Genomic DNA, 57671 nt, shown 5'->3' on the forward strand with positions numbered 1-57671 from the left:
GACTGCGACGGGGTTGGGGGCGGCTGCGTTTGCTTTGCCGGCTTCCCATCCGAGTGCGCTGGCTCCGAGGACGGCTGCGTCGGCTTCTTTGAGTTCGGAGGGGATGACTTTTACTTTGCCCTTGAAGATGTGGAGCATGTGTTTCTCCATTGATTCGCGGAGCGGACGCATGAGGAGGTCACCTGATTTGGCAAGACCACCGAAGAGGATGATGGCTTCGGGAGATGAGAACACTGTGAAGTCGGCGAATGCCTCACCGAGGATATTGCCGGTGTATTCGAAAATCTCGTTGGCAAGCTTGTCGCCCTTCACGGCTGCATCGTAGACATCTTTTGAAGTGATGGTGTCGATGGGGATTTCGCGCAGGAGTGAGGGCTCCTCACGGATTTCGAGGAATTCGCGTGCGGTACGGGCTACGCCTGTGGCTGAACAGTAGGCTTCGAGGCAGCCGGTGCGACCGCAGCCGCAGAGACGGCCGTTGTTGCGGCGGACAATCGAGTGTCCGAGTTCTCCGGCGAAACCGTCGTGACCATAGACGAGCTGACCGTTGATGACGATACCGCTGCCTACACCGGTTCCGAGTGTAATCATAATAAAGTCGCGGAGACCGCGTGCGGCACCGTAGGTCATCTCACCGATTGCTGCTGCGTTTGCGTCGTTTGTGATGGCTACGGGAATACCGAATTTTTCACTTACGAGCTGTGCGAGGGGCAGGGGAGAGGGCCAGGGAAGGTTCACTTTGCCTTCGATGGTTCCGGTATAATAGTTGGCGTTGGGCGCGCCGATGCCGATACCAAGAATTTTGTCTACTGCGTCGTTGGCTTCGAGCAGACGGTTCACCTCGGTGTGAAGTTCGTCGAGATATGCATCGAAATCGGTATGTTTCAATGTCTTGATTGATGAACTTGCGAGGACTACGCCACGTGCGTCAACGATGCCGAAAACGGTGTTAGTACCGCCTATGTCGATACCTAAAACATAAGGTTTGCTCATTGGAAAGAAACTTTTGAGATTGTTTTTAAGGTTTTGTATTCAATTGTACTTTGCAAATATACAAAATACTGATTGAAGTTTTCCATTCGGACAGGAGAAAATTCAATCAGTATTAAGCACTTTTAATAAATTTATTTTACGGATCATCCGCTTGTCACCTTGCCGGAGCCGCAGGGGCAGGCGGCGTGGGCGGTTTCGGGGGTTCGAGCCGTTCGACTTTGTCGGTGAGACGGGAGTCGAGGAAGTACAACTCTACGTTTATGTGGCGCCATTCGCCTGAAATAAGGACTGATTCGAGGTAGGTCAGGACGGTGTATTCCTTTCCATCGCGAGTCGTCACATTTTCAAGGAGCGGATTGCCGTGCTTGCGTATGACATCTGCTTTTGTCACACCGGGTTGCACATCTCCGAAACCTGAGGTCGAGGGATACAGAGTCGAGCATCCGGAGATAAAGATGCTTGCTGCAATTGCCGTTGCGGCGATGAGTGGGCGTAGAGAGCGGATCATGATCGGTTTATTGGAGAGTTTATTAATCAATGAACATGGTTGGAGGAGACAGTGGGCTGTTTCCGGTGTCAGATGGTGCGTCCGGGGTATTCCTTAAGGGCTGCAGCGAGGACTTTCATCGCGCGGGCGAGGTCCTCTTTCTTCAGGACGTAGGCCATGCGGACTTCATCCTTACCCATTCCTGGAGTGGTGTAGAAGCCCGAGGCCGGAGCCATGAAGATGGTTTCGCCGTCGAGGTTGAAGTCGCGCAGACACCACTGGCAGAATTTGTCAGCATCGTCGACAGGTAGTTTCACGACGGTGTAGAACGCTCCCATAGGTATCGGCGTGTAGCAACCGGGAATCTTGTTGAGTTCGTCGATAAGGAATTTGCGGCGCTCGACATACTCGTTGTAGGTGGCGAGCATGTAGTCGCTCGGAGTGTCGATGGATGCCTCGGCCACAATCTGTCCAAGCAGCGGAGGACTCAGACGTGCCTGGCAGAACTTCATGACGTTTGTCTTGAGCTGCGGGTGCTTTGTGATGAGGGCACCTACACGGATTCCACATTCATTGTAGCGCTTCGAGACTGAGTCGATGAGCACCACCTGCTCCTCGATTCCGGGGAGATGGAAGGCAGAGATGTAGGGTGCGCCCGTGTAGCAGAACTCACGGTAAACTTCGTCGGAGAAAAGGAAGAGGTCGTATTTCTTCACGAGGTCGCGTATCTGGAGCATCTCTTTCATCGTGTAGAGGTAACCTGTCGGGTTGTTGGGGTTACAGATGAGGATGCCTTTTGTGCGAGGTGTGATAAGTTCCTCGAACTTTTCGACCGGGGGGAGTGCGAATCCTTGGTCAATGTTGGAGGGGACGGTGACGATTTTTGCTCCTGCCGAGATGGCGAAGGCCATGTAGTTGGCGTAGGCCGGTTCGGGGACGATGATTTCGTCGCCCGGATCGAGGCAGGCCATGAAGGCGAAGAGGACGGCTTCGGAACCTCCGGTGGTGACGATGATGTCGTTGACATCCACTTCGATGTTGAAGCGGTGGTAGTACTCGCGGAGCTTCTCGCGCAGTGACGGAAGTCCGGCCGAGGGACTGTATTCCAGCACAGTGCGGTCAATATGCTTGAGCACTTCGAGACCGGCCGGAGGGGTGGGGACGTCGGGCTGACCGATGTTCAGGTGATAGACCTTGATGCCGCGGGCCTTTGCGTCGGTCGCAAGCGGGGCGAGGCGGCGGATAGGTGAGGCGGGCATGATGGTGCCACGTTCCGATACGTTTGGCATTGCTTATTATTATAAGGTGGTTTGTGGAAAAGTCTACCGAAGGGTCACTCGGCGTTCTGCTCCTGAATACTGATGAAGATTTCTTTGTCGATAGGAGTCAGCTCCTTGTGGCGACGCGCCATCATGCGCGATGCGGTGTCGAAGAAGCGTTCCATGATGACCGGTTTCATGCCGAGGGGTGAACCTTCGGTGAAAGAGGGGAGATAGGTGCGGGGGAATCCGGCTCCGTAAAAGTTCACGCCGACACCGATGACGGTTGCGGTGTTGAACATGGTGTTGATTCCTGCTTTTGAGTGGTCGCCCATGATGAGGCCGCAGAACTGGAGGTCGGTCTTGACGAAACGGCCATCAGCCATGCTCCACAGTTTGACGGGTGCGTAGGTGTTCTTCAGGTTCGAAGCTGTGCATCCGGCACCGAGGTTACACCATTCGCCGATGGCGGCATTTCCGAGGAAGCCGTCGTGGGCCTTGTTGGAATAGCCGGTCATGACAACATTGTTCAGTTCGCCGCCGACCTTGCAATAGGGGCCGAGGGTGGTTGCTCCATAGATTTTGCCGCCCATGTTGACGACGGAGTGTTCGCACATGGCAACCGGGCCGCGCAGACAGGCTCCTTCCATGATTTCGGCATCGCGTCCGACGTAGATGGGGCCTTTGCTGACATTGAGGGTTGCAGCCTCGACGGTCGCGCCTTCTTCGATGAAAAGTTGCGAGGGGTCGCCTATGAGGCGGCAGGTGTCGCTGAGGGGCTGCGATTTGCGACCGGCGGTCAAGGTCGCGAAGTCGCGTCGGACAGCCTCGTCGTTGAGCATGAAGAGGTCCCAGATATGATTGAGTGCGAATGGAGTGCCGTCATACTCGATGTTCTCCTTCGGATTGCCGTTGCCGCGACGGGCAATGACGCATCCCTCTTTTGTGAGAGCCTGGCCCGGCTGAAGTGCGAGGATTGCTTCGGTGAGAGTGGCGTCGGGGTGGAGGTTGCCGGCGATGAAGAGATTGTCGCCGTCGGAGGCTTCAATCATAGGATATTTCATCGACAGGTAGTCCTGGGTTGAGTAGGAGTAGGTTCCGGGAATGGCTTTCTGCCACTTTTCAGAGATAGTGGTTATGCCATGACGCAGGAGTGCCACCGGACGTGTCAAAGTCAAGGGAAGCAGACGGCTACGCGCCTCTTCCGGATCGAAAAGTATGATGTTTTTCATTTTCCTGTAATTGTCAAAATATATAATTGACAAAAATACGAATTAATTGTGAAAGAATTTGCCGGGTGAATGGACTTTTTTAGATTCGTGGAGCCTGAAGGATGTTGTTTGCTCTGAAAAACCAGAATGTCACCTCGGTTTTTTCAAGCTAAAGAGGGCCTATTGTGAAAATGTTCACAATTGATAGTTAAAAAGAGTTAATAGATTTAATTTATTTTCAAATAATAAATAAAACTTTGTAACTTTGCCAACGAAAAGAAGCACCACAATAGTTGCAATCCTTGGACTGATAAAAATTTTACGCATTAAATTCACAATTTTAGGACTAAGGAAAAAAGGCAACTTTGTTCAGAAAATCCGTCGGGATGACGTTTTTCCGGGCAAAACGATGGTGTAGTGTAAGTATGATATAATCTCTACATTATTGGAAAGGAATAGTTTTATAACTATTTGACGCCTTTTTGGCTTTGGTCCTGTTGCTCCTTGATTGAAAGGGGCAGCGGACAATTTTTTTATACCCCTTTGAAATATTGGCGGACATGGAATATTGGCGGACATCTTCGATGCCCGTGCTTGCCGATATACCATAACCCCACACCTTCGCGCGACGCAATTTCGCCCTTTGGGCTTCATTGCGTCATCGCTCGATGTGGGGCTATGAACATATCGCTGCTGCGCAGCTTGTTGGCTGCCGTTCAGGAGCATGGGGATTGCGACTCAGACCGTAATTACAGTGCATTAAATCCCTAAATGTCTGAAAGGTACATAACGACAGAAGGTCAGAAGCTACAAAAGATTAATTACAAGTAAATTATACTTCTGTTACTTTTGTCTGTTTTGTTCTTTTGTATCTTATTTCATCGCATATAGGCCGGATTTCTAAATGTCAGAAAGGTACATAACGACAGAAGGTCAGAAGTTACAAAAGATTAATTACAAGTAGATTATACTTCTGTTGCTTTTGTCTGTTTTTGTTCTTTTGTATCTTATTTCATCGCTATGAACCGGATTTTTGGATTAATCCTTTAGAATGTCACCTGAAGCATGGTCTGGATGCGGTTGTCGTGGCGGGAGATGCCGTCCATGTCGACGCGACGGCCATAGATATATTCAAGACCGGTGGAAATCTGGGGAGTAATCTGCCAGATGACATTGGCAAGTGCGTATTGTGCATACTTGTATTGTCCGCTCCAGTCGGTCGACCCTTCGGCATAGCGGTGGGCATAGTTGCGCAGGTGGCTGTAGGTTGTTGTGGCGTAGACCTTGGGCGAGATGTTGTATTGCAAACCTAAGTATCCGCCCCAGGCTTTCACAGCTTCGAGTTTGCCAGAACCGTCGGGGACCATGTCGAGTCCACCTTCATAGAGGTCCTGGAAATAACTTGTGATGCCTTTGCCGTAGGCTGCCTGATAGTAGGCGGTGACGAAGGGGCAGAGCGATGCACTGCCGCTCATCTTCACGCCCCAGCCCACGATGTCGCGGTTCTTGTCAGAGACCTCGTCGCGGTAAAGCATGTTGCGCATGATTCCGGAGAAGCGCAGCCAGCTTTTGCCTCCGCCCCATGAATATTGGATATAGGCAGGGATGTCTGGGACACGCTGGTTGACGACGTAGGTCTTCTCGCCGGTTGTAGCGGACACCATCGGCATTTCGGCTCCGACAGCCACGCTCCAATGTGAGTTGATATTATAGTTGTAGTCGATGACACCGTTGGGGATGGCTGTGAAACCGCATGGACCCTCGTTGTCGATGCTCGGGGGTGCGGCGGCCATGTCGGAGAAGAGGCTGTAATTGTAGCCTGCGGTTATGCCCCGGTACTTGATGTAGGCATACTGGAGGTCAAAGCCGTAGTCATTTCCGGTGAGGTTGAAGTCGACATATACGCCAAGTTGGTTCTTGTCGCCGGGCAATGCTACAAAGTTGAGGTATAGTCCGCTTGTGGCTGCGCTGAACTGCACGAGACCGCCGTCGCCCTTGCGTTGCTGCATGGGGATTGCAGATGTGGTGAAGTCAAAGGCATTGTCAATTGGATTGCCCCAGTCGTAGGATACTGTGGCTTTAGCCGTACCGCCGATTCCGAGGTAAAATTTCTTGTCCTTGCCTTCGATGGCGAAACGTGGAGCGCCTGACTTCTTGAATGTTTTCGGTGCGTTTTCGACAAAGATGTCATAGACATTTATTACTGTTTCTCCTCCGTCGTTAGAGTTGAGGATCGTGACCTCTCCCTCTTCGGGTGTGGTCGGATGGTTCTGGGCGTAAGTGACCGGAAGGGCGCACAGAGCGGGAATTAAAGCGATGAAACGTGTGAAAGTCTTCATAAAGCTTGATGGGGTGGATGGATGTAAGAAAAGGCTTGGAGAGCTGAGGAGCTTGTTTTTCCGACGGCTAATGAGCCGGATAGGCCGTGGGGACGGACGCGGTGACTGTTCCCGTCTTGCTGCGGGGTAGGATTGTCGCTCATGTCGCTTTTGTCTGACCTATCGGGCTGATTTGGCCGGCAGGAAGTTGAAATCTATGAGGGAGCATCCGGGGGGTGTGATACTTCTGTATCAATGGCCGGATACTGTAGCTCTAATAGTAGGAACGATCAATTCTGAATACAAACGATTTGCGGAAAATGATCACTATGACAGTGAAAATTGCGAGCAATACGGCATTCAGTACGAATGGGAATGCATTGTTGAGGTGATGCGGGTCAAATATATTTCTGAAAAAGTCCACGATAAACGGGGTGGCGCTTATGGAAATATAGTTGGCTGCAAGCACGAAAGCAAGTGCGAGTGTCGATTTGCCGGGGACTGTCACTATCTGTGTGGCCTTGTCGTAGATGAGAGGCTGGAACACACCGTAGCCGAAGCCTACGAGTATCGAAGCCAGACACATGATGCCGAAATGATGTCCGATGACCATCAGGATGATACCGACGGCCATGACAACTGTTGAGACAATGAGTGTCGACTGCTTGAATACTTTAAGGATATAGGGCAGGATGAAGCCGGGAAGAAATACGGCAAGGAAGAAGATTGCGGTGACGGTTCCGACATCCGAGTCGTTCAGCCCTTCGCTCTGCATGAGGAAGGGGGTGTAGTAACTGACGATGACCGTGGCGTAACATACGAAAAAGTAGACAGCTATAAGTGACCATGTTCGTGAGAGGATGAAATCATCCTTCACACGGCCGATCTTTCCAAATTGGTCCTGAGATTCCCCCGAAGGGGGTGCTGTCTTTATAGACTTGGCGGGTGAACCGGCTATTGATGCCTTTGAGGCCGCTTTGACAGAAGCCTTTACCTCCGGCGAAGGATTTACCGTGACCGGGTTAAGGTCGGCTTTCGGGATTCCGCGGAGGAACACTGAAAGCACAAGCGGGATGGCAGGAATCAGATAGACCAGGAATGGCAGGCGCCAGTTCCCGTGGCTCAGCCAGCCGACCACATAAGTCGCGATGACGAGGGCGATGTTGGATATACCGGACTTGATGCCAAGCTGGCGCATACGGTATTTGCCAACGAAGGTGTCGGCGAGCAGTCCGGCTGCAAGCGGGATGAGAAGACCGCAACCGACACCGAGCAGACAACTGATGACGATGAGGTCCACCATGCTTTTGGCAAACAGGTAGAAGATGCCGCTCGCCAGATAAATGGCGAGCGCAACCACTACGATGCTGATTTTGCTTTTGGAAAGCGATAGCTTGCCCGAGAGCAGCACAAAGGGGATTATGAAAAGATTGGGCAACACGGTGAGAAGCTGAATCTCCAGTTCCGATGTGTTAGGGAAGATTTTGTCAAGGCTTCCGAGCATCGGGGTGACGGCGAGGCCCGGAAGGTTGACAGTGAGTGAGATTGACCAGATGGCAATCAGGGTCATCAGGGAGATGGTGCCTTTTCCCGTATTGATTCTCATATTTATCGGCTGTTAGGGGGGTGGTAAAGAGGAGAGGTGTCAGTTTTTTATACCGCCTTACGGCTGTTTGGAATCAGAGGATTTCTCACGGTTGAAGACGTCGTAGGCCACAGCCTGAGGATTTTTGGTTCCATCGTAGGCTTTTTCGGCTTCATTGGCGAGAGTGTCGGCTTCAGTCGGGGTGGCTCCATTCTCCTCCGCGAGGATACGGGCATCGGTACCGGCGATTTCAGCGGGGGTCGGTGTGTAGTTGGCGCTCCACTTTGAAACTTCTGAAGGCTTACGGTTTTCAATCTGCCAATCGAAGGGGTAGAAGTTGGCCTGCGGATTTCTCCACGACGGTTTACGCTTTGCAAACACAATCAGAGGAACACAGAAGAAGAGGAGTGCGCCACAGAAGATGATGAGGACATAGACCACAGGGCTGCCGGTGTTGATTTGTGACGGCGGGAAGAAGCTAAGTACCATTGCTACGAGAGCACCGAGGATACCGATTCCTGCCACAACAACTTCACCTAACTTGCCGCCGGGGACGCGGAATCCGCGACGTTTCTGCGGCTGGGTGCGACGCAGACGGATGAAGGCGAAGTAAATCATCAGGACGAGGATGAGGTAGATGACGGTGGCCATCTGCGACATGACCTGATAAGCTGATTCGACCGAAGGAAGCACGACGAGCACGAGCGAGAGGAGGCTGACGAAGATTGCCTGCACATAGAGGATAGGCTTGTTCACGCCACGGCTGTTGACTTTCTGAAGACTCTGGGGAAGGTAACCGCTCTCACCGACAGCGACAAGACCGGTGGAAGGACCGGCGATGATTACGCTGACCTGTCCGATGACACCGAAGGTGATCAGGAAGGCCATCACATTGCCGAGCCAGGGCACACCGATTGAGGCCCAGAGGTCATTGTAGGCCACGAGGAGTGACGCAAGGAGGTTGATGTCCTTCGCGGGGACAACGAAACCGATTGCCAGTGTGGCGAACACGAAGATAAGGACGATGACTGCGACCGCAAGGAATATGGCGCGCGGGAACTGCTTGGCCGGGTTGCTCATGTTCTGGACATGGACGGCGTTCATCTCCATACCTCCGTAGAAGAGGAAGATTGAGGCCGCAAGCACGATGGTGCCAATCTTGGTGAAGTCAGGGAAGAAGGATTCGTGGGTGAGCATGATGGGCTTGCCCATGCAGAGGTATGCGACACCGAGGATGATAAGGATCGCACCCGGGACGATTGTTCCGAAGAGACCGCCGAGGGTACTTAGGATTTTCGAGGATTTCATGCCTCTGAAGGCAATGAAGTTTGTTATCCAGTAGACGCCGAGCACCACTATCAGGGTGTAGATTTTATTGGCTGACAGTTTCGCGTCGAACGATTCAGGCCAGAATATGTAGGCCAGCGAGACGGCTGCGAACATGAGGACGGCAGGGAACCATATCACGAGTGTCTGCCATTCAAGATACATTGCCGACCAGCCCCACTTCGGGCCGAATGCCTCGGCCACCCAACGGTAGAGACCGCCTGAATGGGTATAAGTCGATGCGAGTTCCGCACAGACCAGTGAAAACGGGATAAGAAAGACGATTGCGGCAAACAGATAGTAGAAAATCGACTGGATGCCGAACTCGGCTTGCGAAGGAAGTCCACGGAGACTGACCACGGTGGTGATGATCATGACGGTCATCGCTCCGGTTGAAATCAAAGCCTGCGATGGTTTGCTTCCCTTTGGCTTGTTGGAGGGCTGGGGGGAAGAAGAAGTTGCCATACGCTAAGTAATAAATGTTGATTGAAAGTGATTTTTATTATTTGTTGACCATGGAGTGTCGGTTGGTGAAAAAAAACTCGGGGACCGGCGGTGAGGCCGGCCCCCGGTTTTTAATGTTGTGGCCTTACGGAAAAGGACCTTGTATAAATTCCGGTCACTTCATGGTTGAAGGGCGGGGTGATGGATACCTTTTAGAGTTCCACTACAGGGTAAATCTCACCAATCTTGGTGCCGACTTTGTAGTGTGTGCCCTTGTGAGCCGAGATAGAGACATTCATGTTGGCAGAGAAGAGGTAGACGATGTCCGAACCACCGAACTGGAAGTAAGAGATTTCGTCGCCCTTCTTCAAGGCTACACCTTCTTCGGCAGTGACGACTACGGATGCAACCTGCGGCATGGCAATCGGGAGGATGGCCACATAACCATACTTGGTCTCAAGCACGATCAGACCACGGGTCTGCATGAATTCATAACCGGCCTGGTCAGGAGCGGTCGCACGCCATGCCTCAACCTGGTTTGTTGCGGGATTGACTTTGTCAGGAACTGCAACGAGGTCGACGTAGGCTGCACCCTGGATGACACGGGCTTCACGGACGATACCCGAAAGAGGTGCGTGCTGACGATGGTAGTCAGTCCAACTGAGGAATGAGTGACACCACATACCACCTTTGAATTTATCCTTGTAGGGGCTGCCTTCAAGGAGTTCGTCGATACTCCAGTCAAGGCCTTTGATGCGGACATGGGTGTCAGGGCGGATTTCCCACTGGCCACCGAAACATGCGTCGGCGGGGTGAACGATAATCTTGTCGTCGTCAATAGCTGCGATAGGACGGTAGCCCGGTTTGGCGTGACGTGCGAACATCTGGTTGAAGGTCTTCCAACCGCCACGGGGTTCGAGATATTCGTCCATGTTGTAGACGGCCGAGTCATAGAACGACTTGACACTTTCAGCTGTGATTGATTCAGGACTGTCAAGCCAGTCACCGATAGCATAGCAGTAGTCCACCATCCACTTTGACAGCGGGGTGAGTTCGGGCTGCTTGTCGGCCGGTGCGCATGGAGTCTGGAGTGATTTCACCGGTTCCTGATCCAGAAGGAAGAATGAGCGGAAAAGGTGTTGATAGACGTGTGTGCCTTCCTTATCTTCCGACGGTACCCAATGGGCATAGTTCTCAAGATAGTCAAGGTAGTCATCAATGGTGGTCATGTCGGAAAGGCCGGGGATTTTGTAGGATACGACTTTTGCGATGGCCTGGTTGAACTTGTCCTGCCAGTTGTTTTTCTGGATGAGGTCAGCGAGTTCCTGCACTGCGGGTGAATACTTCTTGTCTGCCATAGTTAAATGTGTTGTTAGTAAGTTTGATATATTGTTTGTTTCGGACATGCAGGCAGCGAAGAAGTATTCCCCGGTCCCACGATGGCCGCTTAGTTTATTGCTGATAATTTGTCAGGTTTGCAGCGGAGAGTGATTTCTGTCCGCTCAGTTTTAATAACACGCGTAATCAAAAAAATCCTGTTGCTTTAACAATTTTAACTATAGTGGCGATGCAAAGTGTTAATCAATAAGGGTAAACGACTTAGACTGTATACCGGCAGGGTACGGAATGCAATAATGGGAGGGTCGACACCGTTATGGAAATGAGATGAAAACAAAGTCTGTCATCTTTGCGTCGGCCTCTTTTTCGAGGGTGCTGATACTGTTGGCTGCAGTCCTGTGGACAGTGGCCTTTTCGTCGTGTTCGACAAAGAAAAACACCGCCGCTACCCGAAACTATCAGGCTTTCATCACTCGCTACAACATCTACTTCAACGGCGACGAGCATTTCAAGGAGACGTTGAAGGAGTTGGAGATCGCCTACGAGGACGATTATACTTCGCAGCTCTTCATGCACCCCGTCGAGGCGTATGCCAATCCCAAAGCTCCGCAGCCGCAGGGTTCGTTCACCCGCTCGATCGAGAAGGCGCAGAAGGCTATACAGCTCCGCTCTATCAAGAAGCGTCCCAAACGCAAGCCGGGACATGCGAATGATCCGGAATACAAGAAATGGCTCAAACGTGAGGAATACAACCCCTTCCTCCACAACGCATGGATGCTGATGGGGCGCAGCCAGTATTTCAACGGTGACTTCCTCGGAGCAGCCTCCACCTTTTATTATGTGGCTAAACATTTCTCTTGGTTGCCCAACACGGTTTTGGAGGCCAAGCTATGGCAGGCGCGGAGCTACTGTGCCCTCGACTGGCTTTTCGAGGCTGAGACCATACTGACGCGCATAAAGACCGACGAGCTTGTCAACAATACCCTCCGGGAACTATACTATTTCACATTCGCTGATTTCTATATACGCTCCCACGACAATCCAAAGGCCATTCCAATGCTTAAGGAGGCTTTGGGCTATGCTCACGGAACTCAGAAGACGCGCCTCAATTTCCTCCTCGGTCAGCTCTATTCCGCCGAGGGGGACAATGCTGCCGCCTATCAGGCATACAAGAAGGCCGGAGGAGCCTCGTCGGCTTCCTACCGCACGAAATTCAACGCACGCATCAAGCAGAGCGAGGTGTTTCAAGGCGCGGACATCACTCCGGAGGTTAAAGCGCTTCAGCGTATGACCCGTTATGACCGAAACAAGGAGTATCTTGACCAGATTTACTATGCTATCGGCAATCTATACCTCTCGCGCCGCGACACCGCTAACGCTATAGCCAACTATGTCCTTGCCGCAGAGAAGTCGACACGCAATGGCGTTGAGAAAGCTTTCTCGCAGATAACCCTCGGTGGGCTTTACTTCGACCGTCATCGCTACGACCTTGCGCAGCCATGCTATGCCGAGGCCGTTCCCTTGCTGCCTGACAACTATCCCGACCTCGCGCTGCTTCAACGCCGGTCCGATGTGTTGGACGAGCTTGCGGTCTATTCCCAGAACGTGACTCTCAACGACTCCCTGCTCCGTCTTGCCGCCATGCCTGAGGCTGAGCGGCTTGCCGTTATTGACAAGATTATCTCTGACCTCAAGAAAAAAGAGAAAGAGGAGGCCGAAGCTGCAAAGCGCGAGGAGTATCTTGCACAGCAGGCGGCATCCGGCTCCAATCTTAAACAGGACAATGCCCAGGCTCCGACCGCTTTCAATCTCAATACTGATAAATCGTGGTATTTCTACAATACCGCCTCCCGCAACGCGGGGCGCACTGATTTCCAGAAGCGGTGGGGTTCGCGAAAGCTTGAAAACGACTGGCGACGGCGCAACAAAGCCTCTTTCAGTTTCGACGAATTCGGTTCGGAGGATGAGGAGGATGCCGAGACCGGTTCCGACACTCCGGCGGATGATGGAAGTGAGGAGGAAGGCTCCTCGGAAGAGAAAGCCTCGGAAGCTGCGAAGGCCAACGACCCGCACAACCGTGAATACTACCTTAAGCAGATTCCGTTCACCGATGTGGAGAAAGTGACGGCTGAGGATGTTATCCGCGAGGGGCTTTACAACTCAGGTCTTGTGCTGAAGGACAAGCTGGAGGATTTCGATGCGGCCGACAGCGAGTGGCAGCGGCTGATGTCGCGCTATCCCGAGAATGTCTATCGTCTCGACATATATTATAATGAGTATCTGATGAACGTTCGCCGCGACCGTCCTGCCGAAGCCGAGCGCTACCGTCAGTTGATTCTTGCCGAATTCCCGGAGTCTAACTATGCGAAAGCCATGTCCGACCCCAACTATCTCGATAACCTTCGCTCGATGTTCGCACGGCAGGAAGCGCTCTATGACGAGGCATACGCCGACTATCTTGCCGACAACAATGCTGATGTCCACAAGGCATACGAACGCATGGTTGCCGAATATCCCCTCTCGCCGCTCATGCCCAAATTCATGTTCCTCCATGCTCTTGCCTTCGTGACCGACAACAAGCCGGATGAGTTTGGTGCTACCTTGAAGGAATTGCTTGAACGCTATCCGGAGACGGATGTCACTCCTATGGCCTCTTCCTATCTGAAAGGTCTGGCGCAGGGGCGCAAGCTCCGCAGCGGAGGGTCGAACATGCGCGGTATGCTCTGGGACATTCGCCTGTCGAACGACTCGACAGCAACGGGCGATGGTGCGGAGATTGAGTTCGTGCTTGAACCGGAGGAGCCGCACTATCTTGTGTTGCTCTTCTCGACGGAGAATATATCGCCCAATCAGTTGCTCTTCGACGTGGCTCGCCACAACTTCACGACCTACATGGTGCGTGACTTCGACCTTGAAGTGATGAACTTCGGGCGCCTCGGACTTCTGCTCATCAAGGGCTTCCGCAATGAGGGAGAGCTGAACCACTACCGTTCGCTTCTTGCTCAGGACAACGGTGTCATCATTCCCGAAGGAGTGCGCCCGGTGCAGATAAGCAAAAGCAATTTCGAAAAGCTGCTGCAAGGTGGAGGCTCGTTTGACGACTACTTCCGCTTTATCGGCGAGGAAACCGTCAAAGCAACCCATGAATCGGTGCTCCCGCCCGAGGAATATCCCTCGGCAGAGGAGATGTATGATCGAAGTGAAGATAGCAACCCCGACCGGTCCGAGCAGTCCGACGAGTCCGACAGGTCTGACAAGTCTGACGAGTCCGACCAGTCTGACAAGTCCGACCTCCCCGCCACCTCTCCTGCCAAAATGAATCAGCCCGACAGTTTGAATTTACCCAAAGCTGTTGTAACTTTGCCAAGCGATACGACTGCCATTCAGCCTGCGAATCCTGTGCCCGATACCTCAGTCCAACCGGAGGCCAAGCCATCGGCAAATCCTGCGCCCAAGACTTCGACCCAACCCGCTTCCAAGAAAACTCCCCAGCCCGTTGTGCCGAAGCCGAAAGCCAAGACAGAGCCCAAGAAGCAGCCGGTACCGCAGCCCAAGACAAAGACAGTCACCCCTGTCACCACTCCCAAGTTCCCCGACTATCCCCTCGGCAGCGAAGGCGATGAGGATGACTGAGCATCGGTATTGAGACTTTATCCTTTGTACTTAATACTTAACACTTAATACTTAATATATCTTGTCAACCATCCTTTGGGCCGACGATGAGATCGACCTGCTGAAACCACATATAATGTTCCTGAAAGGGAAGGGCTATGACGTTGTCACCGCGTGCAGCGGTGCCGATGCCTTGGCTCTTGTCGATGAACAGAATTTCGACCTCATAATCCTCGACGAGAATATGCCGGGTCTGACCGGACTTGAGACGCTGCAGCGCATCAAGCTCGTGGCTCCGCATATTCCGGTGATAATGATAACGAAGAGTGAGGAGGAGAACATCATGGACCAGGCTGTCGGCAACAAAATCGCCGACTATCTGATAAAGCCTGTCAATCCCAAGCAGATTCTTCTGTCGATAAAGAAAAATCTTCATTCCGACGAACTTGTCTCGACCCAGACCGGCAGCGACTACCGTCAGGAGTTCACACGCATATCGCAGCTAATCGGTTCGGCCTCTACGATGGCCGACTGGATGGAACTCTACAAGCTGCTTGTCCACTGGGAGATGCAGTTGTCGGCTGCCGAAACACAGATGGATGAGCTTCTCGACATGCAACGCAAGGAGGCTGGGACAGCATTTGCGAAATTCGTGCGCAATAATTATGCCGACTGGATTACCGACCCGCAGTCGCCGGGACGTCCGCTGATGTCGCCGGAGGTGTTCAAGACCCATGTATTTCCCCTCCTTGATGCCGGTGAGAAGGTGTTCTTCATCCTTATCGACAACTTCCGCCTTGACCAATGGGCGGCTGTGAAGCCTCTGCTTGCCGATACATTCAACTTCCGCGAGGAGCTTTACTGCTCCATCCTTCCGACAGCCACGCAATATGCCCGCAATGCCATATTCTCCGGTCTGATGCCCAAGGACATCGCTTCGATGTTCCCGGAGCTTTGGGTCGACGAGGACTCTCCGGAGGGTAAGAATCTCAACGAGTCGCCTCTGATTTCAACTCAGTTTGAGCGCTATCGCCGTCATTGCAAGTTCTCCTACACGAAAATCAACGACTCGGCGGCGGGTGAGAAACTTCTGCGCGAGTTCTCAAATCTGCTGTCCAATGACCTGAACGTCATTGTGTTCAACTTCATCGACATGCTCTCACATGCCCGCACGGAGTCGAAGATGATACGCGAGCTTGCATCGACCAACGCCGCCTACCGTTCGCTGTCGGAATCATGGTTTCGCCACTCGTCGGCAATCGAGATTTTCCGCCGCATAGCAGCCAAGGGTTATAAGATTATCCTAACGACCGACCACGGCACTGTCCGTGTCGACAATCCGGTGAAGGTCGTGGGCGATAAGAACACCAACACTAATCTCCGCTACAAGATTGGCAAGAATCTCGCCTATAATCCCAAGCAGGTCTATGAGGTGAAGAATCCTGCACGGCTCGGGCTTCCGGCTCCCAACGTGTCGTCGACCTACATTTTCGCGACCGGACGCGATTTCTTCGCCTATCCCAACAACTATAATTATTATGTGCAGTATTATGATGGCACCTTCCAGCATGGTGGCATATCGCCAGAGGAAATGCTCGTGCCGCTCATCACGCTCACTGCCAAATGATATAATCATAAAAAATCTGAAAAATGAAGCAGATAATGATCCCTACAGCCGAGGCTCTTCCCGAGGCTGCCAAAGAATTTCTCGGTCTGATGGACGATGCGACCGTCTATGCCTTTGACGGCGAGATGGGGGCAGGAAAGACCACATTCATCAATGCTCTCAGCCGTGCGCTCGGAGTCGAGGATGACCCCACCGGTTCTCCGACATTTTCCATTGTCAACGAATATCGTTCCGACACAACTGCCGAGCTTATCTATCATTTCGACCTTTACCGCATCGAGAATCTCGAACAGGCCTTTGATATAGGCATCGAGGACTATCTCGACTCAGGTGCGCTCTGTCTGATTGAATGGCCTGACCGCGTGGCCGACATCCTCCCTGATGATACCGTGTGGGTGAAGATCGACGTGATGCCCGACGGTGTTCGCCGTCTTTCAGTCGGTTCGGCTGATGAAATAGCCAAGCTATGAACCTTATAGAACTCGACGAAAGCCCTTCGACCAACACTCATCTCGCATCAATAGCAAGCGCCTCGCCTCACGGGACGGTCGTCAGCGCGCACAGACAGACTGCGGGACGCGGACAGCGTGGCAACTCCTGGGAATCTGAACCGGGGGCCAACATAACCATGTCGATGCTGCTGCGTCCGGAGGGTTTGCATCCTGCGCGTCAGTTTGTCATTTCCGAGGCTGTCTCGCTTGCCATTGTGGAGGTGTTGCAGCGCTATCTTCCCGGTCATGACGTGAGGGTGAAGTGGCCAAACGACATCTATGTCGGTGACAGAAAAATCTGCGGTATCCTTATCGAGAACAGTATCACCTCCTCCGGCATAAACCATTCGATTGTCGGGATGGGCATAAATGTCAATCAGCACCGTTTCCTCTCCGATGCTCCCAATCCTGTGTCGATGGCTCAGTTGACCGGCACGGAATTCGATTTGCGGATGCTCCTTGAGGAGTTCTGTGGAGAGATTCTCCGCGAGGCTGATGCTGCCGTCGCAGCAGAACTTTCGGAGGAGGGGAGCGGCGAACTGTCGGCGCGTTATTTCGACACTCTGTGGCGCAACGACGGTTTCTATCCCTATCGCGACAATCTGCGTGGTGAGTTCATCGAGGCGCGTATCGTAGCCGTTGCCCCCGATGGCATCATCTCGCTCGAACTCCCCGACGGTGAGCGCAGGAGCTATGCCTTCAAGGAAATCAGTGCGGTGGTTAAAGAATCTTTATTGTGAAAACATTCATAGGTGACGGTGCGTTATACTTGCACTTTAAAACCTATGAATTATGAATGATTTCAATGAAATAATCAACAGTGACAAGCCCACACTTGTGGATTTCTTTGCCACTTGGTGCGGCCCTTGCAAAATGCAGGGTCCTATCCTTGAAGAATTAAAGAACAAAGTAGGCGATGCCGCCAATATCGTTAAGGTTGATGTCGACCGCAATCCTGATATTTCAGCCAAATACCAGATCAGGAGCGTCCCGACCATCATCATCTTTAAAAACGGTGAACCCCAGTGGAGAGCTTCGGGTCTCCAGCAGCTTGAGATTCTTGAAGATAAGATCAGAATTCAGGAGCAGCCAGGCAAGTAACACCGCTTGCACCGCCCGGTCAGCCGGGACAATAAAACGATTTTAAGCTACGATTACATATTTTTGCCCCGTTTCCCCGCCTTTCGGTTGGGAGACGGGGCTGTTTGTATCATATATGTCGACATTTCAGATTATATACAGGGTGAAACTTGTCGTTTTAAGATTTATTGTCTAAATTTGGAAATTATTGAATACTAATTTTAACTCTCATGAAAACAATCAGCAGATTTCTGGCTGTAAGTGCGCTTGCTTTTACTGCCCTTTTTTCCTCATTTAACCTATCGGCAAGTGATATTGATAGTCGCAGTCTTGCGGGACACTCGGTATATGGCTCCATAGGTATAGGACACATTATAAGTTCTGTTGATTTCGGCTGGGAGTCAGGCGATGCGCGCATAGGATTGGATTGGCAAGTCGGCTACGAATGGATGTCGGACAAGAAAATTGGTGCCGGATTTCTCTATTCCGGTTACAGATCCGGAGGGAAGAGTACTGTAGGATATAACAGAAGTTCTGCCATAGTTGCAAAGGGAGCCTTTTATATCAATTATCTTGCGCCACAGTTCGTTGGTTATGTCAGATTGGGAAATCCACGCTGGACGTTCAACTACACTGTCGGTTTAGGCCTTGCAATCTGCACTGAGACTGCAAGCTGTAAGGATGCCGGGGTGAAAGTTTCTGCCAGTGCAAGCAAATGTGGTTTCGGTATGAATATCGGAGGCGGATTTCAGTATGCGTTGAACAACAATTGGCGTTTGCTTGCGAATCTCTCATGGCAGGATGCTATAATCGATCTAAATACCGGTGAAAATGGTGATGAAAACACCGGCTTCGCCCGTCTCGGTCTGAATTTCGGAGTGAAATATAGTTTCTGAAATCCGGTGGATACATGAATGATTTCAATGAAATAATCAACAGTTACAAGCTCACACTTGTGGATTTTTTGAAGAATTAAAGAACAAAGTAGGCGATGCCGTCAATATCGTAAAGGTTGATGTCGACCGCAATCCTGATATTTTAGCCAAATACCAGATCAGGTGTCTCCCGGCAAGTGACATCCCTTGCGCCGTCCGGTCAGCCGGGATAATAAAACGATTTTAAGCTACGATTACATATTTTGCCTCGCTTCCCGCCACAATGGAAGGAAGTGAGGCTTTTTTTTAGGTGGAAATGATTAGATATTAAGGCATGGATATGAAAAGTAACAATATATTGCAACTTTTGTCCGGAAATAGTTGTTTTTTAGTAAGATGTATGCTAAATTTGTAGCATGGACCGACGTATTATTACATTTGGCGGTCATTTTGAACGCTTTATGGCCTCCCTTGATCTAAAAGTTCAAAGGAAGATAGACTATGCTCTTGATTTATTGCGTACTCAGGATAGGATTTCTAAAAAGTTTGTAAAAGCATTGAAAGAAGGACTGTTTGAGTTGCGTAGTGAATGGGAGGGGAATATCTATAGAGTGTTCTTTATTTTTGACGGAGATAAGATTGTTGTATTATTCAACGGTTTTCAAAAGAAGACTCAGAAAACTCCGGAAAATGAAATAAAAAAAGCTTTACGAATTAAAGAGGAGTATTATGAACAATGTAAATGATATTTTTCCTAAGGGTGATGGTATGATACGGGATTATAGTGCTGTCCTTGATGAGAAATATGGGAAGCCGGGCAGTCCGGAGCGTGAGGCTTTTCTCGATGAGGCACGGGCATTCTACACCGGACAGTTGATAAGGGATTCCAGAAGAGATGCCAAGATAACCCAGGCAGAGCTTGCCGCACGTCTTCATGTGACGAAGTCATATATTTCAAGAATAGAGAATGGTATCATAACTCCGAGTGTGACCGTTTTCTATAGAATCATTGAGGCACTTGGCCTAAGGGTTGAGATTGTCAAACCGGTGGCAGCTTTTTGAAATAAAGTATTCTGCTCAGGACTATTTTGTCAGAGAGTTATTGAGCGGACATGATTTGGATTTTATTTTGGTGAATAGGCGGGGATTGCTTAATTTTGCGCCTATACAAATCATCGCCAAAACAAAACACGATATACCATGGCAGATACATTGGAAATTTCAGAAGTCTATCGCGCGGCGCAGGTGCTTCGCGATGTAGCGCGTCATCCCCGTCTCATCGGGGTTCCGAAAATCAATCCCGATTCGGAAATCTATATCAAGCCGGAGAATCTTCAGCACACCGGTGCCTTCAAGCTTCGTGGTGCCTACTACAAGATTTCTCAGCTCACTCCCGAGGAAAAAGCCCACGGAGTAATCGCATGTTCGGCCGGTAACCATGCCCAAGGTGTGGCTCTCGCTGCGACACGCAATGGCATAAAGTCGCTCATCTGCCTGCCTGCCGGTGCGCCGATTTCCAAAATCGAAGCTACTAAGAAGCTCGGTGCAGAGGTCTGTCTGGTGCCGGGTGTCTATGATGATGCCTATCAGAAGGCCATCGAGCTTCAGAAGGAACATAACTACACTTTCATCCATCCCTTCGATGACCTAAAAGTGATAGCCGGACAGGGCACCATTGCCCTTGAAATCCTTGAGGAGATGCCTGATGTGGAGGCTGTGATTGTCCCCATCGGTGGCGGTGGTCTGATTGCAGGAATCGCCTTCACCCTCAAGCAGCTCAAACCGGATGTGAAAGTCTATGGTGTGCAGGCCGAAGGTGCTCCCTCGATGTTCAAGTCTGTCCACGACGGGGAACGCACCCGTCTGGAAAAGGTAGCTACCATTGCCGACGGTATTGCCGTAAAGGAACCGGGTGTCAACACCTTTGATTTCTGTTCGAAATATGTCGATGAGATTGTGACCGTCAGCGAGGATGAGATTGCCGCAGCCATACTTGCGCTTATCGAGCAGCAGAAGCTTGTGGCCGAAGGAGCGGGTGCGGTGTCGGTTGCCGCAGCCATGTTTGACAAGGTTCCCATCAAGGGCAAGAAGACTGTCTGCGTGGTTTCAGGCGGTAACATTGACGTGACCATCCTCAACCGTGTCATCACCCGTGGTCTTGTGAAGAGCGGAAGAAACTGTACACTGACCCTCGACCTTACCGACCAGCCCGGACAGTTGTCAGGCGTATGTCAGGTGCTTGGCGAGAACGGTGCCAACATTATCTCCGTCACTCATGAACGCAACTCACATGTCACATCCATCAACGGCTGTATAATCCGTGTGGAGGTCGAGACCCGCAACAACGAGCATATCGACATCCTCCGCCGTGCTCTTGCCGATAAAGGCTATCATGTGGTTTAGTTTGTTATAATTATTGTATTATAAATTTTTACTGTAGGGACGCGCTGTAGCGCGTATGCCTGATATAAATCGAATGACTTTCATTTGGCATACGTTCTGCAGCGCGTCCCTGCAGCCAATCCTAAAAACAATATGGTTCCTACTATGAAAAAACATTCCTCATCGATGCGTCGCTTGCCATTGCTTCTGCTTTTGGCCGGCCTCTTCATTGTCGGTTGCAAGACGAATGAGAATAACTACCGTCAGGCCTACGAGACGGCTGTGTCGAAAAACCGTGAGAGTTCAGGCGTTGACTCCACCATATATGCCAAAATCCGCAACAGCGCGCGGATGTCGGATCTCGTGGTGGCCTCCGATTCCATGCCTATGCGCACTGAGTATATAGGCTACACAGAGGATGGCGGTGCTTCACGCGAGACAATCGGACGATACAATGTGGTGGTCGGACAGTTCAAACAGGTGTTCAATGCCCGTCAGATGCGTGCCCGCCTCCAAGCGTCGGGCTATGATGGCGCGTTCATCATCCATACGCGTGAACCGCTCTACTATGTCTGCACTGCCGCCTGTCAGACACCTGAGGAGGCTGCTCAGGCATATCAGCGTGTGAAAGAGGACAAGTCAATCGTCCTCCGCGATCCGCTCCCCTTCATCCTCCGTCCGGCCCATCTTGCGAGATGATGTGATGGTTGTATAATCCTCAATGTTACTTAATGTCTTGATTGAAAAATGATAAGAACTGTTTTTGGAACTGCATTGATGTGGTGTGGGCTGCTTGTCTTCCCGTTGACCTATATTGTCCTTAAGCTCTGTGGAGTTGCGGGGATGAATGACGGAATATGGGGATGGACGATATGTCTGTGCCTGTTTATTGCAGTTATAGGCAAGATAATAAAAGGGAGACGGTAGAGTGCCGTCCCCCTTTTTAATAGATATAAGAATAGTATAGGCATAAAAAAGCCCGGCTGGACGCTGGTTCCACTGCCGGGCGGGGTGATAATGTCGGGCGACGGGGTTTGGGTGCCGTCACCCAAAGGTTTCTACGGTTTAGAAACCTTCAATCGGGGCAGAGAGAGTCGATTGGGATTCGAACTCTGCTCTTCGCAATATAGCCTGTGGCTCTTTCGCCAAAGACTACCATTTTTTGAACGCCTCCTTTTCGTTGCGTTCATAGATAAAACGTCTGTGTGGCCCAATGGTTGATGCCTCCCCCCTTAAAAGAAGTGAATTGATGTTAAGCGCGTCCAAGCACAGAAAGTGGTGGATTTTATACGCATCTTTGCACCCAAATTCATCAAAAACGCGTATCTTTGCAGCGATTAATCAACCACTTCAGCGCAGCAGTCCATGAAAAGAAACCACGCCAAAGCCGGACAGGGGGGCGATGTGCGTCCCAAGAAGGCTCTCGGTCAGCACTTCCTGACCGATGAGAGCATTGCCGCACGCATTGCCGACACCCTTGCGGACTATAAGGGCCTTCCCGTGATGGAAGTTGGCCCGGGTATGGGTGTACTCACCAAATATCTTATCGCCACAGGCCACGATGTGAAAGTGGCTGAAATCGACGGCGAGAGTATCGAATATCTGCGCTACAACTATCCGGAACTTGCCGGAAGGATTCTTGATGCTGATTTTCTCCGTCTCGATCTCGCTCAAATCTACCCCGACGGGCAGAAATTCTGTGTCATAGGCAATTATCCCTACAATATCTCATCGCAGATTTTCTTCCATGTCCTTGACTACCGCGATCAGGTGGTCTGTTGTTCGGGTATGCTTCAGCGCGAGGTTGCCGAACGTTTTGCAGCCGCTCCCGGCACAAAGGCGCGCGGAATTCTCAGCGTGTTGCTTCAGGCATGGTATGATGTCGAATATCTCTTCACGGTTGATGAAAACGTGTTCAATCCACCTCCCAAGGTCAAGAGCGGTGTCATCAAGATGGTGCGCAACTCTGTGACCGACCTCGGATGCGATGATAAACTTTTCAAGACAGTTGTGAAAACAGCCTTCGGCCAACGCCGCAAGACTCTGCGCAACTCGATTAGGGGAATGTTTCCCGCCGGAGTTCCGTTGCCGGACGACCCGATGCTCTCACTGCGCCCCGAGCAGCTTTCGGTGCAGCAGTTTATCGAACTGACCAATATGGTCAGCTCGGCGAGAAGTAACTGAGTCATCAATCTTCAACACTCCCTCCTCACGCAACGACAATGAAAGAGTTCACTCCCGAATATCTGGAACATCTGCGCAAAATCATCCATGACCACGCCGATGCTGCGGCGGCAGAGGAGCTGGCCGACCTCCATCCGGCCGACATTGCGGAACTTTATCAGGATCTCGACCTTGACGAAGCGGAATATCTTTTCAAACTTCTCGACGAGGACATGCAGGCCGATGTGCTCATGGAACTCGACGAGGATGACCGTGCCAAGCTTCTCTCGAAGATGGACGTGGCCGACATCGCCAAGCAAATCGAGCACCTCGATACTGACGATGCCGTCGACATCATCCAGGAACTCGATGAGGATGACCGCGAGAAGATTCTCAGCCACATCGACGACGTTGAGCAGGCAGGCGACATCATCGACCTTCTGAAATATGACGAGGACACCGCCGGCGGTCTGATGGGTACTGAAATGATCGTCGTCAACGAGAATTGGAGTATGCCGGAATGTATCAAGCAGATGCGTATGCAGGCTGAGGATATGGATGAGGTCTACTATGTCTATGTCGTGGACAACGAGGACCGTCTGCGCGGCACACTTCCTCTCAAAAAACTCATCACACATCCTTCTGTCTCGAAAATCAAGCATGTCATGGAGACGGATCCCGTATCGGTCAAGGCTGACACTCCGATTGATGAGGTCGCCCTTGATTTCGAGAAGTATGACCTTGTGGCCATGCCTGTCATAGACTCCATCGGCCGTCTGCTCGGTCGCATCACCGTCGACGACGTGATGGACAAGGTGCGCGATTCGAGTGAGCGTGACTACCAGTTGGCATCCGGTCTTTCGGGCGACGTAGAGAGCGACGACAAACTCTTCGCCCAGACAAAGGCCCGTCTGCCTTGGCTGCTCATCGGAATGGTGGGCGGACTCTGTAATTCCGTCATCCTTGGAAAGTTTGAAGGCGGGTTCGTGGTCGATCCTGCGCTTGCCCTCTTCATTCCGCTCATCGGTGGCACGGGTGGTAATGTCGGTACACAGTCTTCGGCAATCGTCGTGCAAGGCCTTGCCAATGGTTCCCTCGACATTCAGAAATCAGCCCGGCAGTTGCTTAAGGAACTCGGTGTCGGATTGCTCAACGGCTCTATAATAGCCCTGCTCGTATTCCTCTACAACTTCTTCACTCTTGGAAGTGGCCATCAGGTGACCACCATCGCTGTCTCGGCTTCGATATTCTGCGTGGTGATGTTTGCCTCGGTTTTCGGTACATTCGTGCCACTTACTCTTGAGAAACTGAAAATCGACCCTGCGCTTGCCACAGGCCCCTTCATCTCGATTACCAACGACATTATCGGTATGCTCATCTATATGTCCATCTCCTCCTGGCTCATCGTTACCTTCGGGACCGGACATTGATAGAAGAGATACAAAAGAACAGAAGCTCAAAAAGGAACAAAAGGTATTTCAACTCCGAAATTTACGGAATTTTACTTTTGTTCCTTTTTGAGCTTCTGTTCTTTTGTATCTGAAAATCAATCCTCCGGAAGTTCGCGGAGGGGGACACCGAATCTGATGGTCTCGTTGACAAACCGGATGAAATCAGCCTCGAATTGAGCTATATGCAACTCGGTTGACAGTTCAGGAGTGAGTTGCAGCAATTTTGAATGACACTGCTCTGCAAGTTGCCATTCCGGGGTCTTGAAGAATTTTGCAAGCTGAGCCTTGTCACCCTCTTTGAGTAAGGTCTGGGCTTGACGGAATTGCTCGTCGTAGTAGTTCATAAGCTTGACAGCTTCCTTTTTGGTAATTTCTGTCGGCTCCTCCCGGAGTATGCCTTCGACACGTTTCATACAAGAGGTCGACAGAAGCGATGTCACGATAAGAAGTAGAAACAATAGCTTTTTCATGGAGTGTAAATTGTTATTGGTGGATTGCAAAAGGAACAGAAGCGCAAAAGATACAGAAGTTTAATTCAACAGATTTGTCAATACAACATAATCCAAAACTTCTGTTTCTTTTGCGCTTCTGTTCCTTTTGTATCTGAAATTGATACTTATGAAGTCTTATCAGAGACCCTTGCCGTGGCAGTTTTTGTATTTCTTGCCTGAACCGCAGGGGCAGGGATCATTGCGGTTGATGCGGGGACCGGCCTTGACGGGCTGAGTCGGCTGCGTCTGGCTTGCATTTCGTCCTGCCTCGCGCTGTGCGTTCTCTCCGGGGAGATTTTCGCGCGAAGTGCGGTATTTAGAATAGTCGTTGGGACGTTCGGGCATTGCGCGTTCCACCTTAGGCTGGGGCTTCGGTGCCTCAGGTGCGGGTGCGGGAGCGGGCTGCTCTGCAGGAGCCTCGTTTTCGCCCTCTTCTGCCTGAGGTTCAGCTTCAGCCTGAGGCTGAACGGGGCGTGAGGGCTGCGGGGGAGCCTGCTGGATGTAGATCTGACCGCGCATGAGTGTCGACATGGTCTTCACATTGAGATTGTTGAGCATGGCCTCGAAGAGGTGGAACGACTCAACCTTGTAGATTACAAGGGGATCCTTCTGCTCGTAGGATGCGTTCTGAACGCTCTGACGCAACTGGTCGAGTTCGCGGAGGTGTTCTTTCCAGAGTTCGTCGATGGTCACGAGAAGCACAGCCTTGTGCCATTCCTTCACGATAGACTTGCAACCTGTGCGGTAAGCTTCGTCAAGGTCAACGACGAGGTTGAAGAAGCGTTTGCCGTCGGTCATGGGGACGGCGATGCGGCCCTTGAAACCACGGTTCTCAACGCAGTCTATAATCACGGGCTGAGCGACTTCGAGGATGCGCTGTCCCTTGCGGTCGAATGCCTCCTGGGCTGCAGTGTGGATTTTCTCGATGGCATCTTCCTTCGACATGTTGCGGTATTCCTCCTCGGTGAAGGGAGCTTCTATGGTGAGGACACGGAAGAGTTCGAGCGAGAGGTCCTGATAGTCGGCAGGGCCGTAGTTGTTGACGAAATTCTCGATTACGTCCCACATCATGTTGGCGATGTCGATACCTACGCGCTCGCCGAGGAGGGCGTGGTGACGGCGGTTGTAGATGTAGGTACGCTGCTTGTTCATCACGTCGTCATATTCGAGGAGGCGTTTGCGGATACCGAAGTTGTTTTCCTCGACGCGCTTCTGTGCATTTCCGATTGCGTTGGTGACCATGCCGCTCTCGATGCGCTCGCCCTCTTCAAGACCGAGGGTGTCGAGCATCTTCATGACGCGGTCAGTGGCGAAGAGACGCATGAGCTGGTCTTCGAAGGATACATAGAAGACTGATGAACCCGGGTCGCCCTGACGGCCGGCACGACCGCGGAGCTGGCGGTCCACACGGCGTGACTCATGGCGCTCGGTACCGATGATGGCAAGACCTCCGGCCTCCTTGACCTCGGGTGTAAGCTTGATGTCGGTACCACGACCTGCCATGTTTGTTGCGATGGTCACCATACCCTTGCGTCCTGCGTGAGCCACAATTTCGGCCTCCTTCTGGTGGAGTTTGGCGTTGAGGACATTGTGGGGGATGTGGCGCATGGTGAGCATACGGCTGAGAAGCTCGGAGATTTCAACCGAAGTCGTACCGACGAGCACCGGACGGCCTTTCGACACGAGGTCCTGAATCTCTTCGATGACAGCGGCATATTTCTCTTTCTTGGTCTTGTAGACGCGGTCGTTCATGTCGACGCGGGCAATCGGCTTGTTGGTCGGGATGGTGACCACGTCGAGCTTATAGATGTCCCAGAACTCACCGGCTTCTGTCTCGGCTGTACCGGTCATACCGGCGAGCTTGTGATACATACGGAAGTAGTTCTGGAGAGTGATGGTTGCGAATGTCTGGGTTGCAGCCTCTACCTTCACATGCTCCTTGGCTTCGATTGCCTGGTGGAGACCGTCGCTGTAGCGGCGACCCTCCATGATACGGCCTGTCTGCTCGTCGACAATCTTAATCTTACCTTCGTCGATGACATATTCAACATCCTTTTCGAAGAGTGTGTAGGCTTTGAGAAGCTGAGTGACAGTGTGGACGCGCTCTGCCTTGACCGCATAGTCCTGCATAAGCTCATCCTTGCGCTGCTGACGCTCGGCGAGGTCAGCGATATGCTCGGTTTCAGAGAGCTGTGAGGCGATGTCGGGGAGCACGAAGAACTGGGGGTCATCGGTCTTTCCGGTGAGTTCGTCAATACCCTTGTCGGTGAGCTCGACGCTGCGGTTCTTCTCGTCGATGACGAAGTAGAGGGGATCGGTCACCTTGGGCATCTCGCGCTTGTTGTCCTGCAGATAGTAGGCCTCGGTTTCGAGCATGAGGTTCTTCATGCCCTCCTGCGAGAGGAATTTGATAAGTGCGCCGTTCTTGGGGAGACCCTTGAAGGCACGGTAGAGAAGAAGTGCGCCTTCCTTGCGGACTTCCTTGTCGTCTGATGCGATTTTGGTCTTGGCCTCGGCGAGAATCTTGGTGACGAGGCGGCGCTGTGCCTCGACGACTTTCTCGACATTGGCACGGTAGACGTCAAAGAGCTGGTCGTCGCCCTTGGGGACGGGACCGGAGATGATGAGAGGGGTACGGGCATCGTCGATGAGCACCGAGTCAACCTCGTCGACAATCGCATAGTAGTGCTTGCGCTGCACCATGTCGGCAGGAGCCATAGCCATGTTGTCGCGGAGGTAGTCGAAGCCGAATTCGTTGTTCGTACCGAAAGTGATGTCGCAGTTGTAGGCGGCGCGACGGGCTGCAGTGTTGGGCTGATGCTTGTCGATACAGTCGACGGTCGAACCGTGGAACATGTAGAGCGGGCCCATCCACTCGGAGTCACGCTTGGAGAGGTAGTCGTTGACGGTCACGACGTGGACGCCGCGGCCGGAGAGCGAACGGAGGAAGACAGGGAGTGTGCCCACGAGGGTCTTACCTTCACCTGTAGCCATCTCGGCAATCTTGCCTTGGTGAAGCACGATACCACCGATGAGCTGAACGCGGTAGTGGACCATATCCCACGTGACTTCATTGCCTCCGGCAAGCCAGTGGTTCTTCCAGATGGCGTTCTCGCCGTCGATGGTCACGAAGTCCTTGCCCTGTGCGGCAAGTTCGCGGTCAAGTTCGGTAGCCTTCACGACGAGGGTCTCGTTGGCTGCGAAACGGGCTGCAGTCTCGCGCAGGACAGCGAACACTTCGGGAAGATGGTAGTTGAGTTTGTCCTCGATGGTGTCGAGGATGGTTTTTTCGTTCTGGTCAATCTTGTCCCAGACGGGCTGACGTTCGTCAAAGGGGAGTTCCTCCACTTCGACACGCAGACGTGCGTTCTCCTCTTCCTGAGGAGCGGTTGCCTGCTTGATGTCCGCGCGGACATTTGCGATGCGCTCGCGGAGCTGATCTATGGTGAGTTGCTGAACCTCAGGCTGAAGAGCCTCGATTTTCTTCACGATGGGTTCGATTTCCTTAAGGTCTCGGGTCGACTTGTTACCGAAAATCTTGGTGAGGAATGATTGAAATGACATATTGTGGTTGTAAGTTGTAACTGATTTATAATTGGATTCTGTTTTGTGCGGCAGACGGCATCGTGGCTTATTTTTCGTAAGTAAAGTTAGTGAAGCTCTGAATGCGTCGCTGCGTTTTTTTGCTAACGTGAATGTAAGCGCAACGGGGAGAGGGATGCAGCGTTGGGCGAACGTATGCGCAGAATCCTTGAGACTGTCGGGGCTATCACACGCGCATCGATCGGCCCTTCAATCTTGGTTGGGGCGACGTTCGGCGCGAGTATGTAGACCGGCGACGTATTAGCTACATTTCTGATTACGGGGAGATGTGAATCCTCGCCTTCGACTGAAGAATCGGAAATCACCCAGCCGGGATTGACCGTCACGAGGATGTCACCGGCATGTTTTATGGAAGTGTTGCGCTGGAGCGCAATGGCATCCTCGCCCGCACGGCGTTCGAAGATGTCGTCAATTGTGTAGGCTGCTGTCACACCGCTCATGCGCGCAAGGAATTCGGCGCTTTCGCGTCGGATCTGGCGCTCGTCAAGGTTGAGTTCCTTGAGCTGCTTGCGGTTGAGGAAGAAGTAACCGTCATAGTAGCCGGTGACGTATTCACCGTTGCCGTGGAGTGCGATGAGATAGATGTTGAGGAGCGAAATCGCACGTTTCGGTGAGAATTGTCCGGCTGGGATGTTCCACTTCTCCTCGTCGCGTTTGCCTCCTGCGGGAGCGGGCGTTCCGGCGATGAATATCACGGAGTTTGCCATGCCGGGGTGCTTCTCGACCGCGCGGACAATGTTCGCGATGTCGGAGTCAAGGCGCAGATAGGCATCCATTGTCTCCACACGGGTGTCGGCCTCACGCGAATAGGGGTAGGGACTGACGTTGAACCCGAGGTTGAGCATGTCTGTCACGCCTCTCGCGCCGAGTTTGAGCGAGGATATGTAGTCCACGCCAATCTCGGCCACTTCGCGGTTGCCGGGGGCTGAGGCCTTGAACGCCCTGTAGCGGTTGGCATCGCGGGCAGGGAAGGTATAACGGAAGGGGAAAAGTTTCTTGTATTCGGGGAGGTCGGGATACTGCTCCAACGGCATCGAGGGGGTCCACGTCATGGTGTCGATGCGCGATGTGAGAGTTATGCCGTAGTTGCGTTTGGCTATGGCTGCGGGAACGTCGCGGTAGTAGGTCGACGTGCTCCACTTTCCGTTGAATTCGTTGAGCCAGAAGCCGCTGTTGCCTGCATGTCCGGCAAGCACGATTGCCACCTGCGCATCGGGAGCCACTGAATGGACCAGTCCTATGCCGCCGTCGGCGATGCGGACCTCGTCGCTGAGGGTCGAAACCTTCAATGCTGCGGGCGAGAAGGTCTCGTCGGTGAAGTTGCCGATGTTGGCCGGGTCAAGAAGAATAGGATAGTCCGACTTGGTTTCGCTGTCCCATACCCGTGAGGCCGGGATGCCGTTGACCGAGGGGGATGCTCCCGTCATGAGGATGGCGGTGGCTGCGGTAGCATCGACATTGGTGCCGTAGCTCACATCCTCGATGGTGACACCGTCGGTGATGAAGCGGTTGAAACCATCCTTGCCGAAATTGTTGCGGAGGAGGTTGACATAGTCCGCGTCAAGTCCCTCCACGAATATGCCGACCACAAGAGCCGGACGGGTGAGGACATACTGATGGTCGCCACCCTTGCTTTTCGTATCTGGAGCGAGAGCGGGACGCGCGGCAAAAACAGGCGTGAACGCGCCGATACCCATCGTCACAAGCGATACGACGAGTACACTTGCCAGACGGGTGCTTAACGGATTTGGTTTGCGTGATGACATCGGGCGTTTCTTTGGGTTAGTACACATGACAATGCCCGCACTCCATCTGCCGCTATGAGCGGAATGAAGGCAGGATTAGGCGACTGCACTCCGCAAGCGAGGAGAATGAGGAGGGCAATCAGGAATGCAAAGTTAAGAATTTGATAGGAAAACAACAACTTTTCCAATCTTTTTACCCATACGGCCACAACCGGGATGAAACAGAGAGGGTTGAGCCATAACAGGAGCCAGTTTGGCGAGGTGGCTTCGTGGACGGAAATGACCACGAGAAATACGATGACGCAGCCTGCCAGACCGAAGAGGAGATAGAGTATGGTGTCGAAAATTTTTGCAGTGATTCCCGCTCCGCCACGACGGTATTGGGCGAAGGATACGGCGAGAGCGAGGGCAAGCACAACGCAGCTCCAGAACATGGGCGTGAGATACCAGGGAGTGGGGGGGAGAACGGGAGAGAGGCCTTCACTTCCTGTCAGTACCCGGGTTGCGCCTACGAGCGGATTTCCGTCAGGGCGGACGGTTGACGTGAGCATCGCTTCAAGAGCTTCGGGGGAGAATGACGCTTCGCGGGCAGTGATAGGACGGTCGATGCCGCTTCCGAGTGCGAGGTCGATGCCGAACTGATACCAGGGATAGTTGACATGATAGTGACGCATCGCGTTGCGGAATGTCGAGGCTGCCTTTGCCGGAAGGTTTGAGGGGCCAAGTGTGACAGTGTCGCCGACAGCCTGCTCGACAATGGCAAGCGGACGGGTGGCGCAGTTGTCAAGGACATAATTGTAGCGGTAGACGCGGTTGGCCGGCAGCAGATTGCGGTCGGTGAGCGCGATGATTCGGGTCTTCTCTTCGGAGGTCAGATTGAGTTCCTGCTCCACCACCAGGCGCCCCTCGCGGTCATACATTGCGAGGAAACGGTCGGTAGGTGCGGCTCCGGCCATGTAGTCGGTCTCACCTTTGACGAAACGGTAGACGAAATTAGGGGCAGCGAAGTCGAAGAGTCCCCAGTTCACCACATAGTCGCCTCTTTCGGGTGTCTGTATCCGCAGCGCCGTGTGTCCTTCGAGCTGATAGATGTCGGCTCCGGCACGGGCTGTCAGCATCGACACCTTCACATCGTCCATGCTGTCAGCCGCATTCAAGGCCGGAAGACCGAGAATGGCGCAGAAAATGGCGAATAACAGGCGGATTGACATGATTGAGTTAATGACTGATGAATGTTTATGTGATGATTATAATTTGCGAAATTTAAGGCGCCGAGATGTCTCAGCCGAGGAGTTTTGCAATCTCGTCGAGATTGACTATCGTGAAGACGGTTTTTCCGTCGGGGGTCCGTGCGGGGGTCGGAAGCCGGAAGAGGTCGCTTATGAGCTTGTCCATCTCGGCTGAGGTGAGAGCCTGCCCGCGCTTGATGGCGCTGCTGCGGGCCATGGAGAGAGCGATGCGCTCATGGAGGGAGGCTGAAAGCTCCTCACCGGTCTCGGTGATACACTCTATCATGCCGAGGAGGGTGTCGCGCGGATTCACACCGTTGAGGAGCGATGGGATGCCCGTGATGCTCCAGGAATTGTCGCCAAGGGGAGCGATGGCGAATCCGAGCTCTTCAAGTGATGGAGCGATGTCGGTGAGGACAGCGTTCTGAGCCGGTGAAAGCTCTATTATCTCCGGAAACATTGCGTTCTGACACACCATTGCCTGTTCGCGCACCTTGGCCAGATAGCTGTCATAGAGGATGCGTTTGTGGGCACGATGCTGGTCGATTATCATCAGACCCTCGCGTGAGGGAGTGAGGATGTAGGAGTTTTTCAACTGCAGCGTTGCGCTGACTGGAGCTTCTCCGTCAAGTTCGAGTTCGCTTTCCGAAAGGTTGACCTTGCTTTCGACCATGGACGCATATCCGTCGTCGCGTTTCTTGACGAAATCGTCGTAAAGCTTTTCCCAATCCTGAAAACGCTCGGAGGGGTGGGAAAAGTTCATTGAGGATTCGGATTTTTCTCTTACGGGCGATGAAAAACCACCCGAAAGTGAGGATGTGCGTGTGCCGTGTGAGGGCTGGGCAAAGGGGTTGTAGCCTTCGTCGAGCTCCACCTCATGGTCGGCATCGCTGTCGGGCGAGAATACCGGAATTTCAGGGGCTTCGTCAACGTCGAAGTCGATGGCCGGGGCGGCATTGAAGCGGCCGAGCGACTCGCGGACAGCGGCCGTCAGAATCTGCCAGATTGCCTGCTCGTTCTCGAATTTTATCTCGCTCTTTGTGGGGTGTATGTTCACGTCGATGGTTTCAGGGTCGACGGTGAGATTCACAAAATAGTTAGGCTGCACGTCGGCCGGAATCAGTCGCTCGTAGCACTGCATGATGGCCTTGTGGAAGTAGGGGTGGCGCATGTTGCGGCCGTTGACCATCAGATATTGCAGTTGGTTGCGCTTACGGGCATTTTCCGGAAGTCCGATGAAGCCGTTGATTCTGACAATGGATGTGTCAGTGTCGAGCGGCACAATCTGCTTGTCGAGTGAACGCCCGAAGAGGTCGGCGATGCGCTGTTTGAGCGATGCGCGACGGAGAGAGTGGAGGGTCACGTCATTGCTGATGAGCGTGAAGTCCACACCGATGTTAACGAGCGCAAGACGCTCGAACTCTCGCATTATGTTGCTCATCTCGACCGAATCTTTCTTCAGGAACTTGCGGCGTGCAGGCACGTTGAAGAAGAGGTTCTTTACCATCAGGTTGCTCCCTTGCGCACAGGCTTCGGGCTGCTGGCTCTCGACTTTCGAGCCGTTGATGATGAGGCGCGTGCCGATACTCTCACCTTTGAGCATGGTGCGGAGGTCGACTTGCGCGATGGCCGCGATAGAGGCGAGGGCTTCGCCTCGGAAACCCATTGTCGACAGGGCAAAGAGGTCGTCGGCTTTGCGGATTTTAGATGTCGCATGGCGTTCGAAAGCCAGACGGGCATCGGTGTCGCTCATTCCGCATCCGTTGTCGATGACCTGGATTAGAGTGCGTCCGGCATCCTTGAGGATTATTGTGACCGATGTCGCGCCTGCGTCAATCGAATTCTCGACAAGTTCCTTGATGACTGAGGCCGGGCGCTGGATGACTTCACCGGCAGCAATCTGGTTGGCTACGGAATCTGGAAGAAGACGGATGATGTCGCTCATGATTCTACCTCCTTTCCTTTCTCGGGATTAGATTTGGCGTTTGGCGTGGTGCCAGGGTTCCGTTTATCGCCCACGGGGGTGATTTTGCGTTCGATGATGGCGCTTCCCTCAGGAGTGGTTCCTTCCGGAGTCTCCTCACCGCTTCCGTCATCATTCTTTTCGGGAGTTTCGGGGACGATTTCGGGGACTTCAAGTCCGGCAGGGGTATGAGTGAGGCTGTCAGTTGCTATACCAAGACTGTCGCTGAGGATGCGGAGCGAATCTGTCACTTCCCGCTGCAGTGAGTCCGGTAAAATGCTCTCTTGCAGTGTGGTTCCTAATGAATCCGTAAGTTCACGGTCGTCAGCATCGGTGGTCATGGGTGCGAGGGCTGCCTTTGCAGGATTTGGATTTATCGGTTCCTGAGGTTTCGGTTTTCCAAGCATAGTGCCACGGACGGTATACGCGTTCGGGCTGACTTTGCCGAAGAATTGCATGGATTTCAGATCGTCCATCTCGGTCGGGTAGTCGAAGATTTCGTCGGGCGACATCGGGCGTAAAGGACCGAACCAGCGGAACTGCGGGAGATAGTAGGCCGAACGTTTGGCAAGATACAGCGGTGTAGCCTTGCCGGTGGTCTCGGGCCACATTATAAGATGCTCTATGTCGTTACCGATGAAGTAGGCATCCATATAGCTGCTCTCAGTGAAAACGAACTTATTATATGTGGAGTCATTCTCCATAGGGAACATTATCTGCTGCACATTTCCTTCGACGTAGAGACGGCGGATGGTCGAGTCGTTGAACCATGCGGTCATGTCGGCACCGGCGAGCTGGCTGTAGCAATCCTCACCGACATGTTGCGCCACAAGGCCCGATTCGGGCAAGCGCGCCCAGTCGGTGGTGGAATCGTTCATGTGGACATAGATGACGTTGCCTGCAATCTGATTGTCACCGTTCCAGAGGATGGGGTGATAATACATATATATAATGGAGTCACGCTCCACCACGCTTAGTGAATCGCAAAGTCCCTGGATGTCGCGGCGGAAGAAACGGACGCGGTGATAGACGTTGGTCACCTTCGACGAATCCGGAAGCATGTAGGCTTGGATGGTATCGCCGTGAAGGTAGAGGGTGTCGCTTTTCGAATATTCCAGACCGACGGCGTTGCCTGTAACGAAGGCGGAGTCGGTCAGCTCGTTGTAGAATCCGTAGTCACCGCGCAGTTCCGACTGACGGGCGGAGTCGGTGAGGACCATGTTGCCGAATGCTTCGCCGTAGCCCTTCTCGCGGTCGTAGAAAAGTGTGTCGCCTGTCAGATAGTTACCCCTGCGGGTGTGGACACGCGAACGGTCGTAAAGGTCAGCAAGCCCTTGGTTTGTGTCGTAGAATCCCGACGATGAGTTGATTTCTCCGTCCTTGTTGACAATCAAGGTCGGACACATCAGTTGGGCGATGTTTGTGGCGGTGTTGTAAGTGAGAGAGTCGGTATACATTCTCAGCGTGTCGTTGGGGCGCGGGCCTTCAAGGTCGACGTTGAGATAGAAGAAAGCGTCCTTTGTGGCGGGATAATAGAAGCCCTGGAGGGAGCGGAGGGTGTTCTGCTTGTCGGTAAGCGTACCGCCGGTCTCGTAGTAACCGACATCAGCCCCCATGTCGTAGAAGAACACGTCGGTGGTCAGTGATACGTCGCGGTTGATGAGGCGCACCGTCTTGCCCGGATAGGCGCGGAGCTCGGCAAGCTCCTGGGTGCCGTCATAGTATAGTTCGTCACCGTAGACAAAGAGAGTATCACCCTGTTCCATGTGGACATTGCGGAACGCGTCGAGCGAGGAGGTCGCTTCGTTGAAACGCGCACTGTCGCAATACATGAACATGTCGCCCTTGCGGAACAGCACATTCCCGACAAGGACCTGCACGTCCGAATCCCTCGCCTGGTCAAACATCAGACGGTCGGCCCTCTCGAGGAACACCTTGCCCGGCTCGTGGCGGTCAGCCGTCGGGATGGTCGGGCGGATGACTGATTTGCGTGGCGCGGGAGCGCTCTTTGGAGCCTTGACGGCGGTCTTGTCTTTAGGGGATTGCGCAAGCATGGCCGGAAGCGTTATCAACGCCACGGCCAAGAGTGCAAGGATTGGGGATTTCTTCATAAGGTCTACTTAATCCAGCCTTTGTTCTGGAACTCGCAGTTTCGCCAGCCATCCTCGATGCGGATATATGTGTCCTTTATCTTCTTGGCAAGCCAGGTGTCGAGAATCTCCTGACGGCGCGAGCTTTCATACATGTTCTTGATGAGTTGGAAGTCGTCGGAAATGTTGGCCTTGTGACCGGGGATGCGTTCGGTGAGCTTCACCATCGCAACCACCTCATGGTTGGTTTTGGGGTCGGTCATGATGAAAGGCTCCGAGATGTCGCCGGGTTCCATACCGTCGACACGTTTGGCCACTTCCTGAGGAAGTTCCGCCATCTGGAAGCGGGTCGAGCCGGTGTTGTCGTTGACCATGCGGCCCTTGTTGTTGCGGGTGTTCTTGTCCTGCGAGAGGAATGTCACCGCCTCCTCAAACGTGAATTTGCCGTCTGAGATGTCGTGGCGGAGTGAATCCATGCGGTTGATGGCCTCGGTCAAGTCCTTTTCGGCGACTTTCGGCTTGAGAAGGATGTGGCGCACATTGATACGGTCGCCTCGCTTCTCGATGAGCTGGATGATATGGAAACCATATTCGGTCTCGACGATTTTCGAAACCTTTTTGGGGTCGTTGAGGTTGAAGGCCACGGCTGAGAATTCAGGCACGAACTCACCGCGTCCGCTGAAACCGAGCTCACCGCCACGCTGGGCGCTGCCGGGGTCCTCGGAGTAGAGGATGGCGAGGGTCGAGAAGAGGCTCTCACCCTTGTTGACCTGCTCGGTGAAGTTGCGCAGACGGGCCTTGACATCCTCGATTGCCTCACGCGGGACAGCGGGAGCCACGGTAAGAATCTGAGTCTCGACCTGAAGGGGTACCCAGGGCACACTGTCGGTCGGGATTTTCTCGAAGAAACGGCGCACGTCGGCGGGCGTCGACTTGATATTTTTTGTCAGGTTGCGCTGCACCTCCTGGACTCGTGCGCGGTTGCGCACCATCTCGCGGAGTGATTCGCGCATGGCGGGAAGCGATTTGTTGAAATACTGCTCCACCTTCTCCTTTGAACCGAGGTTGAGGATATAGTTGTTGAGAGTTGCCTCCACTTGGCTGAACACCATAGCGTCGGGGATTTCTACGGTGTCCATGTCGGCCTGATGGAGATAGAGTTTCTCGATTGCAAGCTGTTCGGGAATAACGCAGTAAGGGTCACCGGCGATGGGGACGCGCTCATAGAGCATATTCTGGTAAGCTTCCTCGATTTCAGACTTCCATATAGGTTGGTCGCCGACCACCCAGGCCACCTCTTCGGCAACATTATCGGTTCCGGCTGACACATAGACAGCTCCTGAGAGAAGGAGCACGCCAAGCAATATGATTGATTTGATTTTCACGCGCTTAACTAATGATAAATGTGAGAATTGCGAATATCAGCCCCAAAGTTACTAAAAATTCTCCCAACCCCGCTAAAATCAATGCGATTTAAAGAAAATTTCACACTCAGGTGTCAAACATTGCGAAAAAAGAGCATCCCAAAGGACGCTCTTTCCGACCGGGGACTCCCCAGCTCTAAAATCGTTGCTCTCGCGGTAACAGCCACTACCGATGCGATACGGTGGAGATTAGTGTCGCGAAAGGAATAAATCAGTAATGCGTATTTTCTCCACATTTCCGCCTGTACGCCTGATGTATATGCCGGGGCTTGTGGGTGAGGATATGCGTCTCCCTTCAAGTGTAAACCATTCGATAGGCTCAATCACTGTGGTGTCGATTACTGCTTCAATCCCGGAGGCGTCATATAGAGGATTTCCGACAGTCATGCCTCCGAGACAGAAATAGGCAGCGGTGTTGATACCAAAACTTGGATTGACGTCGCTGGAGTCCATGGTGAAGAAGATGCCCGACACTTTTCCCAAGGAAGTGAGGTCTATACGCTCCCATCCGGTTGACATCTCCGGCACATATTCCTGCGGTGAAAGCTGTCGCATCTCCACGAATTGGTGTGTGACGGATTTGCCGTTGGCCACGCCATTATCACCGAGACCATGTATGGTGAGACTGAAAAAATCCTTCTCTTCGGTGAATGCCCGGGCAAAACCATCGCCATCGAGTATGCCATAGTAGGGCCATGGGTGAATGTTGATATAGATTTCCTCCACAGTGAATGTGGCGTTCTCTTCTTTGCCGACAAAATCGATGCGGTTGCAGGCTCTGTCGCCGCTCCAATAGCCCACGGCGTAGGAACAGGATACGTCCCCAAGACCGTCTTCAGCCAGACAGTAGCCGCTTTCGGTCAATCTTACACCACCGCCGGCCATGCTGCCCCATTGGTGTGACACCCATCCGTCAGAATTACCCGGTGCGCCATAATTGTTGTTGTCGCCATTGCGCGATATGGTGAAACCGTCCCAATAGCTCATGCCACCGATATCCTCGCCTCCAAAGCCTGTGTTACAGTGCGAAAGACGGAATTTCAGTTCATTGCCGAAATAGATTGCCCGGTAGTCGGAGGAGGCATCATAAGTGCGGTCCCAAATATCATTGTCGTTGTAATTGATTTCTGTGGCGGGTTGGGAGAAATCAAGATAAAAATACTTTGGGGACGCAGCAGTCGCCGCGCCGGCCCAAAGTATTGACAAAAAAGAAATATATTTGAACATTACAAGTTAGGGGAGATTATCTCTTGAGTAGCTTCTGGCTGGTATTGCCGATGCGGACGATGTACATTCCTGCGTTCAGGTGTCCGAGAGAAATATGGTTGACACCAGCCTCAACTGCTCCGTTGAGAACCCGGACGCCGCTCAGGTTGTAGATGTCGATAGCTCCATCGATAGCTGAATTGATAGTGAGTACATCATCGCCGGGGTTGAGGTGCATTGACAGAATAGCTTCGTCGGCGGTGACAGCAGAAATGCCGGATGTGCCGGAGACTTTAACCAGACAAGTAGCCTTATAGGGAGAATACAAGCCTTCTGCCTGAGCTGTAATGGTGGCCTCGCCTTCACCTACAGCAGTCACCATGCCATTGTCATCAACAGTGACGACTGACTCGTCAGAAGATGTCCATACAGTAGGATAGCTGCATTCGGCCGGACTCACGGCGGCTGTGAGCTGATAAGATTTGCCCTTTTCAGCATCAAGCTCTGTCAGGTCAAGTTTCACACTGTCGGCACAACGCATCCAGCGCACAACAGTCGAAATCTTCAGGCGGCCATCAGTTGACCGGGCGGTCACAACTGATTCTCCGGGGAGGTTGTCAAGATTCCAGAACAGTCCGCAATAGTTGCTGTCATATTCTGCGTAGCCCTTCTTGCCGAGTGTCACCATGTCCGGATTTTCCGAGGTAAGGTGGACGGTCTTGTCGGTTGCATCATCAGGCTTGACGGTGACACTGAGATAGTTCCGGTTGCCCCAATTACCCCAGCTTATATTCATTTTGTTTACAAGGTCGCCGGTATGACCGAACTCAATGCTCTCCACAGGCACATAACCCTCGACAGCCTGAATCTCAACGTCGCAGGTGAGCAGCGGTGTGCGTGCGTTTTCGGAGTCCTGTGCAGTTGCATCGGAATAGAGATAGGCCACGGTTTTGCCGGGCTTGTTGGGACAGATTGCCCAGACATCATTGACCATTGCGAAATCGGGATTCTCAATTTCCCAATGAATATTTTCGCCATAAACCTGCTTGAGCACCGCCTCGCGGACAGGAATCACACTCTTGCCCATCGATGTGACTACGGAAAGACGCTCAACCTTGTCAAAGGGAGTCACCTTTGCGCTCTGCGAAGCGAGCGAACCGTATTCTGCGCTTGTGATACCGGCATTGAAGTTGGGATTCATACCCTGTTTGTAGTCAATCTGGCGGTGTGCGCCGGGGCTTGAGCCGAAACCTTCGGGATCGAGACAGCCATTGGTGATTTCAACCTTGTCTGTTGCATCCATAGGTACGGTAAGAGTGAAGGACTGTGCAATCTGGTTGCCGGCGAAATCGTACTGTCCACTGCCAAGCAAAGTTCCGGCCAAGGTTGAGATACCGTTGTAGCGGACATGGCAGTTGCTGTTGTAGATACCTGCGAGCTTGCCTGCGACATGGAAGAGGCCGTCGAACTTAAATGTGATTTCATCACCGGGAAGCACAAGACCGTCGGCACGAGGTGTCACCATCTCGCAGGTCATGGGTTTTGCTGAAACTACTTGGAAGTTTGACGCGCCGTTGGCACCGGTGGTGCGCACTATGTTGCGTCCGAAGGTGAGGAGGACAGTCACAGAACCATCGGCATTAACGGTGACATTCTCGCCGGAGAACGCCTTGGGATAGCTGACGGTGTTCTTTTCAGTGTCAACGAGAGGGTTGGCCACAGTCACGGTACTTCCCTCGGCGGGTGTGAAAGTGAGCTTGTAGCCCGGTTCGGTGCTCATGTAATAGAGTATGTCGTGTTCGGCATCGAGGGGCTTGTTAGCTTTGTATGATAGGTGAATATTGTCGGCCGGTGCTTTGCTTTCGTCAGCATCGACGGTGACAACGAATGTTCCCATATTCTCCGCCCAGAGTTTGCTCCAGAGGCCACCGTCCATAGCATTCAGGCGGATGGCGTCGTAATCCACCTGCACGATGGCAGTGCCGGGGGCCACTGCTGTGAGCACGCCCTTATTGTCAACCTTCACGACGCTTTGATCGGGCTTGAAGTCGGTGTTGAGGACTGTCCAGTGATAGTCGGGCTCAATGAAATAGTTGCTTGTGGAGTTGTTGGTGAGCTGCCATGTGCGCACATTCACAATCTGGTAGTCGTCACCCTTCTTAAGGCGCAGGAGATGACGCTGGTTGATGTTGAGGAAAATATCGGAGTATTTGGTGCCGTTGCCCTCTTTGGCTGATACTTCGTGGAAGAAATAGTCGGGTTTCTGAGAGGTCAGCATCTCCTCAGTGACGTTAATTTCAGGTGTCTTGTCAGTGGTGAAAAGGTTGGCGCAGGTGATGGACCCTTCGCGACTCACACGGTAGTTGTATGAGCGGCTATCCTTTCCTACGTTATAAATTTTTGTAGTTATACCGTTTTCGGTGGATACGGAGTCAGGTTCGATGAGGTCAAATGGTATGTAGTGGGTCTCATTCTTCTTCAGATACACATGGCCGTCGGCTGTGGAAGGATAGGTGAAAACGATACTGATAGCCTCGGGCATTCTCGTCATGCTTTTGGCATTGACCGAGTTGGTTAGAGTCGCGTTCCATTCCACAGGGATAAGATCAGGGTGTTTCTCCTTTACGGGATTTATGGTGGCGGTAGTAGTGTAGTCCTGAAATCCGAGCACATAGTATCCGCTTGGCTTCAGGTCCATTCTATCCTCGTTTGTTGTGTTGGTGTAGCGAGGAGCTGAAGTAAACTTCACTTCCTTACCTTCGGTGTCGAAGAGTTTGATGTCGTCGATGGTGAAATCCACACCGCCGCGCATACTGACGCTTTTGTTGTTCTCGTCTTTGTATGACTGGCTTAGGTAATAATATCCCATTCCGAGAGTGACCATGTAGTGGTAGTCACCGTAGGTCTCGGCGTGCTTTAATTCGAATCCCTCCTCCGGCTTTACATCGAACTCAAAGGTGATGATAGAGTCGTTCCGGTCATTCGGGTGTGCGCCACAAAAAGTGAAGGTTCCCGGTGTGAGGTCGAGGATCTTGCTGTCCGAAAAGGATTCAATCTCGAAGTCTATCTTTTTTCCGGTGTTATTCTCTATGAGATAACAGCCTTGACTCACCGATCCGAAGAGGACTTTTGTCGCCGAGACCGGTACTCCGGTGAGTCCGCCGACGACCAACGCAAGAATTGCACCTTTAATCAATTGATTTAGTTTCATAATAATATATTTGGTTATCAGTCATATATTAGTATGAAGCTTTAGCGAAAATGTAAGTGTTTGCGGCACATTCCTGTAGGGGGTCACGGGCACAGGAATTGACATCCGGCAGCTTGTATCGCGAAGCTTCGGAAGAAGATCATGCTACGGTGTGTCGCCGCAACATTCGATAGCAGGTCTTCTGACTTATCTCCGCAATTCTTCACGCCTTCCCGGCTCAGAAGCCCGACACTCACTTATCGTGTTCAGGCATCCGGACTGCCAGTGACATAATGTGAAGAAAACACCGCTTCATGGTAGCTATTAAACGGATGGAGAAATACAGCAGCGCGTCTGTCGGGGATTCTCACCCCGTTCCCTTAAACCATCAGTGTGCTGACTTCGGTTCAAGAGCATGGTTTCTAATGCTCTACTCTATCTGATCTTTTATCTTCGGGTGCAAAAGTAGTCATATTTTCTCAACAAATATGATTTACAGCCAAAAAATTTTCCCACACTCTATTTTTTTTTACAAACGGGTTTTCGTATCATTCTGCTTCCTTACCACGACCGATGTTCACGGGGTAATTTGGGCATTTTACACTTAGAGAGCGTTTAGCATTTGTTTTTAAACACCCTCTTATAAATTGACTGCCTTTTATAATTTTTATGGCAAAAAATGTGGCTATCTGCGGGAATTTTGCTACTTTCGCTTGTTAATTATGTAAGATTCTCCGCTAAAGGTGTTTCTTGGTTGCCTTTGGAGCAACCGTAAACTACATTTTCATCAGTTTTCAACTATTTTTCAACCGTTTTTGAAGCTCCACGATGGAACATATCAAGGTAAAAATCATCAACGACTCTTCCAATTCTCTTCCCGCCTACGAGACCCATTCAGCCGCAGGGATGGATGTGCGTGCCAAACTTGACTCACCCGTAACACTCGGACCGCTCGAACGTGCCCTTATTCCCACCGGTCTGCGCATCCAGCTTCCGCAAGGCTACGAATGTCAGGTGCGTCCGCGTTCCGGACTTGCGCTCAAACATGGTATCTCGCTGGTCAACACTCCCGGAACTGTCGATGCCGACTATCGCGGAGAAATCGGAATTATTGTCATCAATCTCTCAAACGAACCCTACACAATCACCAACGGCGAACGCATTGCCCAGCTTGTCATAAAGGAATATGTCCATGTGACCTGGGAAGAGGTGAAGCGCATCGACGAAACCGAGCGCGGCGACGGGGCTTTCGGCCACACGGGTGTCAATTGAGAGCCTTCACACACACATAGCCAAATGAAACAACTTCCCATCCTCATCCTGACCATCCTCACCCTTGGTGCGCTCTCGGTGATGGCCAAGAGCCGTCCGCAGACCACCTCGCAGGAGGATGTCAGAAAAGCCGACTATATCTATCTCGAAGCCTTGCGTGCGAAATCGCAGGGGCGGAACGACGCGGCCTATTCTCTCCTGCAGAGGGCGCGTGAGCTGAATGCCGACGACAAGGACATCGGTGTAGAGCTTTCGCTCTATCTGCTGCGCCTGTCGCAGAACGATTCGACTTTACTTGACGATGCGATGGTCATGCTCCGCGACTACAACGAGGCGAATCCCTCGGACCTCTACAACGGTAGCCGTTATGCGCTGCTCAACGAGCAATTGCTCAACCGCGACGAGGCTGTCAGGACATGGGGGCGTCTGCATACCTATTATCCCGACCATCTCGAAATCACCTACCGCTATGCCAATGCGCTCGGTATGGGTGGCAGTGAGGAGGACCGCGACCGTGCGATTGCCGTCTATGACTCTGTCGAGATTGCCGAAGGGAAGAGCATTCCACTGACCACAAAAAAAATACAGCTCTACTTCACCCGTCAGGACACGACTTCAATCCTTGCGGAAGCTGACCGCCTGCGCGAGTCATCACCCAAGAATGTGGAATTTCAGGTGTTCTCGGGCGACATTTATTCAATGTTCGGCCGCACGGACGAAGCAAAGGCTTTCTATGATGCCGCCTGCGAGACCGACCCGTCGAGTGGCCTGGCCTACTATTCACGCGCGCAGTTCTACAATTCACTCGGCGACAGCGCTGCCTTCAACCGCGAGGTGTTTCAGGCGCTTCAGCAAAAGAGTCTCGACGTTGAAACGAAGCTTGCAATCCTCCGAAGCTATATTCAGGAGATGTACAACGACTCCACGCAGCTTCCGCGCGTAGGGCAGCTTTTCGATGTGCTCATTGACCAGCACCCCCACGAGCATGACATCCATGCTCTCTATGCCCGTTATCTTATCGTCACCAAGGACTACGCGAAGGCTGCCGAGCAGACCGAACGTTCGCTCGACCTTGATCCTGCCGATCAGGAGGGATGGGAGATGCTGACCTCGCTCTATCTTCAGGAAGAGCAGCTTGAAAAAGCCAAGGCAGCCATCAAGCGTTCGTTCCGCTACTACCCGGAGGACGGACGGCAATACCTTGTGCTCGGTTCAATCTATGACCAGATGGGCGAACGCGAGAAGGCTCCTCAGGAGTATGCCCGCGCGCTTGAACTCATCGACTCGACCGACATCAAGACAATTTCACGCATCTACGGCGCGATGGGCGATAACCTATATGCCCGAGAGCTTGCCGACAGTGCCTTCACCCTCTATCAGAAAGCGATTCTCTACGACCCGGAGAACTATATGGCCCTCAACAACTGCGCGTACTATCTCGCCTGTGAGGGGCGCGATCTCGACACCGCCCTCTCGATGATAGAGACCGCGACGGCGGCAGAGCCTGAGAACGCCACTTCGCTCGACACATACGCATGGGTGCTTTTCAAGCGTAAGGACTATGCCAAGGCGCGTGAGGTAATCGACCGCACACTGGAGCTGACCGACGAGCGTTCGGAAGAGATTCTCGAACATGCCGGCGACATCTACTTCATGGACGGAGAGCCCGACGAGGCCGTCGAGCTGTGGAAAGAAGCCCTCGAACTCGCCCCCGACAATAAACTTCTTGAAAAGAAAGTCAAACACAAGACATATTTCTTCAAATGACAAATATCCTTAAAAAGCAATTAACCCTCCGCAATATATATGCAATTCTCCTCATCACCGTGCTCTCGTTTCTGACGGTGGGCTGCCACTCTTCACGTTCGGGAGTCGTCAGCGGTGGTAACTATCAGGGCTCTTCCGCTGAGGCTCTCAGCAAGCAGACCTTGAAAGAACTCTTCACCAACCTTGAGGCCGGCTACGGCGAATGGGAGAGTGTCAAGATGCCCGTGACCCTCAATCTCATCAGCCCGAAGAGCATGAGCATAGGTGGAACACTCACGATGGAGCGCGACAAGTCAATCCATCTTTCCTTCCGTTTCATCGGTATGGAGGTGGCCTCCATGATGGTGACGGAGGACAGCATCTATGCTCTCTACAAGCTTGAGAAACTCTACTTCGCCGAGAGCATCAGCGATCTCCTCGGAGGTTTTCCTGCAACAGTCGGCAATGTCCAGGACCTGCTGCTCGGCCGTCCGTTCATGCTTGGCGAAAACAGGATTTCCCTTTCGCAATGTACGCTCAGCGGCAACGGTGCCACATGGACCATCGCCCCTGACCGCAATCCGATGGGCATGAGCTATGACTTCACCGTCGATACCCCCACCGGTAATGTCGAACTCCTGACGGTCAATCTCCCTTCACGCTCCCCCATCATCGCCGACTATTCCGACTTCGCCTCCTCGGCCACCGGACCGATGGCCGGGCTGACTGCCATATCGGCAAAGAAGGGCAACACCCGCATCGCTGCCGAAATCTCGCTCAATGCCCGCAAGGCTGAGTGGGGCAAGGGTCTCGGCAAGACATGGTCGGCACCGCGAGGCTACAAGCGTGTACTTGCTGCCGACATACTGAAAAAACTCAACAAAAAGTAAGCTGATTTCATTTCCGCAGCTCATTCAATCATTCACCACTACCAAAAAATATTCATTACTTTTATGCCGCAGTGCTTTGTGAAATGGAGCCGATGTGTGGCCGTCATTCTGACGGTCATCCTTCTTGCAGCCTCTCCTGTCGACGCACAGGTGCGCAAGAAGAAGACTCGCACTCCCCAACGCACCACCCAGCGCGCCAACACCCGCTCGACACGGACTGCCAAGCGCACGATGGAAAGCGTCAAGAAGGACAAGAATACCACCGAACGGAAAATCTCCGAAACGGCCACAAAACTACAGACGAACAAAAAGGAGCTGAACCGTCAGCTCAACAAACTCAATTCCCTCAATGCCGACATAGCCACGAGCCGTTCGGAAGCAGAGGGACTGCGTCGCCACATTGATTCGATCGGTTCGGCCATCAATGCTACAGCCGACTCCATAAAGGTGCTTGAAACTGAACTGGAGGATATGCGCAAGGCCTACATCAAGGCCATGCGCGGATTGCAGCCCCACGGGACAGCCGCAAGCGACCTGTCGTTTATCTTTTCATCTGAAAGTTTTTCGGAAGCCTACAGCCGCATCCGTTATCTCCGCCGCTTCTCGTCGTGGCGTGAGCGAAAGGTGGAGCGCATCGAAAGCACCATCGACCGCATAGCTGAGCGCCGTTCCCATCTCACGGCCCTGCGCCACAGTCAGGATCAGGCCTACCGCAAGGCAGAGGCCAACCGCCGCACACTCGCCAAGCAGCAGGAGGAATCGGAGCAGATGGTCACACAGTTGCGCAAGGAGGATTCAGCCCTGCGGCAGTCGCTCAAAGAGCAGAAAAAGAAAGCTGCAGCCCTTGACCGTGAACTCGACAGGCTAATCGCTGCAGAGCAGGCGAGGATAGCCCGCGAGGAAGCTGCCCGCAAGAAGGCCGCTGCCGAAAAAGCTGCGAAGGAGAAAGCTGCCAAAGAGAAAGCGGCTAAAGAAAAGACCTCTCCGGTCACGGCCTCCAAGGAGACTGAGAAGGAAACTGTCGACGACAAGCCTTCGGCCAAGGAGGTAGCCTCGTCCACAGCCAAGACAAAGACTGCCGCATCGACGAGCGCTTCGGCCCTCACCGGTTCGTTTGCGGCCAACAAGGGTAAACTTCTCTTCCCCGTCGCGGGAAAATATAAAATCGTGCGCCGTTTCGGCCGTCAGCCCCATCCGACACTCCGCCATGTCGAGACCGAAAACTCCGGTATCGACATCGAAGTCTCCTCCGGCAGCTCGGCCCGTGCCGTTTTTGCAGGAACCGTATCTGCGATTTTCAAGCAGGACGGTTTCAACTCCATCGTCATGATCCGTCACGGCAACTACATCACCATCTATGCCGGATTGGCGGGTGTGAATGTCCGTCAGGGTGATGTCGTCAAGGCCGGACAGAGTCTTGGGAAAATCTATTCGGATCCCGACGATGGCAACCGTACCATACTCCACTTTGAAATCCGTAACGAACGCCAGAAGCTTAATCCGACCCAATGGGTACGCTAAAGAAACCTTCCGGCGATAAAAACGGTTATATTATAAGTGGAACAAATTGATATATATTATTTATGAAAACATTTGAAGAACTCGGCGTTAACGAGCCTCTGCGAAAGGCAGTCGAAGAACTTGGTTTTGAATCCCCGATGCCCGTGCAGGAACGCGTTATCCCCCGCTTGCTCGGCGACGCTCACGATATTATCGCCCTTGCCCAGACAGGTACGGGAAAGACGGCCGCTTTCGGCCTCCCCGTGTTGCAGCGTATCAACCCCGACATCAACAAGCCCCAGGCCCTTATCCTTTCACCGACGCGTGAACTTTGTCTGCAAATCGGCAGCGACCTTGCGGATTTCTCGAAATACATCCCTGCGGTGAAGGTGCTCCCCGTCTACGGCGGTTCGAGTATCGAGAGCCAGATTCGCGCGCTCAAGAAGGGCGTGCAGATCATAGTTGCAACTCCGGGCCGACTCATCGACCTCATCAAGCGCGGGGTCGTGAAACTCGACGACGTGCATACAGTGGTGCTCGACGAGGCTGACGAGATGCTCAACATGGGCTTCCTCGATTCGCTTGAGGAAATCCTTTCCTACGTCCCCGAAGAGCGCAAGATGCTCCTTTTCTCGGCAACAATGCCTGCCGACATCATGAAGATTGCAAAGCGCTACATGAAGGATTACGAGGAAATCGTTGTCGGTACCCGCAACGAAGGTGCGCAGAATGTCCGCCACATATATTATATGGTGAACGCCCGCGACAAGTATCTTGCATTGAAGCGTATCGTTGACAATTCGCCAAATATCTATGCAATCGTGTTCTGCCGCACCCGACGCGACACTCAGGAGGTAGCCGACAGTCTTATCCGTGACGGCTACAATGCCGAGGCGCTCCACGGCGACCTTTCGCAGCAGCAGCGCGACATTGTGATGAAGAAATTCCGCGACCGCGTGGTGACTATCCTTGTTGCTACCGACGTTGCAGCCCGTGGACTTGATGTGGATGACCTCACCCATGTCATCAACTACGGTCTGCCCGACGATACCGCTGTCTATACCCACCGTTCAGGCCGTACCGGTCGTGCCGGTAAGTCAGGTGTGTCCATCGCCATTATCCACTCCCGCGAGAAAGGCAAACTCCGCGAGATCGAGCGCATCATCGGCAAGACTTTCGAGCGCAAGGATGTCCCGACTCCGGAACATATCATCGAAAAGCAGCTCTACAATCTGGCTGACCGTCTCGAACGTGTCAAGGTCAACGAGGAGGAAATCGCCCGCTATCTGCCCGGCATCTCCCGCAAGCTCGAATGGCTCTCGGAGGAGGATTTGCTCAAACGCGTGATTTCACTCGAATTCAACCGTCTTCTCGACTACTACAAGGATGCTCCCAACATCGACTTCATTGACACCAAGCCTACCAAGGCCGAGCGCAAGGGCCGTAAGGGTGAGCAGCATGAACGTCCGAAGAACGACAAGGAGAAGGATCGCCGCACGGCAGAGCGTGGATTTGAGCGCGTCTACATCAACGTTGGCAAGCGCGACGGCTTCTTTGCCGGCAACCTGATTGATATGCTCAACAAGCTCATCCCCGGCAAGCGTGTGGATGTGGGCCGTATCGACCTCCTGCCCGGCTATTCGCTCTTTGATGTGAAGAAGTCCGATGCCCGCAAGGTTGTGGGTGCCCTCACCGGTTCGGAGTTCTACGGCAAGCGCATCCACAGTGAAATTGCCGATGCCGACCGTGACTATTCGAAGATTGCCGAAAAGCGTAAGAATAATAAAAAGAAGTAGGGGAGAGGGGGTAAGCGTCAGGAATGACCGGCATTGGATTTTTCCGGGCTGATTTTTTTGACGCAGGCTCCCTAAACCTTTCTCCGGGATCGGAGTCCAACTATTGACGCTCCCCTCTGCTAACACCATTTATAAATGAAAAAGCAACTTTTGTCACTAACCCTTGTGCTTGGCGCGATCGGTGCCTTCGCACAGACCACTGCCGCCGACCTCTTCACGTCGGCTCCGCAAAGTGTGTTTCCTCTCCTTGACCGCACCACACGCCTCGACATGGTGGACTACTACAGGAACGGCATGACCAATCCGTCGGCCAATCAGCTCGACGGTCGCTCATCGATTACCGAAATGACCCCCGAATCCATCACTGTCAAGATGACCGATTCGTCGGCCATGCAGCTTGTCGACCTCAAGGGGACGAAAGGCGATATTATTGCGGTGATAAGCACTGTGGCCACTCCCGGTCTTGACTCAAATATCAAGTTTTTTGATGCCAACTGGAATCCTATCCCTACGGAATCATATTTCACGAAGCCGGGTTGGAAGGAATGGCTGACCGACAGCGGACGGAAAAATGAGGCTGATGTGACTATGCAGGTGCCATTCATGCTTGCATCCTATCGCATCGACCCCGCAACCTCCACCCTGACCCTCACCAACAACCTCTCCCGCTTCCTCGACAAAGAAATCTACGACGACATCTCCTCCTATCTCAACCCAACCCTCACCTACACCTGGACCGGCAAAGAATTCAAGGCGAAGTAAAGGGGTGAAGGAGGGAATAGAATCAAGATTTAGGGAGGATTAATAGGTCTAATAAGTCAAATAGGGCTAATAAGGCTAATAAGCCTAATAGGTCCAATAAGCCTAATAGAAGAAATCTCAAACAGGATTGAAAGCTGCTTATCATAAGCGACCTTCAATCCTGTTTGAGATTTTAATTATTAACTCTATTGCCCTTATTGGGCTTATTGCCCTTATTGGGCTTATTGGACTTATTAGCCTATTTGGCTTATTAGCCCTATTTGGCTTATTAGCCCTATTTGGCTTATTAGCCTTATTAGGCTTATTAGCCCTATTAGCCTTATTGGGCCTATTTGACTTATTAGCTCTATCAGCCTTAAGCCCTATCAGCCTTCTTATCCTCCGTTTCTTTTTCGGTATTCCAGTCTTGCGTGGGTCATTTGTTCACGGATGCCCCCATCTTGAAGAAATTGCTGCTGCACCTTCTCGATGAGTTTCCTTAGCATTACATCTTCTTGATGGATAAGTGTAATCGCTATGTTGGCAATAGTTTCCGGACTCCTGACCTGAATAGCCTCACGATAGAAGGAAGATTCATTACGGGCATAACAGATTTGGCGTGTCCGTATACTGCGCATGTCCGATGAAGGCCATTGCAACAGTCCTCTAACGCGGAGGAAATCCTCATAATCAACCAATAGCTCTTGAAAGCTGGCTCGTGCAACATTGAGCAGTTTTATTTCGCTCTCACGCGATGATGTCGATGCCGCGCTCCCTTCGGCAATATTCTGCTTACCCGAACGGGCAGCCTGTATCATCTGGTCGACCGTACGGTCACCTTTTGACAAGAATTTATTTGCAAAGAAGAACGTAATGTCGTAAATACACTCCGCTTTCTGATAAGCAATCAGATTGCGGTAATTGCCACGCTGAGGAAGAAATGGTTGAGGCATGAGATGAAGATGGTATTAGGTTTGTGAAATTGGTGAATTAAAATTTAATAGGGGGTGACCTAATAAGACAGATTTGATAGGTCTAATAGGTCTAATAGGCCTAATAGTCTGATAAGTCTAATAAGTCTAATAGGCCAAATAGGCCTAATAAGTTCAATATGATTCTCAGTTTTGCTGGTCTATTGAACTTATTAGACCTATTGGCCCTATTAGCCTTATTAGTCTTATTAGCCCTATTTGGCTTATTTGGCTTATTCGACTATCGGATTAATTAGTCCAAGTGAGGTTCCAGATGGCGGTGCGGTCTTTGTTGCTTGATGAATTGGAGGGCCCTTCATTGATGATTTCAATTACGAAATCACCGCTGATGTTGAATGCATGGGAATACTCATACTTCACTAATTTTGACAGCCCTGTCTTTTCAAGCACATCAGTTGCGACTACCGCTCCATTCTGCTTGATATTGATAGTCAACTTGCACTGATTATCTGAGTACGGCAGACAGTAGTCAAACGATAATGTTCCGAGGCCTCCGGTAAGGGTGGGAGATGTCAGGCTTCCGTGGGCAGAAGATTTGCCGTTGAGACAGACGGCATAGTTTGAAGCATCACCAAATACTGTGAATACTGGATTGCCGTCAGCGGCTCCTCCTTGCAGGAGAAGTGCGGAAGTTGCCTGCCATCCGTTGGCAGATGTGAGTGCTCCGTAGGGGCTCGATGCTGCTACTCCTCCGTTCATGGTATTGAAATCAGCACTGTTACCACCGACCGGAGTATCGGGTGTATCCGGACCGGGTGTGGTCCCGCCTTCACCTGAAAGTTCGAAATCGGTTGGTGCTTTGATGCCGGGAAGTTTGAAGTAGGCGGTGAGCTGACCTTCAATCTTAAGGAGTTTGCCAAGATTGTCTGGATTGTCGACAAGGTTAATTTTTGTACGGGCATCAGTTCCATATACAAGCTGTACGGGCATACACTTTTTATAATCCTTTTCTGAAGCTGAGGCAGCAATCAGAATATTTGATGCGTTGGATGCGGGTACTTCGAAATGGCTTCCGGCTGATATGTCGGCGCCTTCAACCCAACCGACGATATAACCCTGAACCCATGATGTAGAGCCGGGGTTGTTCAGTGCGATAGCGGATGTAACACTGTAGGGGGAAGTCTTTGTTCCATCGCCTTCCGAGGGACCGGGAACATCAGGTGTGGTTCCGCCTTCACCTGAAAGTTCGAAATCGGTCGGCGCTTTGATGCCGGGAAGTTTGAAGTAGGCGGTGAGCTGACCTTCAATCTTGAGGAGTTTGCCAAGATTGCCGGCATTGTCGACAAGGTTGATTTTAGTGCGGGCATCGGTTCCATAGACAAGCTGGATAGGCATACACTTGGTATAGTCGGTCTCATTGGGTGAGGCTGCTATAAGTACATTTGCCGCGTTGGTTGCGGGAACTGAGAAATGGCTTCCGGTCGAAATGTCGGCGCCTTCAACCCAACCTACAATATATCCTTCAACCCATGCGGTGGAACCGGGGTTGTTCAACGCGATAGCCTGGGTGACTGTGTAGGGGCTTTCTTTTGTGCCGTCGCCTTGGCCGGGGGTAGGTTCGTCGCCGCCGGGAACTTCAACGCCGTCGATGCGGAATGAGGTTGCAGCGCCGTTGTTGCCGGTTATAGCGGGCATTTCGAGCGATGTGCCGAAGTTGCCGAGGAGCCAGATCTGTTTCTTGTAGTTGGCGGGGTTATCGACAAGGTTGCCATACTGGCGGAGCTTGCTGCCCTGCGGGAGAGTGATGACCATACACTTGGTCCAGTCCTTGCATTCCGCTTCCTGAGCGAATACGAGGGTATTGTCAAGGTCGGGTTCGGAGCTGAACTGAATGTCGTCGTTCGAGCTGACGGCCTGAACACCGGGAGCAACTGCACCTACGATATAGCCGGTGGTCCACACGTTGGAGGCTGTGCCGCCACCGCTGATGATTGAGATTGCCTGGTCGACGGTGTAGGGGTTCTCTTCAGCGCCCGGACCGATGGTCGGGTTGCCGAAATTCATGCAACCTTTGCGGTCGAGCAGGAGCAACTGCCAGCCACCGCTTGAGTGATAGCTGAGAAGGCCGACCACGTCACCATGACCTTCCGGGAGCACATCGGCATAGAAGTTCGAATAGCCGCTGGTGCGGACAACGATGGTTCCGCCGTCCGAGAGAGTGAGTGTGCGGTTGACAGTCTCCTTGCTTGCTGCAAAAGTCTCCTTGCCTCCGTCGGCGAAGTAGCAATTGTTGAATCTCACAAGTTGGCTCTGCCATTTGCGGAGCACCTCCGGACCTCCCGACAGTTCGGTGAGGGAATTGACGGTTATGGTGTCGACCTCGGCAAGATTCGGAATTCCGTTGAGCTGGGTGTGTTCGACGAAAAGTTCGTAGGGCATGAATGTGGTCTGCTGTCCGTAGGAGGGTGAATCCTCCGGAGAGCCGAGCTGCTGCAGACCGGCATACTTGCCGATTGTCATGCCGGTGAGGTCAATGACGAGTTCCTGGCCACGACGATACTGGTTGTTCATCGAGTTGGCATTGATACTCATCGCGAGAGCGCCTGTCTCGTCCTGGATGACGAGCGATTTGTAGATATTGCCTGAGGCATCCGATGAAATCACACGGCCCTTCACGAGAAGTCGTTTCCCATCCTCGGCTTCTCCGATGGTCTTGTAATAATTGTCGGCATCCTCCCAATACTGGGTCTTGATTTCGTTGATGGTCTTGACCTCATAGTTTTCAGTGTCGCCGAGCCATGTTGAATCGGGGTCTGTCATCGCAGGGGCATCAAAATCGTCCTGACAGGCTGTCAGAGTCAGTGCGCCGGCAAACAGGAGGCTTATATATGTCTTGAAATTTCTCATAATTCTTGATTTTTAATCCGATTATTCACTAATCTTAAGATTCTTGACTTCCCAGGTGTCGGCACCTTCGGCTGACGAACCGTATTTCACACCGACCCGGATTTTCTTTCCGGCGTAGGCCGAAAGGTCGATGCTGCCTGACGATGCGAAGCTCCAGCTTCCGGGTTCGGGCCATGAGGGAATCGTAAGTTCGGTCCACGATGATGCGCCTTCCTCACGGACCACTGCGCAACAGAGTGTGCGGAGTGTGGTCTGGAATTTAGCTGCATGGTCGAAGCTCATTTTTGCGCTCTTTTTGGAAGTGAGGTCTATGACGGGTGAATAGGCGTAGGCAGTTGAGGCGTATGCCTTGCCGCCGACGTAGGCGCTTGCGTTCAGATAATGCTTGCCGCTGTATTCTTTCCATGACCAGATGGCTTCCACACCTTCAACGCTGTTTCCTTCGTAGGTCCAGTCAACCGAAGCGGCATCTTCAGCGAGGGCTGAGTAGATGATTTCTCCGGTCGAGGGGGTGTCGGGATTCTCCGGGGTTTCGGGAGAGCTTACAAACTCGAAACCGTCTATGCAGCCGCTCTGCGGATCCATGAAAGTGAGCTGCCATTTGTTGTTGTAGAACCCGAGAATCGCAACAGCGGTTCCGGTGCCTTTCGGCAGCACTTCCGACGAGAAGGTGCATTTGTTGCTTGTGCGCACTTCGATTGAATTGCCGGCAGCATCCTTGAGATAGCGTGTGGATGTTCCGGTCTCACCCGGTTTGTCGGTCCAGAGAAGTGTTCCTCCTCCTTCGAAGCTGACATTTTCTATCTTGACGAGCTGGCATTGCCATGCGATGAGTTTTGCCTTATCGTTTGTCCAGCCTGCGAGGTCGGTGAGTGTCACAGCGTAAGGCTCGGCATCAGTAAGCGAGGGGAGACCGTTGCGCTGTGCGCGCACCTTGAATTCCTCGGGTTCCATTCCTCCGACACCGTTGTTGTAGAGCACACCGAGCTGCATCTGCTTGCCGTAGCTGCCGACGAGGAGACCGGTGACGTTGATGCGCACTTCCTGGCCCATCGGATAGCTTTCGTAGAGGTCATAGCCGTGGACACGGATGTCGAGCGCACCGGTTTCGTCGCGGAAATAGATGTGCTGGTAGACGTTGCCATCCTCGTCCGATGAAATGACGCGGCCGCCGAGGATGATGCTGTCGCCATTCTCGTTGACAGGAATAGTCTTGTAAGACGAATTGGACTGGGTGACTTCCCAGAACATTTCCTTGAATTCAGAGATTGCTGTGTTCACCTCGTAGGTTGCTTCGGGGACAATCACCGGCGGGCGGTCAAAGTCGTTGTCGCAGCTTACCATCGCGGCTGAGATTGCCGCAAGCGCGAGGCATGATGCATATTTATGTAGTTTCATTGCGATTCTGATATATTATATATGTGTATTCGGGTTATTTTTGGTCAGAGTATCAGAAGCGGATGCCCACGTTGAGGTAAACCTTGATGCCCTGCGCATAGAAATACTTGTTGGGATACTTGGTGGAATCGTAGTTCGAGTAGTCGAAACGTCCCTGCTGATAGCCGTAGGTCTGGATTTTCTTGTTGTTGAGGATGTTGTCGACATTGAGGTTGATGTTCATCGAAATCTTGCGGTTGAGATAGATGAGCTTGCCGATGGATGCGTTCAGCACGAATGCGTCGTTGAGCTTGTCCTGGGTTGCGAGTTCATCCATCTTGGCTTCGAGTTCGTCCATCGAGGGATATTTCTCCCAGAGGTTGGGAAGAGCCTCGTGGTGGATCGGGGAGAGGTTGACGTAGGCGTCGCCCATCCACGATGCGTTCACGTTGAAGAACCATGATTTGGGGGCGGCCCAGTCGATACCGACGTTGACAGCCGTCTGCGGAGTACCGCCGACATAGAAGTTCTTCAGATATACAACCTGTGTGGTGTCGGGGCGCATACCGTTTTCGTAGGAGCGGGTGCCCTTCGGACGGTTCTTGTACTGATACTGTGCGAAGGTGGCGGCTGCGCTTACGGTGACGGAGGGTGTCACCTTGAAGGCTGCACCGATTTCAATACCTTTGTAGCGGGTGTGGACACCTTTGAGCACATAGTTCATGAATGTCGAATACTGGTCGTCGTAGTAGGATGTACGCTCAGTCTGGTCATACATCTCTGTCCAGAAACCGGTGATGGCACCACGGAAACGGCGGTAGTTCCATGCGTATGAAAGGTCGGCCGAAAGGATGCGTTCGGGTTTGAGGTCGGAAATAGCGGTATCCTTGATACGGGGTGAGATGTAGGAATATTCGAAGAGGGGAGCGACAGTCTCATAGCCTGCATGGGCAGTGATGAAGTTGCGTCCGTCAATCTTGTAGGTGGCACCGGCCTTGAGGGCACCTGTGTCGAAGCGGTGGGTGGCACCCTTGCCGTAAGAATTCTTGGGCGCGCGGCCGTTCATCATCTTGCCGTCGCGGTAGAATTGGGTGTAGCCGATCTTAAGACCGTAGTTGATGTCCCACTGGGGAAGGGCGATGACGTTCTGGATCCATGCGTTGCCGTGGATGGCGTTGATGTAGTAGTCATAGCCGAAGGTGTCGTCCTTGCCCACCTTGCGGTTGGGGTCGAGGAGGTTGTTCTGCATCATCGAGGGATCACCGGGGAAGTCGCGTTCGCTGTACTGGTCGACATCAAGCCAGTATTCGCCACCGAGGAGGTCGCGGATTGTCTTGAAGTAGTGGGCGCGGGTGTAGTTGAACGATACGCCTGCCTGAAGGGTCATGTAGTCGTTGAGGCGGTGGTTGAGGACCGAGTTGAGCATGAAGTTGATCTGATTGCTGTGGCGGTTCTCAAGAATGTAGCTTGACGAATGGTTGTCGGGGTTGCCTCCACGGCCATAAAGATTGTTGTAGTAGTTGGCCTGATAGAGATCGTCCCACTTTATCTGACGGAAATTCTCGTCGTGCTTCCAGAGGTCGGTGTAGAGCTCGGCGGCTTCGGTGTTGCCGGAAGCTGTGAAGTAGCTCGGGAGGTAGCGGTAGTAGTCCGGACGCGGGTCGGCTGCATTGTACCAGCTGAGGGCCGATGTAGAATAGTGGACAGCACGGAATGCCGCACCTGTGTTGAGTGTTGTTCCTTTCTTGGGATTCCAGAGCCAGTTGAGGACCGCTGTGGGGTCGAAGGTCTCGACGATTTTCGAAGAACGCTTCTTGCCGTCCTGCCAGCCCCAGTTGGGGTTGTAGAGATTGTTGTCGGCGAGAGAGTAGGCTTCCTCGTATGTGGCCGAGTTGGTTGCGCGCTGAGTCGGTGCGCCCCAGACAGTGAGGTTGAGTGAGTGGTGCTCGTTGAACACTTTTTCAAGCGATGCGAAGAGGCCGAATGAGTTGTAGAATGTGCCTTCGATCACACCTTCGTCGGCATAGCGTCCGATGGCCGATACGGTGAAGGCCCAGCCGTTTTTCTGAAGACCGGTTGAGTACATGGCCATTGCGCGGAGCATATAGTTGGAGTTGGTATATGCGACCGAACCGTTGAAGCCGGGAGCGTAGTGAGCGGCACGGGTGTTGATGTCGGTAGCACCGCCGATGTTTCCGAAGCCGAAGTTGGCAGCTCCGAGTCCGAGTGACGAGGTCTTGTCGCGGAAGGCGCGGCTCATGCCACCGAGGGTCGAATAGTTGAAGCGTCCGCGGGCAAGGTCGTTGAAGTTGATGCCGTTGATGTAGGTCTCGCTGTATTTCGAATCATAGCCGCGCACACGGAAGCGCATGGGCTGGAAATTATAGCTTGCAGAATTGTAGTAGACGTCGTCACTTGCGCCTGTGAGGGCTGCGATTGACTGCGCGTTGCCTTCCTCGTCTTCAAGGAGGGCCTGGTCGAAGAACATGTCGTTCTGTTCCTCATAATATGTGTTGTTGAGGTTTGAGGATAGCATCTTGATGTCGCCAAGATCTTTTACGGTGCCGTTGACTATGTCGACATCGAGCGAGAGGTCATTGTAACCGTATGCGACAATGACGAGCACATCGGCTCCCGGACGGGCGTTGGAGATTGAGAAATCGCCGGCAGGACCGGTTGTGACATAGATACCTTGGTTGTCGAGGATGACACTCGCACCCGCCACGGGTGATCCGGTGTTGGAGTCGACCACAGTACCGGCTACGCCTGTCGATTGTGCAAATGATGGCAACACGGCCGCCATGAGCAGTAGCAGAAACAGTTTTAGTCTCATAGATTCTGTTATGAAAAAAAGTATTTGATTGTAGGATTTGTATCTTGATGAAAGATGAATGGAATGGCCGCTCAGTCGATGAACCCTCTCAGCC

Annotated in this window: 40 protein-coding genes, 1 pseudogene and 1 riboswitch (1 of these 42 running past the window's edge); of the genes and pseudogenes, 19 read left to right on the forward strand and 22 right to left on the reverse strand. The window is 52.5% G+C overall.

The genetic code is table 11. The features are described 5' to 3' along the window. From QZ310_RS01165 to QZ310_RS01200, 8 genes are all read right to left on the reverse strand, one after another. Positions 1–993, reverse strand: a 993-nt coding sequence (locus QZ310_RS01165) for an ROK family protein (RefSeq protein WP_297069506.1), incomplete at its 3' end; no start/stop codon positions are given. Between the two features lie 154 nt (positions 994–1147). After that, positions 1148–1501 (reverse strand): hypothetical protein, encoded by a 354-nt coding sequence (locus QZ310_RS01170; RefSeq protein ID WP_297069508.1) that lies wholly within the window; start codon positions 1499–1501, stop codon positions 1148–1150. Between the two features lie 68 nt (positions 1502–1569). Beyond that, on the reverse strand, positions 1570–2769 hold the full coding sequence (locus QZ310_RS01175) for a pyridoxal phosphate-dependent aminotransferase (RefSeq protein ID WP_297069510.1): 1200 nt from the start codon (positions 2767–2769) through the stop codon (positions 1570–1572). Between the two features lie 44 nt (positions 2770–2813). Next, positions 2814–3971 carry a GlmU family protein gene (locus QZ310_RS01180; RefSeq protein ID WP_297069511.1) on the reverse strand — a complete coding sequence of 386 codons (1158 nt, stop codon included), beginning with the start codon at positions 3969–3971 and terminating at the stop codon, positions 2814–2816. Between the two features lie 1025 nt (positions 3972–4996). Then, positions 4997–6289 (reverse strand): porin, encoded by a 1293-nt coding sequence (locus QZ310_RS01185; protein WP_297069513.1) that lies wholly within the window; start codon positions 6287–6289, stop codon positions 4997–4999. Positions 6290–6542: 253 nt separating this feature from the next. Further along, on the reverse strand, positions 6543–7874 hold the full coding sequence (locus QZ310_RS01190) for an MFS transporter (RefSeq protein ID WP_297069515.1): 1332 nt from the start codon (positions 7872–7874) through the stop codon (positions 6543–6545). A 57-nt stretch (positions 7875–7931) separates the two neighbouring features. Beyond that, on the reverse strand, positions 7932–9644 hold the full coding sequence (gadC, locus tag QZ310_RS01195) for a putative glutamine/gamma-aminobutyrate antiporter GadC (protein WP_297069517.1): 1713 nt from the start codon (positions 9642–9644) through the stop codon (positions 7932–7934). A gap of 191 nt (positions 9645–9835) precedes the next feature. Beyond that, a complete protein-coding gene (locus QZ310_RS01200; RefSeq protein ID WP_297069519.1) occupies positions 9836–10981 on the reverse strand; it encodes a phosphatidylserine decarboxylase in 1146 nt (381 codons plus the stop codon). A gap of 307 nt (positions 10982–11288) precedes the next feature. Between QZ310_RS01200 and QZ310_RS01205 the strand changes: the two genes are divergently transcribed. The 13 genes and pseudogenes from QZ310_RS01205 to mgtE all read left to right on the forward strand — a co-directional run bounded on the left by QZ310_RS01205 (position 11289) and on the right by mgtE (position 24621). Further along, positions 11289–14594 carry a tetratricopeptide repeat protein gene (locus tag QZ310_RS01205; RefSeq protein WP_297069522.1) on the forward strand — a complete coding sequence of 1102 codons (3306 nt, stop codon included), beginning with the start codon at positions 11289–11291 and terminating at the stop codon, positions 14592–14594. A 61-nt stretch (positions 14595–14655) separates the two neighbouring features. Beyond that, a complete protein-coding gene (locus QZ310_RS01210) occupies positions 14656–16200 on the forward strand; it encodes a bifunctional response regulator/alkaline phosphatase family protein (protein WP_297069524.1) in 1545 nt (514 codons plus the stop codon). Positions 16201–16223: 23 nt separating this feature from the next. Next, on the forward strand, positions 16224–16670 hold the full coding sequence (tsaE, locus tag QZ310_RS01215; RefSeq protein ID WP_297069526.1) for a tRNA (adenosine(37)-N6)-threonylcarbamoyltransferase complex ATPase subunit type 1 TsaE: 447 nt from the start codon (positions 16224–16226) through the stop codon (positions 16668–16670). Continuing rightward, positions 16667–17431, forward strand: a complete 765-nt coding sequence (locus QZ310_RS01220; RefSeq protein WP_297069528.1) for a biotin--[acetyl-CoA-carboxylase] ligase — start codon at positions 16667–16669, stop codon at positions 17429–17431. Before tsaE ends, QZ310_RS01220 begins: the two co-directional genes overlap by 4 nt. A 52-nt stretch (positions 17432–17483) precedes the next feature. After that, on the forward strand, positions 17484–17792 hold the full coding sequence (gene trxA, locus QZ310_RS01225; protein WP_297069530.1) for a thioredoxin: 309 nt from the start codon (positions 17484–17486) through the stop codon (positions 17790–17792). Between the two features lie 209 nt (positions 17793–18001). After that, on the forward strand, positions 18002–18667 hold the full coding sequence (locus tag QZ310_RS01230) for an outer membrane beta-barrel protein (protein ID WP_297069532.1): 666 nt from the start codon (positions 18002–18004) through the stop codon (positions 18665–18667). A 76-nt stretch (positions 18668–18743) separates the two neighbouring features. Then, positions 18744–18893: pseudogene (locus QZ310_RS13670) on the forward strand (hypothetical protein); the annotation flags it as partial. Between the two features lie 169 nt (positions 18894–19062). Beyond that, complete coding sequence (locus tag QZ310_RS01235) at positions 19063–19392, forward strand: type II toxin-antitoxin system RelE/ParE family toxin (protein ID WP_297069535.1); 330 nt, start codon at positions 19063–19065, stop codon at positions 19390–19392. Next, positions 19376–19708, forward strand: coding sequence for a helix-turn-helix transcriptional regulator (locus tag QZ310_RS01240; protein ID WP_297069537.1), 333 nt, complete (start codon positions 19376–19378; stop codon positions 19706–19708). Before QZ310_RS01235 ends, QZ310_RS01240 begins: the two co-directional genes overlap by 17 nt. Positions 19709–19846: 138 nt before the next feature. Beyond that, a complete protein-coding gene (gene ilvA / locus QZ310_RS01245; protein ID WP_297069539.1) occupies positions 19847–21049 on the forward strand; it encodes a threonine ammonia-lyase in 1203 nt (400 codons plus the stop codon). A 144-nt stretch (positions 21050–21193) separates the two neighbouring features. After that, positions 21194–21727, forward strand: a complete 534-nt coding sequence (locus tag QZ310_RS01250) for an SPOR domain-containing protein (RefSeq protein WP_297069540.1) — start codon at positions 21194–21196, stop codon at positions 21725–21727. A 666-nt stretch (positions 21728–22393) separates the two neighbouring features. Next, on the forward strand, positions 22394–23212 hold the full coding sequence (rsmA, locus tag QZ310_RS01255) for a 16S rRNA (adenine(1518)-N(6)/adenine(1519)-N(6))-dimethyltransferase RsmA (RefSeq protein WP_297069542.1): 819 nt from the start codon (positions 22394–22396) through the stop codon (positions 23210–23212). 38 nt (positions 23213–23250) lie between these two features. Then, positions 23251–24621 (forward strand): magnesium transporter, encoded by a 1371-nt coding sequence (gene mgtE, locus QZ310_RS01260; protein ID WP_297069544.1) that lies wholly within the window; start codon positions 23251–23253, stop codon positions 24619–24621. A 116-nt stretch (positions 24622–24737) separates the two neighbouring features. On the opposite strand, the gene QZ310_RS01265 is transcribed toward mgtE, so the two are convergent. From QZ310_RS01265 to QZ310_RS01305, 9 genes are all read right to left on the reverse strand, one after another. Beyond that, entirely contained in the window at positions 24738–25112 is a 375-nt protein-coding gene (locus QZ310_RS01265; protein WP_297069546.1) for a hypothetical protein, read from the reverse strand. A gap of 159 nt (positions 25113–25271) precedes the next feature. Beyond that, positions 25272–28697 carry a preprotein translocase subunit SecA gene (gene secA / locus QZ310_RS01270; RefSeq protein ID WP_297069548.1) on the reverse strand — a complete coding sequence of 1142 codons (3426 nt, stop codon included), beginning with the start codon at positions 28695–28697 and terminating at the stop codon, positions 25272–25274. 122 nt (positions 28698–28819) lie between these two features. Beyond that, positions 28820–30529, reverse strand: a complete 1710-nt coding sequence (locus QZ310_RS01275) for an alkaline phosphatase family protein (protein ID WP_297069550.1) — start codon at positions 30527–30529, stop codon at positions 28820–28822. Further along, positions 30475–31692: a DUF4105 domain-containing protein gene (locus tag QZ310_RS01280; protein ID WP_297069551.1), complete on the reverse strand. Its 1218-nt coding sequence runs from the start codon at positions 31690–31692 to the stop codon at positions 30475–30477. Before QZ310_RS01280 ends, QZ310_RS01275 begins: the two co-directional genes overlap by 55 nt. 70 nt (positions 31693–31762) lie before the next feature. Continuing rightward, the gene (gene mutL / locus QZ310_RS01285; protein ID WP_297069552.1) at positions 31763–33655 is read right to left on the reverse strand and encodes a DNA mismatch repair endonuclease MutL; all 1893 of its coding nucleotides are present in this window, start codon (positions 33653–33655) and stop codon (positions 31763–31765) included. After that, positions 33652–35784 carry an OstA-like protein gene (locus QZ310_RS01290; protein ID WP_297069553.1) on the reverse strand — a complete coding sequence of 711 codons (2133 nt, stop codon included), beginning with the start codon at positions 35782–35784 and terminating at the stop codon, positions 33652–33654. The genes mutL and QZ310_RS01290 overlap by 4 nt, the downstream gene beginning before the upstream one ends. 5 nt (positions 35785–35789) lie before the next feature. Beyond that, positions 35790–37148: a peptidylprolyl isomerase gene (locus QZ310_RS01295; RefSeq protein WP_297069554.1), complete on the reverse strand. Its 1359-nt coding sequence runs from the start codon at positions 37146–37148 to the stop codon at positions 35790–35792. Between the two features lie 228 nt (positions 37149–37376). Further along, complete coding sequence (locus QZ310_RS01300; RefSeq protein WP_297069555.1) at positions 37377–38393, reverse strand: DUF4465 domain-containing protein; 1017 nt, start codon at positions 38391–38393, stop codon at positions 37377–37379. A gap of 37 nt (positions 38394–38430) precedes the next feature. Further along, complete coding sequence (locus QZ310_RS01305) at positions 38431–41604, reverse strand: Ig-like domain-containing protein (protein WP_297069556.1); 3174 nt, start codon at positions 41602–41604, stop codon at positions 38431–38433. A 153-nt stretch (positions 41605–41757) separates the two neighbouring features. Continuing rightward, positions 41758–41999: riboswitch (cobalamin riboswitch) on the reverse strand. Positions 42000–42420: 421 nt separating this feature from the next. Between QZ310_RS01305 and dut the strand changes: the two genes are divergently transcribed. The 6 genes from dut to QZ310_RS01335 all read left to right on the forward strand — a co-directional run bounded on the left by dut (position 42421) and on the right by QZ310_RS01335 (position 49549). Continuing rightward, positions 42421–42855 (forward strand): dUTP diphosphatase, encoded by a 435-nt coding sequence (dut, locus tag QZ310_RS01310; RefSeq protein ID WP_297069827.1) that lies wholly within the window; start codon positions 42421–42423, stop codon positions 42853–42855. Between the two features lie 24 nt (positions 42856–42879). Continuing rightward, the gene (locus tag QZ310_RS01315; RefSeq protein WP_297069557.1) at positions 42880–44622 is read left to right on the forward strand and encodes a tetratricopeptide repeat protein; all 1743 of its coding nucleotides are present in this window, start codon (positions 42880–42882) and stop codon (positions 44620–44622) included. Then, on the forward strand, positions 44619–45491 hold the full coding sequence (locus tag QZ310_RS01320; RefSeq protein WP_297069560.1) for a DUF4292 domain-containing protein: 873 nt from the start codon (positions 44619–44621) through the stop codon (positions 45489–45491). The genes QZ310_RS01315 and QZ310_RS01320 overlap by 4 nt, the downstream gene beginning before the upstream one ends. 63 nt (positions 45492–45554) lie before the next feature. Further along, positions 45555–47012: a peptidoglycan DD-metalloendopeptidase family protein gene (locus QZ310_RS01325; protein ID WP_297069561.1), complete on the forward strand. Its 1458-nt coding sequence runs from the start codon at positions 45555–45557 to the stop codon at positions 47010–47012. A 62-nt stretch (positions 47013–47074) separates the two neighbouring features. Next, on the forward strand, positions 47075–48787 hold the full coding sequence (locus tag QZ310_RS01330) for a DEAD/DEAH box helicase (RefSeq protein WP_297069563.1): 1713 nt from the start codon (positions 47075–47077) through the stop codon (positions 48785–48787). Positions 48788–48922: 135 nt separating this feature from the next. After that, complete coding sequence (locus QZ310_RS01335) at positions 48923–49549, forward strand: DUF3256 family protein (RefSeq protein ID WP_297069565.1); 627 nt, start codon at positions 48923–48925, stop codon at positions 49547–49549. 374 nt (positions 49550–49923) lie between these two features. Here the strand turns inward: QZ310_RS01335 and QZ310_RS01340 are convergent, their stop codons facing one another. From QZ310_RS01340 to QZ310_RS01360, 5 genes are all read right to left on the reverse strand, one after another. Then, positions 49924–50481 (reverse strand): four helix bundle suffix domain-containing protein, encoded by a 558-nt coding sequence (locus QZ310_RS01340; RefSeq protein ID WP_297069568.1) that lies wholly within the window; start codon positions 50479–50481, stop codon positions 49924–49926. Between the two features lie 267 nt (positions 50482–50748). Further along, positions 50749–53367, reverse strand: a complete 2619-nt coding sequence (locus tag QZ310_RS01345; protein WP_297069570.1) for a DUF6359 domain-containing protein — start codon at positions 53365–53367, stop codon at positions 50749–50751. Between the two features lie 21 nt (positions 53368–53388). Beyond that, positions 53389–54765 (reverse strand): DUF5689 domain-containing protein, encoded by a 1377-nt coding sequence (locus tag QZ310_RS01350; RefSeq protein WP_297069572.1) that lies wholly within the window; start codon positions 54763–54765, stop codon positions 53389–53391. Positions 54766–54817: 52 nt separating this feature from the next. Beyond that, the gene (locus tag QZ310_RS01355) at positions 54818–57577 is read right to left on the reverse strand and encodes a carboxypeptidase regulatory-like domain-containing protein (protein WP_297069574.1); all 2760 of its coding nucleotides are present in this window, start codon (positions 57575–57577) and stop codon (positions 54818–54820) included. 71 nt (positions 57578–57648) lie between these two features. Then, positions 57649–57671: the final stretch of an AAA family ATPase gene (locus QZ310_RS01360; RefSeq protein ID WP_297069576.1), read on the reverse strand. 649 nt of this gene lie beyond the right edge of the window; 23 of the gene's 672 nt are visible here — the last part of the coding sequence; the start codon falls outside the window, past its right edge; its stop codon occupies positions 57649–57651.

This window comes from uncultured Duncaniella sp. (assembly GCF_910577345.1).
In the GTDB taxonomy this organism is placed as follows: domain Bacteria; phylum Bacteroidota; class Bacteroidia; order Bacteroidales; family Muribaculaceae; genus Duncaniella.

What these genes read in the sequence shown, in the direction of transcription:
- QZ310_RS01170 (WP_297069508.1), bottom strand. Translation starts at nt 1,501, where the DNA reads ATGATCCGCTCTCTACGCCCACTCATCGCCGCAACGGCAATTGCAGCA.
- QZ310_RS01175 (WP_297069510.1), bottom strand. Translation starts at nt 2,769, where the DNA reads ATGCCAAACGTATCGGAACGTGGCACCATCATGCCCGCCTCACCTATC.
- QZ310_RS01180 (WP_297069511.1), bottom strand. Translation starts at nt 3,971, where the DNA reads ATGAAAAACATCATACTTTTCGATCCGGAAGAGGCGCGTAGCCGTCTG.
- QZ310_RS01185 (WP_297069513.1), bottom strand. Translation starts at nt 6,289, where the DNA reads ATGAAGACTTTCACACGTTTCATCGCTTTAATTCCCGCTCTGTGCGCC.
- QZ310_RS01190 (WP_297069515.1), bottom strand. Translation starts at nt 7,874, where the DNA reads ATGAGAATCAATACGGGAAAAGGCACCATCTCCCTGATGACCCTGATT.
- gadC (WP_297069517.1), bottom strand. Translation starts at nt 9,644, where the DNA reads ATGGCAACTTCTTCTTCCCCCCAGCCCTCCAACAAGCCAAAGGGAAGC.
- QZ310_RS01200 (WP_297069519.1), bottom strand. Translation starts at nt 10,981, where the DNA reads ATGGCAGACAAGAAGTATTCACCCGCAGTGCAGGAACTCGCTGACCTC.
- QZ310_RS01205 (WP_297069522.1), top strand. Translation starts at nt 11,289, where the DNA reads ATGAAAACAAAGTCTGTCATCTTTGCGTCGGCCTCTTTTTCGAGGGTG.
- tsaE (WP_297069526.1), top strand. Translation starts at nt 16,224, where the DNA reads ATGAAGCAGATAATGATCCCTACAGCCGAGGCTCTTCCCGAGGCTGCC.
- QZ310_RS01220 (WP_297069528.1), top strand. Translation starts at nt 16,667, where the DNA reads ATGAACCTTATAGAACTCGACGAAAGCCCTTCGACCAACACTCATCTC.
- trxA (WP_297069530.1), top strand. Translation starts at nt 17,484, where the DNA reads ATGAATGATTTCAATGAAATAATCAACAGTGACAAGCCCACACTTGTG.
- QZ310_RS01230 (WP_297069532.1), top strand. Translation starts at nt 18,002, where the DNA reads ATGAAAACAATCAGCAGATTTCTGGCTGTAAGTGCGCTTGCTTTTACT.
- QZ310_RS01235 (WP_297069535.1), top strand. Translation starts at nt 19,063, where the DNA reads ATGGACCGACGTATTATTACATTTGGCGGTCATTTTGAACGCTTTATG.
- QZ310_RS01240 (WP_297069537.1), top strand. Translation starts at nt 19,376, where the DNA reads ATGAACAATGTAAATGATATTTTTCCTAAGGGTGATGGTATGATACGG.
- ilvA (WP_297069539.1), top strand. Translation starts at nt 19,847, where the DNA reads ATGGCAGATACATTGGAAATTTCAGAAGTCTATCGCGCGGCGCAGGTG.
- QZ310_RS01250 (WP_297069540.1), top strand. Translation starts at nt 21,194, where the DNA reads ATGAAAAAACATTCCTCATCGATGCGTCGCTTGCCATTGCTTCTGCTT.
- rsmA (WP_297069542.1), top strand. Translation starts at nt 22,394, where the DNA reads ATGAAAAGAAACCACGCCAAAGCCGGACAGGGGGGCGATGTGCGTCCC.
- mgtE (WP_297069544.1), top strand. Translation starts at nt 23,251, where the DNA reads ATGAAAGAGTTCACTCCCGAATATCTGGAACATCTGCGCAAAATCATC.
- QZ310_RS01265 (WP_297069546.1), bottom strand. Translation starts at nt 25,112, where the DNA reads ATGAAAAAGCTATTGTTTCTACTTCTTATCGTGACATCGCTTCTGTCG.
- secA (WP_297069548.1), bottom strand. Translation starts at nt 28,697, where the DNA reads ATGTCATTTCAATCATTCCTCACCAAGATTTTCGGTAACAAGTCGACC.
- QZ310_RS01275 (WP_297069550.1), bottom strand. Translation starts at nt 30,529, where the DNA reads ATGTGTACTAACCCAAAGAAACGCCCGATGTCATCACGCAAACCAAAT.
- QZ310_RS01280 (WP_297069551.1), bottom strand. Translation starts at nt 31,692, where the DNA reads ATGTCAATCCGCCTGTTATTCGCCATTTTCTGCGCCATTCTCGGTCTT.
- mutL (WP_297069552.1), bottom strand. Translation starts at nt 33,655, where the DNA reads ATGAGCGACATCATCCGTCTTCTTCCAGATTCCGTAGCCAACCAGATT.
- QZ310_RS01290 (WP_297069553.1), bottom strand. Translation starts at nt 35,784, where the DNA reads ATGAAGAAATCCCCAATCCTTGCACTCTTGGCCGTGGCGTTGATAACG.
- QZ310_RS01305 (WP_297069556.1), bottom strand. Translation starts at nt 41,604, where the DNA reads ATGAAACTAAATCAATTGATTAAAGGTGCAATTCTTGCGTTGGTCGTC.
- QZ310_RS01315 (WP_297069557.1), top strand. Translation starts at nt 42,880, where the DNA reads ATGAAACAACTTCCCATCCTCATCCTGACCATCCTCACCCTTGGTGCG.
- QZ310_RS01320 (WP_297069560.1), top strand. Translation starts at nt 44,619, where the DNA reads ATGACAAATATCCTTAAAAAGCAATTAACCCTCCGCAATATATATGCA.
- QZ310_RS01325 (WP_297069561.1), top strand. Translation starts at nt 45,555, where the DNA reads ATGCCGCAGTGCTTTGTGAAATGGAGCCGATGTGTGGCCGTCATTCTG.
- QZ310_RS01330 (WP_297069563.1), top strand. Translation starts at nt 47,075, where the DNA reads ATGAAAACATTTGAAGAACTCGGCGTTAACGAGCCTCTGCGAAAGGCA.
- QZ310_RS01335 (WP_297069565.1), top strand. Translation starts at nt 48,923, where the DNA reads ATGAAAAAGCAACTTTTGTCACTAACCCTTGTGCTTGGCGCGATCGGT.
- QZ310_RS01340 (WP_297069568.1), bottom strand. Translation starts at nt 50,481, where the DNA reads ATGCCTCAACCATTTCTTCCTCAGCGTGGCAATTACCGCAATCTGATT.
- QZ310_RS01345 (WP_297069570.1), bottom strand. Translation starts at nt 53,367, where the DNA reads ATGAGAAATTTCAAGACATATATAAGCCTCCTGTTTGCCGGCGCACTG.
- QZ310_RS01350 (WP_297069572.1), bottom strand. Translation starts at nt 54,765, where the DNA reads ATGAAACTACATAAATATGCATCATGCCTCGCGCTTGCGGCAATCTCA.
- QZ310_RS01355 (WP_297069574.1), bottom strand. Translation starts at nt 57,577, where the DNA reads ATGAGACTAAAACTGTTTCTGCTACTGCTCATGGCGGCCGTGTTGCCA.